General features: G+C 62.9%; 56 protein-coding genes (2 of these 56 cut by a window edge). 19 read left to right on the top strand and 37 right to left on the bottom strand.

Annotated features, from left to right (window positions below):
* On the top strand, positions 1-379 hold the 3' end of the coding sequence (locus BM194_RS16930; protein ID WP_177223451.1) for a LacI family DNA-binding transcriptional regulator. It extends 659 nt beyond the left edge of the window; the window shows 379 of its 1038 coding nt (coding positions 660-1038); its start codon lies off the left edge, out of view; its stop codon occupies positions 377-379.
* A gap of 32 nt (positions 380-411) precedes the next feature.
* On the opposite strand, the gene BM194_RS16925 is transcribed toward BM194_RS16930, so the two are convergent.
* Together BM194_RS16925 and BM194_RS16920 are read right to left on the bottom strand one after the other, a co-directional pair.
* Complete coding sequence (locus BM194_RS16925) at positions 412-642, bottom strand: YMGG-like glycine zipper-containing protein (RefSeq protein WP_143097617.1); 231 nt, start codon at positions 640-642, stop codon at positions 412-414.
* Positions 643-711: 69 nt separating this feature from the next.
* Positions 712-1338, bottom strand: a complete 627-nt coding sequence (locus tag BM194_RS16920; RefSeq protein WP_092849264.1) for a LysE family translocator — start codon at positions 1336-1338, stop codon at positions 712-714.
* A 182-nt stretch (positions 1339-1520) separates the two neighbouring features.
* Between BM194_RS16920 and BM194_RS16915 the strand changes: the two genes are divergently transcribed.
* The gene (locus BM194_RS16915) at positions 1521-2009 is read left to right on the top strand and encodes a pyridoxamine 5'-phosphate oxidase family protein (protein ID WP_092849205.1); all 489 of its coding nucleotides are present in this window, start codon (positions 1521-1523) and stop codon (positions 2007-2009) included.
* Between the two features lie 4 nt (positions 2010-2013).
* Positions 2014-2556 carry a CAP domain-containing protein gene (locus BM194_RS16910; RefSeq protein WP_340148087.1) on the top strand — a complete coding sequence of 181 codons (543 nt, stop codon included), beginning with the start codon at positions 2014-2016 and terminating at the stop codon, positions 2554-2556.
* A gap of 85 nt (positions 2557-2641) precedes the next feature.
* Here the strand turns inward: BM194_RS16910 and BM194_RS16905 are convergent, their stop codons facing one another.
* The 5 genes from BM194_RS16905 to gcl all read right to left on the bottom strand — a co-directional run bounded on the left by BM194_RS16905 (position 2642) and on the right by gcl (position 8161).
* Positions 2642-2908: a hypothetical protein gene (locus tag BM194_RS16905; RefSeq protein ID WP_092849201.1), complete on the bottom strand. Its 267-nt coding sequence runs from the start codon at positions 2906-2908 to the stop codon at positions 2642-2644.
* A gap of 243 nt (positions 2909-3151) precedes the next feature.
* Complete coding sequence (locus BM194_RS16900; RefSeq protein WP_092849198.1) at positions 3152-4462, bottom strand: glycerate kinase type-2 family protein; 1311 nt, start codon at positions 4460-4462, stop codon at positions 3152-3154.
* 123 nt (positions 4463-4585) lie between these two features.
* Positions 4586-5473, bottom strand: a complete 888-nt coding sequence (locus BM194_RS16895; RefSeq protein WP_092849196.1) for a 2-hydroxy-3-oxopropionate reductase — start codon at positions 5471-5473, stop codon at positions 4586-4588.
* Positions 5474-5572: 99 nt separating this feature from the next.
* Complete coding sequence (hyi, locus tag BM194_RS16890) at positions 5573-6349, bottom strand: hydroxypyruvate isomerase (RefSeq protein ID WP_092849194.1); 777 nt, start codon at positions 6347-6349, stop codon at positions 5573-5575.
* A gap of 33 nt (positions 6350-6382) precedes the next feature.
* Positions 6383-8161 (bottom strand): glyoxylate carboligase, encoded by a 1779-nt coding sequence (gcl, locus tag BM194_RS16885; RefSeq protein ID WP_092849191.1) that lies wholly within the window; start codon positions 8159-8161, stop codon positions 6383-6385.
* Positions 8162-8754: 593 nt separating this feature from the next.
* On the opposite strand from gcl, the gene BM194_RS16880 reads away from it, so the two are divergent.
* Positions 8755-10110: a uracil-xanthine permease family protein gene (locus BM194_RS16880; RefSeq protein ID WP_092849188.1), complete on the top strand. Its 1356-nt coding sequence runs from the start codon at positions 8755-8757 to the stop codon at positions 10108-10110.
* A 54-nt stretch (positions 10111-10164) separates the two neighbouring features.
* On the opposite strand, the gene BM194_RS16875 is transcribed toward BM194_RS16880, so the two are convergent.
* From BM194_RS16875 to BM194_RS16855, 5 genes are all read right to left on the bottom strand, one after another.
* A complete protein-coding gene (locus tag BM194_RS16875; RefSeq protein ID WP_092849186.1) occupies positions 10165-10482 on the bottom strand; it encodes a hypothetical protein in 318 nt (105 codons plus the stop codon).
* Positions 10483-10581: 99 nt separating this feature from the next.
* Complete coding sequence (locus tag BM194_RS16870; RefSeq protein WP_092849183.1) at positions 10582-11946, bottom strand: Na+/H+ antiporter family protein; 1365 nt, start codon at positions 11944-11946, stop codon at positions 10582-10584.
* Between the two features lie 119 nt (positions 11947-12065).
* Positions 12066-12704, bottom strand: a complete 639-nt coding sequence (locus BM194_RS16865) for an FMN-binding negative transcriptional regulator (RefSeq protein ID WP_092849181.1) — start codon at positions 12702-12704, stop codon at positions 12066-12068.
* 23 nt (positions 12705-12727) lie between these two features.
* Positions 12728-13489 carry a GNAT family N-acetyltransferase gene (locus BM194_RS16860; RefSeq protein ID WP_092849179.1) on the bottom strand — a complete coding sequence of 254 codons (762 nt, stop codon included), beginning with the start codon at positions 13487-13489 and terminating at the stop codon, positions 12728-12730.
* Between the two features lie 9 nt (positions 13490-13498).
* Positions 13499-13954 carry a rhodanese-like domain-containing protein gene (locus BM194_RS16855; RefSeq protein WP_092849177.1) on the bottom strand — a complete coding sequence of 152 codons (456 nt, stop codon included), beginning with the start codon at positions 13952-13954 and terminating at the stop codon, positions 13499-13501.
* A 100-nt stretch (positions 13955-14054) separates the two neighbouring features.
* On the opposite strand from BM194_RS16855, the gene pdxR reads away from it, so the two are divergent.
* On the top strand, positions 14055-15578 hold the full coding sequence (pdxR, locus tag BM194_RS16850; protein WP_092849175.1) for a MocR-like pyridoxine biosynthesis transcription factor PdxR: 1524 nt from the start codon (positions 14055-14057) through the stop codon (positions 15576-15578).
* Here pdxR and BM194_RS16845 read toward each other — a convergent pair.
* The 3 genes from BM194_RS16845 to csiR all read right to left on the bottom strand — a co-directional run bounded on the left by BM194_RS16845 (position 15542) and on the right by csiR (position 19080).
* The gene (locus tag BM194_RS16845; protein WP_092849172.1) at positions 15542-16561 is read right to left on the bottom strand and encodes an Ldh family oxidoreductase; all 1020 of its coding nucleotides are present in this window, start codon (positions 16559-16561) and stop codon (positions 15542-15544) included. The two genes, pdxR and BM194_RS16845, sit on opposite strands and share 37 nt — an antisense overlap.
* Before the next feature lie 185 nt (positions 16562-16746).
* A complete protein-coding gene (locus BM194_RS16840) occupies positions 16747-18186 on the bottom strand; it encodes an APC family permease (RefSeq protein WP_092849170.1) in 1440 nt (479 codons plus the stop codon).
* 207 nt (positions 18187-18393) lie between these two features.
* The gene (csiR, locus tag BM194_RS16835) at positions 18394-19080 is read right to left on the bottom strand and encodes a DNA-binding transcriptional regulator CsiR (protein ID WP_092849168.1); all 687 of its coding nucleotides are present in this window, start codon (positions 19078-19080) and stop codon (positions 18394-18396) included.
* Between the two features lie 141 nt (positions 19081-19221).
* On the opposite strand from csiR, the gene glaH reads away from it, so the two are divergent.
* The 3 genes from glaH (at position 19222) to BM194_RS16820 (ending at position 22424) form a co-directional block, all read left to right on the top strand.
* A complete protein-coding gene (gene glaH / locus BM194_RS16830) occupies positions 19222-20202 on the top strand; it encodes a glutarate dioxygenase GlaH (RefSeq protein WP_092849165.1) in 981 nt (326 codons plus the stop codon).
* A gap of 59 nt (positions 20203-20261) precedes the next feature.
* The gene (lhgO, locus tag BM194_RS16825) at positions 20262-21458 is read left to right on the top strand and encodes an L-2-hydroxyglutarate oxidase (protein ID WP_092849163.1); all 1197 of its coding nucleotides are present in this window, start codon (positions 20262-20264) and stop codon (positions 21456-21458) included.
* 84 nt (positions 21459-21542) lie between these two features.
* Complete coding sequence (locus tag BM194_RS16820; protein ID WP_092849160.1) at positions 21543-22424, top strand: DMT family transporter; 882 nt, start codon at positions 21543-21545, stop codon at positions 22422-22424.
* An 81-nt stretch (positions 22425-22505) separates the two neighbouring features.
* On the opposite strand, the gene BM194_RS16815 is transcribed toward BM194_RS16820, so the two are convergent.
* From BM194_RS16815 to gloA, 5 genes are all read right to left on the bottom strand, one after another.
* A complete protein-coding gene (locus BM194_RS16815) occupies positions 22506-23330 on the bottom strand; it encodes a manganese catalase family protein (protein ID WP_092849157.1) in 825 nt (274 codons plus the stop codon).
* 491 nt (positions 23331-23821) lie between these two features.
* Positions 23822-24460 (bottom strand): peroxiredoxin, encoded by a 639-nt coding sequence (locus BM194_RS16810; RefSeq protein WP_092849154.1) that lies wholly within the window; start codon positions 24458-24460, stop codon positions 23822-23824.
* 160 nt (positions 24461-24620) lie between these two features.
* Positions 24621-25178, bottom strand: coding sequence for a ferritin-like domain-containing protein (locus tag BM194_RS16805; protein ID WP_092849152.1), 558 nt, complete (start codon positions 25176-25178; stop codon positions 24621-24623).
* A 70-nt stretch (positions 25179-25248) separates the two neighbouring features.
* Positions 25249-25743 (bottom strand): C40 family peptidase, encoded by a 495-nt coding sequence (locus tag BM194_RS16800; protein WP_092849150.1) that lies wholly within the window; start codon positions 25741-25743, stop codon positions 25249-25251.
* Between the two features lie 160 nt (positions 25744-25903).
* Entirely contained in the window at positions 25904-26440 is a 537-nt protein-coding gene (gloA, locus tag BM194_RS16795; protein ID WP_092849147.1) for a lactoylglutathione lyase, read from the bottom strand.
* A 144-nt stretch (positions 26441-26584) separates the two neighbouring features.
* Between gloA and BM194_RS16790 the strand changes: the two genes are divergently transcribed.
* A complete protein-coding gene (locus BM194_RS16790; RefSeq protein WP_092849144.1) occupies positions 26585-27319 on the top strand; it encodes an OBAP family protein in 735 nt (244 codons plus the stop codon).
* Entirely contained in the window at positions 27294-28118 is an 825-nt protein-coding gene (locus tag BM194_RS16785; RefSeq protein WP_177223450.1) for a Crp/Fnr family transcriptional regulator, read from the top strand. The genes BM194_RS16790 and BM194_RS16785 overlap by 26 nt, the downstream gene beginning before the upstream one ends.
* Positions 28119-28329: 211 nt before the next feature.
* On the opposite strand, the gene BM194_RS16780 is transcribed toward BM194_RS16785, so the two are convergent.
* The 8 genes from BM194_RS16780 to BM194_RS16750 all read right to left on the bottom strand — a co-directional run bounded on the left by BM194_RS16780 (position 28330) and on the right by BM194_RS16750 (position 36341).
* Entirely contained in the window at positions 28330-29460 is a 1131-nt protein-coding gene (locus BM194_RS16780; RefSeq protein ID WP_092849141.1) for a lipocalin-like domain-containing protein, read from the bottom strand.
* Positions 29457-31943, bottom strand: coding sequence for an FtsX-like permease family protein (locus BM194_RS16775; RefSeq protein WP_092849139.1), 2487 nt, complete (start codon positions 31941-31943; stop codon positions 29457-29459). The genes BM194_RS16780 and BM194_RS16775 overlap by 4 nt, the downstream gene beginning before the upstream one ends.
* Entirely contained in the window at positions 31940-32605 is a 666-nt protein-coding gene (locus BM194_RS16770; RefSeq protein ID WP_092849136.1) for an ABC transporter ATP-binding protein, read from the bottom strand. The genes BM194_RS16775 and BM194_RS16770 overlap by 4 nt, the downstream gene beginning before the upstream one ends.
* A 149-nt stretch (positions 32606-32754) precedes the next feature.
* On the bottom strand, positions 32755-33783 hold the full coding sequence (locus tag BM194_RS16765) for a metal ABC transporter solute-binding protein, Zn/Mn family (RefSeq protein WP_092849134.1): 1029 nt from the start codon (positions 33781-33783) through the stop codon (positions 32755-32757).
* Between the two features lie 28 nt (positions 33784-33811).
* Positions 33812-34702: a metal ABC transporter permease gene (locus tag BM194_RS16760; protein WP_092849132.1), complete on the bottom strand. Its 891-nt coding sequence runs from the start codon at positions 34700-34702 to the stop codon at positions 33812-33814.
* Positions 34690-35427 carry a metal ABC transporter ATP-binding protein gene (locus BM194_RS16755; protein ID WP_092849130.1) on the bottom strand — a complete coding sequence of 246 codons (738 nt, stop codon included), beginning with the start codon at positions 35425-35427 and terminating at the stop codon, positions 34690-34692. The genes BM194_RS16760 and BM194_RS16755 overlap by 13 nt, the downstream gene beginning before the upstream one ends.
* A complete protein-coding gene (locus BM194_RS20715) occupies positions 35427-35573 on the bottom strand; it encodes a hypothetical protein (RefSeq protein WP_166671042.1) in 147 nt (48 codons plus the stop codon). Before BM194_RS20715 ends, BM194_RS16755 begins: the two co-directional genes overlap by 1 nt.
* A 93-nt stretch (positions 35574-35666) precedes the next feature.
* A complete protein-coding gene (locus BM194_RS16750) occupies positions 35667-36341 on the bottom strand; it encodes a hypothetical protein (RefSeq protein WP_092849128.1) in 675 nt (224 codons plus the stop codon).
* A gap of 182 nt (positions 36342-36523) precedes the next feature.
* Here BM194_RS16750 and betT point away from each other — a divergent pair, with 182 nt between their 5' ends.
* Entirely contained in the window at positions 36524-38581 is a 2058-nt protein-coding gene (betT, locus tag BM194_RS16745) for a choline BCCT transporter BetT (protein WP_092849125.1), read from the top strand.
* Between the two features lie 122 nt (positions 38582-38703).
* Here betT and BM194_RS16740 read toward each other — a convergent pair whose 3' ends face one another.
* Positions 38704-38889, bottom strand: a complete 186-nt coding sequence (locus tag BM194_RS16740) for a hypothetical protein (protein WP_092849122.1) — start codon at positions 38887-38889, stop codon at positions 38704-38706.
* A 288-nt stretch (positions 38890-39177) separates the two neighbouring features.
* Between BM194_RS16740 and BM194_RS20710 the strand changes: the two genes are divergently transcribed.
* The gene (locus BM194_RS20710; RefSeq protein ID WP_177223449.1) at positions 39178-39960 is read left to right on the top strand and encodes a PRC-barrel domain-containing protein; all 783 of its coding nucleotides are present in this window, start codon (positions 39178-39180) and stop codon (positions 39958-39960) included.
* Between the two features lie 92 nt (positions 39961-40052).
* On the opposite strand, the gene BM194_RS20705 is transcribed toward BM194_RS20710, so the two are convergent.
* Both BM194_RS20705 and BM194_RS16730 read right to left on the bottom strand, forming a co-directional pair.
* A complete protein-coding gene (locus tag BM194_RS20705; RefSeq protein ID WP_166671043.1) occupies positions 40053-40229 on the bottom strand; it encodes a hypothetical protein in 177 nt (58 codons plus the stop codon).
* 34 nt (positions 40230-40263) lie between these two features.
* Complete coding sequence (locus BM194_RS16730; RefSeq protein WP_218155417.1) at positions 40264-40467, bottom strand: metallothionein; 204 nt, start codon at positions 40465-40467, stop codon at positions 40264-40266.
* Between the two features lie 237 nt (positions 40468-40704).
* Here BM194_RS16730 and BM194_RS16725 point away from each other — a divergent pair, with 237 nt between their 5' ends.
* Entirely contained in the window at positions 40705-42369 is a 1665-nt protein-coding gene (locus BM194_RS16725) for a sensor domain-containing diguanylate cyclase (RefSeq protein WP_092849116.1), read from the top strand.
* Between the two features lie 34 nt (positions 42370-42403).
* Here the strand turns inward: BM194_RS16725 and BM194_RS16720 are convergent, their stop codons facing one another.
* The 4 genes from BM194_RS16720 to BM194_RS16705 all read right to left on the bottom strand — a co-directional run bounded on the left by BM194_RS16720 (position 42404) and on the right by BM194_RS16705 (position 46640).
* Complete coding sequence (locus tag BM194_RS16720) at positions 42404-42715, bottom strand: hypothetical protein (protein WP_092849113.1); 312 nt, start codon at positions 42713-42715, stop codon at positions 42404-42406.
* A gap of 183 nt (positions 42716-42898) precedes the next feature.
* Positions 42899-44725 carry a translational GTPase TypA gene (typA, locus tag BM194_RS16715; protein WP_092849111.1) on the bottom strand — a complete coding sequence of 609 codons (1827 nt, stop codon included), beginning with the start codon at positions 44723-44725 and terminating at the stop codon, positions 42899-42901.
* A gap of 266 nt (positions 44726-44991) precedes the next feature.
* Positions 44992-45981 carry a polysaccharide deacetylase family protein gene (locus tag BM194_RS16710; protein WP_092849109.1) on the bottom strand — a complete coding sequence of 330 codons (990 nt, stop codon included), beginning with the start codon at positions 45979-45981 and terminating at the stop codon, positions 44992-44994.
* A 101-nt stretch (positions 45982-46082) separates the two neighbouring features.
* Positions 46083-46640, bottom strand: a complete 558-nt coding sequence (locus BM194_RS16705; RefSeq protein WP_092849106.1) for a glycosyltransferase family 2 protein — start codon at positions 46638-46640, stop codon at positions 46083-46085.
* Between the two features lie 611 nt (positions 46641-47251).
* Here BM194_RS16705 and glnA point away from each other — a divergent pair.
* From glnA to ubiM, 6 genes are all read left to right on the top strand, one after another.
* Positions 47252-48658 (top strand): glutamate--ammonia ligase, encoded by a 1407-nt coding sequence (gene glnA, locus BM194_RS16700; RefSeq protein ID WP_092849103.1) that lies wholly within the window; start codon positions 47252-47254, stop codon positions 48656-48658.
* 134 nt (positions 48659-48792) lie between these two features.
* Positions 48793-49413 (top strand): DUF4124 domain-containing protein, encoded by a 621-nt coding sequence (locus BM194_RS16695; protein WP_092849101.1) that lies wholly within the window; start codon positions 48793-48795, stop codon positions 49411-49413.
* Between the two features lie 201 nt (positions 49414-49614).
* Entirely contained in the window at positions 49615-50655 is a 1041-nt protein-coding gene (gene glnL / locus BM194_RS16690) for a nitrogen regulation protein NR(II) (RefSeq protein ID WP_092849259.1), read from the top strand.
* Between the two features lie 64 nt (positions 50656-50719).
* Positions 50720-52129 carry a nitrogen regulation protein NR(I) gene (glnG, locus tag BM194_RS16685; RefSeq protein ID WP_092849099.1) on the top strand — a complete coding sequence of 470 codons (1410 nt, stop codon included), beginning with the start codon at positions 50720-50722 and terminating at the stop codon, positions 52127-52129.
* Between the two features lie 249 nt (positions 52130-52378).
* Positions 52379-53431 (top strand): class I fructose-bisphosphate aldolase, encoded by a 1053-nt coding sequence (locus BM194_RS16680; RefSeq protein WP_092849096.1) that lies wholly within the window; start codon positions 52379-52381, stop codon positions 53429-53431.
* A 161-nt stretch (positions 53432-53592) separates the two neighbouring features.
* Positions 53593-54783 carry a 5-demethoxyubiquinol-8 5-hydroxylase UbiM gene (gene ubiM, locus BM194_RS16675; RefSeq protein ID WP_244890995.1) on the top strand — a complete coding sequence of 397 codons (1191 nt, stop codon included), beginning with the start codon at positions 53593-53595 and terminating at the stop codon, positions 54781-54783.
* Positions 54784-54844: 61 nt separating this feature from the next.
* On the opposite strand, the gene BM194_RS16670 is transcribed toward ubiM, so the two are convergent.
* Both BM194_RS16670 and tkt read right to left on the bottom strand, forming a co-directional pair.
* Positions 54845-55180 (bottom strand): hypothetical protein, encoded by a 336-nt coding sequence (locus tag BM194_RS16670; RefSeq protein ID WP_092849094.1) that lies wholly within the window; start codon positions 55178-55180, stop codon positions 54845-54847.
* 205 nt (positions 55181-55385) lie between these two features.
* A protein-coding gene (gene tkt, locus BM194_RS16665) for a transketolase (RefSeq protein ID WP_092849093.1) crosses the window boundary here: on the bottom strand, positions 55386-56567 show its 3' portion. The gene runs 813 nt beyond the window's last position; the window shows 1182 of its 1995 coding nt (coding positions 814-1995); the start codon falls outside the window, past its right edge; the stop codon is at positions 55386-55388.

Below are 56567 nucleotides of genomic sequence, written 5' to 3'. Positions count from 1 at the left end.
GGCCGGCATCGATGGCAGCCGCCTGCTGCAGAACGACGAGGCAGCGTCCTACCAGACCGGAGGTCGGCTGTTCATGGAGGCCCTGCAGCGCTATCCGGATCTCGACGCCATCCATTTCACCAATGACAACCTGGCGGCTGGCGCCATTCTCGAGGCCAACCGGCGGGGTATTCGCGTGCCCGATGATATCGCCGTTGCCGGTTATCTGGGCCTGCCGCTCAGCGAATGCCTGACGCCTGCGCTGACCACGGTTTCGGTGCCGCGCTTCGAGATGGGTGTCCAGGCGGCCAGGTTCCTGCTGGCGCGCCTGGATGGTGAGAAGGGGGAGGCGCTACGCTGCGATATCGGCTTCGAACTGATGGTACGGGACAGTACGTAGCGTCTTATGAAGCTCCTTGCCAACCCGGGGCCTCAATCGCCCAGGTTGATATCCTCTTCGTCGGTCATGGCGCCCGCGGCCGCGCCGGCGCCCGCCCCTAGCACGGCGCCCTTGGTCATGCTGTTGCCGGTCACGGCAGCGGCCCCCGCCCCGGCGGCGGCGCCAATGCCCGCGCCGCTCAGCGCTCTGTCCTTGGTAGTCGTGCCGCAGCCGGCCAGGCCGAGCAGCAGTGCGATAACTATGCCCAGCATCATGGTACGCATGGTTTGCCTCCTTGCCTGACGTGTCATCCCTTTATCAGCGTAGAGCACAGCCGCGCAACGCGGCGAGATTTACACGGGTTGGCGCAGGCGCAGCAGCGAGACACCCAGGCCGATAAAGGCACTGCCCACCAGGCGATTGAACCAGCGAGTCCGTCTGGCGGAGCCGAGCCAGCGGGCGATCTGTCTGGCCAGGCTGCCGTACGCCATCAGGGTGGTGAACGACAAGACCATGAACGTGCCGACCATGATCGTGAACTGCGGAGCGAGTGGCAGCCGGGGATCCAGAAACTGCGGGAACAGCGCGGTGAAAAACAGGATCGCCTTGGGGTTGCTGAGAGCGACCAGTACACCTTCGCTGAAGACACGCGCGCGGCCTCGCGTCGACGTGTCGGGGCGTGCCACGACCAGGCTGGCCGGATTGCGCCATTGGCGTACGCCGAGATAGAGCAGGTAACCGGCACCGCACAGCTTGAGAATCATGAACAGCATTTCGGAGGTGGTCAGCACGACCCCCAGGCCGAGCACGGCGGCACTGGCAATCACCAGCAGGCCGCTGATGTTGCCCAGCGATGAGAGCGCCACGCGACGCACACCGCCTGCCATGCCGTTGCGCACTGCCATCAGAAAGGCCGGGCCGGGGCTGAGGATGCTGACCGCAGCCACGGTGACGAAGAGCAACCAGGTCGAAAGAGCCATGAATCGTTCCTGAATGAAAAGAAGCGACACCTTGGGCCAGGTCCGGCCGGATGTCGAGGCATGACATGCCGATATGCGTTTGCCGAGGTCGAGGTGGGTAGCTAGGCTGATTCTGGCCATGTGGCGATGCATTGGCGTCGCCATGTCATTTCGCCGTAGGTTTTCGACAGGAGGTTGAAACGATGTCCAGCCCCGAGCACAAGCAGAAGATCTGGAAGATGATCAAGGATATCAAGGTCGGCATGCTGGTCACGCTGGACGGCGACATGCCCCGTGCCCGGCCGATGCATCTGGTGCAGGACGAGTACGACGGCACCTTGTGGTTTTACACTCGCCGTAGTGCCGAGAAGGTCTTTGAAACCGCCAGCGATCACGACGTTTGCCTGAGCTTCTCCGATCAGGAAGAGGGTGTGTATGTATCGCTCTCGGGCAAGGCCAACCTGACCGATAACCGCGAGCTGATCGAAAAATATTGGAACCCCTTCATTGCGGCCTGGTTCCCCGAAGGCAAGGACGACCCGGACGTGGCGCTGCTGGAAGTCAAGGTACAGATGGGCGAGCACTGGAAGGCCAAGGAGAGCAAGACGTTCCAGCTTTACGAGATCGCCAAGGCCAATATCAAGAAGGATGCCACGCCGGACATGGGCGAGAATGAAAAATTCGGGGGGTGACGTCGTGCGGACTCGCTCCGCCCCCTGGGCCCTGGCGGGTTTGCTGGGGCTCTTGTCGTTCAGCGGGGCATGGGCCAGCGAGGACACAGCGGGTGATGACGCGAGCGAACGGGGTGCCTGCGAACTGACCGAGCGCAAGCGCGAGATGCTGTCGCGTATCAACGAGGCACGCGGTCAGTCCCGCCAATGCGGTGACGAACGTTTCGCGGCGGTAGAACCGCTGACTTGGAATTGTACTCTTGAAGCCGCTGCCGAGGCGCATTCCTTGGACATGGCGAAGAACGATTACTTCAGCCACACCGGCCCCGATGGCGTGGGCATCCAGCAGCGCGTCAGCGATCGAGGCTACGTATGGCGGGCGGTAGGCGAGAACATCGCTGCGGGGCAGGCGTCGATTGCCGCCGTCGTCGAGGGCTGGCTGGACAGCCCGGGGCATTGCAGCAATATCATGAATTCGGCCTTTACCGAAATGGGCATGGCCAGGGCCGACGATCCGGGATCGATGTACTCACCCTACTGGACGCAGGTATTGGCCCAGCCACGCTGAAAAGCCCCTTAACCCTTAAGAAAAGGCCTGTATCGATAGAACGGTACAGGCCTTGTTGTTTGGCTCTTTCTTGTCGATGCCCAGGTCAGTGCTCGTCCAGGCCGGTGTCGCCGCCTTCGAAGCGGGCGCCGATGACGTGCATGTGCGTGCGCACCGTGCGGATGGCGTCGAGGTAGGCTTCACGGGTCGGGGTCGAGCCGCTGTCCAGATGTGCTACGCGCACGGCATAGCCGTCCACCTGTACCGTGACTTCCACCGCGTCCTTTTCGTTGATCAGGGTGGCCACCGGGTAGGGGGCGAAGGTCTTGCGAGCGTAATCCAACGCCTCGTTGATGGTCAGACTGCGATCCATGCGGTCCTCTCCTTGGGTTCCATCGTTGTATCGGCGTGCGAGTCTACACACCTGCCAGGTAACGTTTGGTTAATGTTGGTGACTTAAACGTAGACCGCCGAACGCAGGGGCTCAAGCGAAATTCCCCTCAGGAAAGGGTATGACTCGTTCTGGTCAATACGCATCAGCCGTATAGAGAGGAGTATCGCACGGTCACGTGACCAGGCGATGAAGGAGCTTCGCCGTGGCGAAGCTCACGGTGGCCTAAACTAGCGGGCTGGCCTGGGGCAGGATCAGGATGGCGCGGAAGTCGTTGACGTTGGTGCGGGTGGGGCCGGTGACGACCAGGTCGCTCAGGGCGGCAAAGAAGGTGTAGGCGTCGTTGCGGGTCAGGTAATCTGCCACCGAGAGTCGGGCGGCCTTGGCCCGTTGCCAGTCGTCAGGGGAGATAATCGCGCCGGCATTATCCTCGGAGCCGTCGATGCCATCGGTATCGATGGCCAGGGCGTGGATGCCTTCGCTGCCCTTGAGCGTCTCGAACAGGCCCAGCAGGTATTCGACGTTGCGCCCGCCACGCCCCTCGCCCTGCACGGTGACGCTGGTTTCGCCCCCCGACAGCAACAGTAATGGGCGCTCACGCTCGCTCTGCAAGCGCAGGGCGAGGCGCCCCTGGGCGTGGCCCAGATCGCGCGCCTCGCCTTCCAGGTCGTCACCCAGTATTCGCACCTCGATACCGGCGCGTTCGGCACGCTCACGCGCGGCGTGCAGGGCATCGGCGGCGCGGGCCAGCACGCAGCACTCGTCGCGTGCGAAGCCGGCATCGCCGCGTTGCGGGGCGCTGGTGTCAGCAACCAGGTGGCGGCGCACGCTGTCGGGCACCTCGATATGGCGGGCCTCAAGAATGGCCAGGGCGTCGGCGGGTGTGGAATTGTCGGGCAGGGTTGGCCCCGAGGCGACGAGGCTGGGTTCATCGCCCGGCACGTCGGAAATCAGGTAGGTGACCACCCGGGCCGGATGCGCGGCGGCGGCCAGGCGTCCGCCCTTGATGGCCGAGAGGTGGCGGCGCACGGTATTGATCTCGCGAATCGGCGCGCCGCTACGCAGCAGTGCCTTGGTGAGCGCCTGTTTCTGGCGCAGGGTCAGGCCTGGCGCCGGCAACGACATCAGCGAAGAGCCGCCGCCCGAGACCAGGGCAATCACCAGGTCGTGCTCGTTCAGGTCACGTACGGCTTCCAGCATGCGCCGGGCGGCCCGCTCGCCGAGATCGTCGGGCATGGGGTGCGCCGCTTCCAGCACCTCGATGTGCCGGCAGGTTTCGGCATGTCCGTAGCGGGTCACCACGAGACCGGACAACGGCGAATCGGGATACGCGGACTGCCAGGCCGTCTCCAGGGCCTGCGCCATGGCCGCGGCCGCCTTGCCGGCGCCCACCACCACGGTGCGTCCGACGGGGGGCTCGGGAATGCGTTCGGCAAGCAGGCTGGCCGGGTGGACCGCCGAAATGGCGGAATGAGCAAGGTCCAGCAGCCAGGTCCGCGTGGTATCGCGGCTGGCAAAGGGCGTGAAGGCATTCATGACATGACCTCTCGGCAAACAGCGACGATGACATGCGTAAAAAACCGGTAGCCACGCAGGAGATGGCGGCTACCGGAACTCGCCGGGTCGGCATTCGCCGGCGATGCAGCGCTCAGGAATGGGTTACTTGGCGATCTCGTGGTCGGCGAGGGCCTCCAGGGCACGGACCAGGCCGGCGTGATCCCAGTCGGCCCCGCCATGGGCGACACAGGCCTGGAACAGTTGCTGGGCATTGGCCGTGCCCGGCAATGCCAGGTTGAGGCTGCGCGCGCCCTCCAGGGCCAGGTTGAGATCCTTCTGGTGCAGCCGGATCTTGAAGCCCGGATCGAAGGTGCGCTGGATCATGCGCTCGCCATGCACGTCGAGAATCTTCGACTGGGCCAGGCCGCCGAGCAGCGACTCGCGAACCTTGGCGACATCGGCACCGGCCCGCGAGGCGAACAGCAGACCCTCGGACACCGCCTCGATGGTCAGGGCGACGACGATCTGGTTGGCCACCTTGCAGGTCTGGCCGGCACCGTGGCCACCGATGTGGGTGATGGTCTTGCCCATGATGTCGAGCAGCGGCTTGGCGCGGGAAAAACCTTCCTCGGTGGCGCCCACCATGATGGTCAGCGCAGCATTGATGGCGCCGCCCTCACCGCCGGACACCGGGGCGTCGACGTATTCGCCGCCGGCCTCATGGATGCGCTGGGCGAACTGCTGGGTGGCCAGCGGGGCGATGGAGCTCATGTCGATGACCAGCGTGCCGGGCTGAAGCCCCTCGATGACGCCGCCCTCACCGAACAGCACCTGCTCGACGTCGGGCGTGTCCGGCACCATGGTAATGACCACCTCGCTGGCCTCGGCCACGGCCGCCGGCGAGTCGAGTTCACGCATGCCCTTGTCGGCCAGCTCGCTGGCCAGCGGCTTGTCGCGCTTGACGGTGACCAGCTCGTGGCCAGCATCCAGCAGGTGGCCGGCCATGGGGCGGCCCATGATGCCCAAACCGATGAATCCGATCTTGCTCATGATTGTTCTCCTTTCAAACAGTCGCTTGGCCACCCTTGCTCTTGGCGTCGGGGTAGCCCGGCGCCCCTGAGCGAAGGGTGAGCACAATTCTGGTCTCGCTCAGTGAATGCCTTCCATCCAGCCCAGTCCTTCCCGTGTCGTGGTCGCTGGCTTGTACTCGCAGCCGATCCAGCCGTCGTAGCCCAGCCGCTCCAGATGCCGGAACAGGAAAGGGTAATTGATCTCGCCGGTGCCTGGCTCGTTGCGCCCCGGGTTGTCGGCCAACTGGATATGCGCGATACGCGGCAGGTACTTTTCGAGCGTGGCGGCCAGATTCCCCTCCATGACCTGCATGTGGTAGATGTCGTACTGCAGCTTGAGGTTGTCCGAGCCGACCTCGTCGAACAGGGCCAGCGCCTGCTCGGTGCGGTTGAGGAAGAAACCCGGAATATCGCGGGTGTTGATCGGCTCGGCGAGCAGCAGAATGCCTGCCGCCTCGAGCTTGTGCGCGGCGAAGCGCAGGTTGTCGATCAGCGTCTGGCGGGCATCGGCATCGCTCACCCCGTCGGGCTTGATGCCGGCCAGGCAGTTGACCTGTCGACAGCCCAGCGCCGTGGCGTATTCGATGGCCCGGTCGACGCCCTCGCGGAACTCCACGATCCGGTCGGGGTGACAGGCGATGCCGCGCTCGCCGGCGCCCCAGTCGCCTGCCGGCAGGTTGTGCAGCACCTGGGTCAGGTCATTGGCCTCCAGGCGCTCCTTGAGCTGCTCCGGGCGATAGTCGTAGGGAAACAGGTACTCCACGCCGCGATAGCCGGCCTCCGCGGCGGCCTGGAACCGGTCGAGAAAATCCTCCTCGGTGAACAGCATGCTGAGGTTGGCGGCAAACTTGGGCATGTCGGTCTCCTTAATTATTGCGCTGTGTCGTTGTCATTCACTGAGCGAGGCGATGGAGGTCGGCGCATCGTCCGCCTCCTCGGCGAGCGCCTCGAACTCGTTGACGCCGTCGAGCTCGGTGCCCATGGCGATGTTGGTCACCCGCTCGAGGATGATCTCGACCACCACCGGCACGCGATGCTCCCGCATCAGATCCCGGGCCTGGGCGAAGGCACCGGCAATCTCCTCGGGGCGCGTCACGCGCAGCGCCTTGCAGCCCAGGCCCTCGACCACCGACACGTGATCGACGCCATAGTCGTTGATCTCGGGGCAGTTGACGTTCTCGAACGACAGCTGCACGCAGTAGTCCATGTCGAAGCCACGCTGGGCCTGGCGGATCAGCCCCAGGTAGGAATTGTTCACCAGCACATGGATATAGGGCAGCTTGAACTGCGCCCCGGCAGCGAGTTCCTCGACCATGAACTGGAAGTCATAGTCACCGGACAACGCCACGATCTCGGCCTCGGGATCAGCGCGGCGCACACCGAGCGCGGCGGGTACGGTCCAGCCCAGCGGCCCGGCCTGGCCACAGTTGATCCAGTGGCGCGGCTTGTAGACGTGCAGGAACTGGGCGCCGGCGATCTGCGAGAGACCGATGGTGCTGACGTAGCGGGTGTTCTTGCCGAACGCCTTGTTCATCTCCTCGTAGACGCGCTGGGGCTTGACCGGCACGTTGTCGAAGTGGGTCTTGCGCAGCAGTCGGCGCTTGCGCTCACGGCATTCCTCGGCCCAGTCGCCGCGATCCTTGAGTCTTCCGGCTGCCTGGCGTTCGCGTGCTACCTCGACGAACAGGGCCAGCGCCGCGCCGGCATCCGAGACGATGCCGTAGTCGGGGCCGAACACGCGCCCGATCTGGGTCGGCTCGATATCCACATGCACGAAGGTGCGGCCACGGGTATAGGTTTCCACCGAGCCGGTGTGGCGGTTGGCCCAGCGATTGCCGATGCCGAGCACGAAATCCGACGCCAGCAGGGTGGCATTGCCGTAGCGGTGCGAGGTCTGCAAGCCGACCATGCCGGCCATCAGCGGGTGGTCGTCGGCGATGGTGCCCCAGCCCATCAGGGTCGGCACCACCGGCACGCCGGTCAGCTCGGCGAATTCGACGAGCAGGTCGCTGGCGTCGGCGTTGACGATGCCGCCTCCTGCGACCAGCAGCGGTCGCTCAGCCGCCTCGAGCATGTCCAGCGCCTTCTCGACCTGGGCGCGCGAGGCGGTGGGCTTGTAGGCCGGAAGGGGCTCGTAGGTGTCGAGGTCGAACTCGATCTCACTCATCTGCACGTCGATCGGCAGGTCAATGAGGACCGGGCCGGGGCGCCCCGAGCGCATCAGGTGGAAGGCCTGCTGGAAGGCGCGCGGCACCTGGGCAGGCTCCAGCACGGTGACCGCCCACTTGGTGACCGGTCCGGCAATGGCCTGGATGTCCACCGCCTGGAAATCCTCCTTGTGCAGCCGGGCGCGCGGCGCCTGGCCGGTGATGCACAAGATCGGGATGGAGTCGCCCGACGCCGAGTAGAGTCCGGTGATCATGTCAGTGCCGGCAGGGCCGGACGTGCCGATGCAGACCCCGATGTTGCCGGCCCGGGTACGCGTGTAGCCCTCGGCCATGTGCGAGGCACCCTCGACGTGGCGTGCCAGCACGTGATCCACACCTCCTATCTTGCGCATGGCGGCGTAGAACGGGTTGATGGCGGCACCGGGGACGCCGAAGGCGACCTCGATGCCTTCCTTGCGCAACACATGCACGGCAGCTTCTGCGGCAGTCATCTTGGCCATGACCGAATCCTCCTGGATACGTTTGTTGTTGTATACAAAAGCTAGGCGGCCTCTTCTTGCCTGTCAATATTTATGGAAAATATTTCCAAATAATTTTCATGGCCAGCATGGCATAGGCTGAAATGCTTTGGAAGCTTGAATTTATCCTTATGTTTAAAAAGGATTTTTTAAAATTTATCTACGATGACCTGTCGTTTGCCGAGTTATCGCTAGCCTGTTAGTCATTTTTCATAAAATGGAAATTATTATTTTAATGTGGAAGTGGCGACAGTGGTCGGTTGCTTGTCGCCAGTGGTCATTCTTTGGTCTAAGTACGTGCGCCTTCAGTGGCATCCCGCAGACGCAATATCCGCTTGGTAAAAGGCAAGGGGAGTAATGTCGTGAATCATTCTGGAAGCCGCTTGAAACAAGGCGTCGGCGTAATCATGCCCGGCCGACCGGGGCGCGTTCGATGAGCGATAGCTGCGCGTGACCGGTTGGCTGGTTTTTTCTTTTTGACCATTTGGTATACAAAGATTTGTGGATATGGTCGTTTATTGTGAATACGCTTTGAGTTGATCCGAGTACACAATTAACAAGCCGGACCCAATACCATGTCCACAACCAAGTCCTGCACGTCGGTTTTCGACTTCTACGGCAAGCCGCCCCTGACCAAGGCACTGCCGCTCTCGCTCCAGCATATCCTGGCCATGATCATGGGTACGGTGACCGTGCCCATCATTGTCGTTGGCGCCGTCGACGCGCCGCTCGAGGACAAGATGGCCCTGATCCAGATCTCGTTGATCTTTTCCGGGATCTCGACGCTCATCCAGCTCTATGCCATCGGCAGGTTGGGTGCGCGTCTGCCGGCGATCTTTGGTGTGGGATTCGCCTATGTACCGACCCTGACCGCGATCGGTAGCCAGTACGGGCTCAGTGGCATATTGGGTGCCCAGGTCGCGGGCGGTGTCGCCATGATGCTGGTCGGTCTGTTCACCAAGCGCATCCGCAACCTGTTCCCCCCGGTGGTCGCCGGCAGCGTGGTACTGGTCATCGGCCTGTCGCTCTATGACATTGCCATCGGTTACATGGCGGGGGGTATCGGCAGCCCGTCGTTCGGCGCGCCGCTCAACTGGGGCATCGCCCTGGGTACGCTGCTGGTGGTGCTGTTCGTCTCGCAGTTCTGCAGCGGGTTTCTCAAGCTGGCCTCGATCATCTGCGGCATCGGTGCGGGATACCTGGTGTCGATGAACGCCGGCCTGGTCGACCTGAGTCCCATCGACGAGGCGCCCTGGTTCACCGCGCCGCGTCCGCTGGCCTTCGGGCTCGAGTTCCACACGGCAGCCATCGTCTCGATGGTGATCATCTGCGTGGTCAACTCCGTACAGACCATTGGCGACCTGTCGGCGACCACGGTCGGCGGCATGAACCGTGAATTGGATACCCGGGAGTTGTCAGGCGGGCTGCTGGGTAATGGCTTCAGCACCATCATTGGCTCGTTCTTCGGTGCCCTGCCGACCTCGTCGTACAGTCAGAACGTGGGGATCGTCGCCATGACCAAGGTGATCAGCCGCGTCGTGCTGGCCCTGGCGGCGGTGTTCATGCTGGTGGCGGGATTCATTCCCAAGTTCGGCGCCCTAATGACCACCATTCCCTTTCCGGTGCTGGGCGGGGCGACGGTGCTGGTGTTCGGCATGATCACCATGACCGGCATCCAGTTGATCATCAAGGATGAGTTGTCCGCGCGTAACCTGACCATCGCCAGTCTGTCGCTGGCATTGAGCATGGGCATCTACGCCATGCCCGAAGCCATTGCCCGGTTTCCCGAGACACTGCAACTGGTGCTTGGCGGGTCGCCCATCGTGGTGGCGGCAGCGGTGGCGTTCGGTCTCAACCTGATCCTGCCCAGAAAGTCGCTGGCCGACGAAGAGGAAGAGCGTCGCCAGATCGAGATCAAGCTGAGCGAGTAACAGCGAGGCAGACGGCGGGAATGCCGGGGCGGGCGAGCCGTCCCGGCAAAGCCATCACTGGTTCTCCAGGCTGTCCTGGAAGCGCTCGAACTCGTCTGAGTCGATGCGCTCGTCGTCGTTCAGGTCGACCTCGTTGTAGTCCCGGTAGGTGTTGTAGAGCGCCCGGTCGTCCTCGTTGCCGCCATCCTCGGCCTGCATTCCGGTACGGATGTTGGCAATGCCACCATCCCATTCTTCTCGACTGATGTCACCCGAAGCATCGGTGTCCCAGAAGGCGAAGTCGCTTTCATCGCTTTCCTGGGCATGGGTCGTGGCAGCCATCGACATGACCAGCGCCGATCCTGCCATGAGCGTAAGCCAATGACGTTGCATGGACGTTTCCTCCCTGAATGAATGCGTCCCTTTCACTGTAGTGCCGTTGCACTGTGAGGCAAACCCGGCCTTCCAGGGCCGGGCATGTCGTGAGCGCGGCTAGAGGATCATCGCTGCAACCCAGCCGAAGGCGATCAATGGCAGGTTGTAGTGCAGGAAGGTCGGCACACAGGTTTCCCAGATGTGATCGTGCTGGCCATCGGCGTTGAGTCCGGCTGTGGGGCCCAGCGTCGAGTCCGAGGCGGGGGAGCCCGCATCGCCGAGTGCTGCTGCTGTACCGACCAGCGCGACCGTGGCCATCGGCGAGAAGCCGAAGCTGAGCGCCAATGGCACATACAGCGAGGCAATGATGGGAATGGTCGAGAACGACGAGCCGATGCCCATGGTAATGAACAGGCCCACCAGCAGCATGATCAGGGCGGCCAGACCTCGGTTGTCACCGATCACCTCCACCGAACTCTGCACGAGTGTCTCGACCTCGCCGGTGGCCTGCATCACGCCGGCGAAGCCGGACGCGGTGATCATGATGAATCCCACCAGGGCCAGCATGCGCATGCCCTCGGTGAAAATGTCGTCCTGCTCACGCCAGCGAAACACCCCGCTGACCGAAAGGATGGCGAAGCCGAGGATGCCGCCCAGCACCATGGAGTCGAAGACCAGCTGGGTAACCAGGGCGCCGACAATGGCGATCACCAGCACGGCCTTCTGCCACGGGGCGAGGCGCTTGGCGGTCTCGACCTTGGCGGCGACCTGGGCATGACGCTGGTCGCTGTGCGACAGGTCGCGGTCCTCGTAGTCGCGCCGACGCCGGTAGCTCAGGGTCAGCGCCACGACCAGACCCAGTGCCATGCCGCCAATGGGCAGCAGCATGGCCAGCGGCACGATGTCGGGCGTCACGTTCAACCCCATGGCGGCGCCGGCGTCATTGACGTTGCTCAGCAGGATGTCGTTGAGAAAGATGGCCCCGAACCCGACTGGCAACAGCATGTAGGGCGCGGTGATGCCGAAGGTGATGGCACAGGCCGCGGCGCGACGATCCATGTGCAGGTGGTTCATCAGCTTGAGCAGCGGCGGCACCAGAATGGGGATGAAGGCAATGTGCACGGGAATCAGGTTCTGCGAGAAGATCGCGGCGATCAGCAGAATGCCCAGCAGGGCGAAGTAGATTCGGGTGCGGTGCGGGGTGCCGCGGTCCAGCTGCAGCCGGTCGATGGCCTTGGCGGAGAGCAGTTCGGTAATGCCCGAGCGTGACAGGGCCACGGCAAAGGCGCCCAGCGTGGCATAGGCCAGGGCGATGGTGGCACCGTTGCCGAGACCGTCGTTGAAGGCGACGAGCACGTCGGAAACGCTCATGCCGCTGACCAGGCCGCCGACCAGGGCGGCAACGATCAGGGCGAAGACCACGGAAACGCGGGCAAGACTCAAGGCGACCATCACCAGGATGGCCAGAACGATTGCATTCATCGGTATTCCTGAATGGCTTGTATGGCGGAGGAAACAACGCATCGCCCCACGACGCCATGGCGCCACGGGGCGAGAAGCGGGGCATGATACCGTAACCGCCCGGGCGATGCCCGGTGGCGCTAGCGTGACGATCTGCCGCTCAGGCTCGCCGCTGCTTCTGCCGCAATACCGTCCTCCGCTTGAAGCCCCCGGTAGATCGCCTCGCGCTCGGCATCGGGCTTGTGCTGGCTGGCCTTGTGCTTGCCGGTCAGTCGCTTGATGGTCAGCTCGACCCCGACAATCGCCCGGCACATGTTCTCGATGTAGTCGGCCGGAGCATCTGCTACCGACCAGGGCGTGGCCCGCGAGCGCTCGAAGCGCTCGAAGCGCTCGCTCAGATCGCTCACGACATTCAGGAGCCAGGCGGGGTCGTGGATGAAGCGAAGTCGACCGTGTGCGTGAACGATGTGGTAATTCCAGGTCGGCACCACCCGACCGTGCTCGCGCTTGTCCGGGTACCAGTTGGGCGTGATATAGGCCTGCGGGCCGTGAAAGATCGCCAGTGCCTCAATGTCGCCTTGGTGCCAGAGGGGGTTGGCACGGGCGACATGACCGCGCAACACGCCGTGTTCACTTGCGGTGGCATCGAAGATCAACGGTAGGTGATCTGCCATGACGCCACGATCCGAGGCGAGGGCCAGCGTGGCAAAGGGATACCGGTCGATGATGTCCCGCAGGGCACTGGTCTCGGTCATGGCAAAGTGGCGGGGCAGGTACATGGGGGGCCTCGAGGGTCGGTGAGTCAGGTTGCGGCGGCGCGCGGCGGCAGCTCTGCCGCCGCGGTCAGCACCGACAGCGCCCGGTGCTGCCGGCCGTGGGCATCGAAGTTGTCTGGCGACAGCCAGCGTTCGAAGACCGGCATGAGCTGACGCCACTCGCGATCGAGCAGGGAGTACCAGGCGCTGTCGCGGTTTCTGCCGTTGACGACACGGTGTTGGTGGAAGATGCCCTCGAAGCGCAGGCCGAGACGTTGCGCCGCCCGACGTGACGGGGCGTTCAGGGCATCGCATTTCCACTCCAGGCGCCGAAAGCCCAGGTCGAAGGCATGACGCATCATCAGCACCAGCGCTTCGGTAGCCGCGGGGGTTCGAGCCAGGCGGGGCGAGAAATTGAGATGACCCAACTCAACACTACCGTGCGCCGGTTGGATATTGAGCCAGGCCGCCACTCCCAGGGCACTGCCGCTCGCGGCCTCGATCACCGCCATGAAACGTGGGTCGTGTCCCGCACCGCACTGTCGTAACCAGGTGTGACAGCCTGCTGTGTCGGCAAAAGGCCTGCCGCCCAGGTAGGTCCAGCGCGCTTCGCCGTGTATATAGTCGGGGATCGCCGGATCGGGCTGCCGCCAGGCCTCCCACAGTGTGTTGCCGTGCTGCTCGGCAGATAGCGGTTCGAGGCGGCAGTAGCGACCCTGCAGCATGAGATCGCCCGGTAGTATTGGCGGTTGCCAGTCGGGCACCGGATGGCCGACTGGCTGACCGAATCGGTTGGTCGTCGTGGTCATGGGCAAGCCTCAATCACAGCCGCAATCGTTCGGCATGTAGCCGACCAGACATCCGGGCGCTTCGCCGCTGGCGATGGGGTGGCCATCGCGTTGCCAGAAATCGAGCCCGCCGAGCAGCTCCTTGACCCGCAGCCCGTGACGAGCAAGCTTCCAGGCGCCCTTGGTCGAGGCATTGCAGCCGATGCCGTCGCAGTAAGTGATGTAGACACGATCCATCGCCAGCACGCCCAGGCGATCCGGTGTCATGTCTCGATGCGGCAGGCTGATGGCGCCGGGAATGTGGCCTGCCAGATACTTCGCCGAACTGCGGGTATCGATGACCACGATATCCTGGATGCCATTAGCCAGATCCTCGGCCAGATCCCAGGCATCGGTGTGATGACTCAGCTTGTCGGCCATGGCGGCAGCGGTCGCTTCGGGCGTATCCGGCGGGAAGGCAAGCACGGCGGATGTCGGTGACGGCATGTCAGGTCTCCAGTTGATCGATAGCGAGTGGCAGTCGGCTCAGTCTGGCGGCATAGTGGTTCCCCAGTAAGGGCCAGTTAATGTCAATTGAGGGGAACCAGTGGGCACAATACGGGCACGTAGTGACTGGATCGTCGAGGCGCTGGCCACGTGCCTGACAAAATCCACGGCACAGCCTCGGGCGCAATGTCTGTACGAAGCCCTGCGCAGTTGGATCCAGGACGGCGAGCTGGCCTCGGGAAGCGCATTACCTTCATCACGGCGACTGGCCCGTTCACTGGGGCTGGGGCGCAATACGGTACTGGCTGCCACGGATCGCCTGGTGGCGGAGGGCTTCGTCGAGACGCGCCAGGGCGCCGGGCTGTTCGTGGCCGAGTTGCCCGCGCCGCCAAAGGCGCTGCGCGACGCGCCCTTGCCGACGGCGGCAATGCGGCTATCGCGACGCGGGCAGCGACTGCTGGATTTCTGCGCCACGCTGAGTACGGGACACTGCGCCTTTGCCCCCGGCGTGCCGGCGTTGGACCAGTTCCCCCGCGAGCGCTGGCAGCGCCTGTTGCGTCGTCATCAGCACCGTGCCGAGACGCGCTGGTTCGACTACCAATCCCAGGGTGGCCTGCCGGCGCTGCGCGAGGCGCTTTGCGACTACCTGCGCCTGTCGCGTTCGGTGAACTGCCGCCCCGAACAGATTTTGATCACCCAGGGTGCCCAGCAGGGCTTCGAGCTGATTGCCCGAATGCTGGCCGACCCTGGCGACACGGCATGGATCGAGGAGCCCGGTTATGGCGGCGCCCAGGCGTGCTTTACGGCGGCGGGCCTGAATATCGTCCCCGTGGCGGTGGACGACGATGGCCTGCAACCCGAGGCCGTGCCGGCCGGGTCGCCAGCGCCGCGGCTGATCTACGTCACCCCGTCGCACCAGTACCCCAGTGGCGTGACCATGCCCCAGGCGCGGCGTCTGGCATTGTTGGCTGCCGCCGAGCGGCACGGGGCGTGGATTGTCGAGGACGATTACGACAGCGAATTTCGCTATACCACGGCGCCGGTGGCCTCGTTGCAGGGCCTGGCAGTGCATACGCCGGTGATCTACGTCGGCACGTTCAGCAAGGTGCTCTATCCGGGGCTGCGGCTCGGCTATCTGGTGCTGCCCGACGCCCTGGTCGACGGCTTCCGGCGGGCCAACGCCCGCCTGCACCGGGAAGGCCAATATGTCGTCCAGTCGGCGCTGGCCGAGTTCATTGTCGAGGGCCATTTCGCGCGTCATGTGGCTCGCATGCGCACCTGCTACCGTCAACGTCAGGCTGCCCTGCGCGATGCCCTGGCACCGGCCGTGGCGCAAGGGCTCGTGCTGTCCCAAGGCCAGGCCGGGATGCATCTGGTGGCCCGGCTGGATTCGCATGCCACGGAGAGCCAACTGGTCGAGGCGGCACGGGCGCAGGGCATCGTGCTGTCTCCGCTGTCGCGCTATTACCTGCAGGGGCCCGGCCAGCCCGGCCTGGTGCTGGGATACGCCGGGGCCGACGAGGTCGAGATTGACCGCGCCGGCACCTGGCTGAGCCAAGCCTGGCTGGCGGCAAGGCAAGCCTCGGCTCAGGCCGGCGAGGCCAAGGCGGTGAGCTCGTCGTAGAGCGTTTGGGGAATGATCACGCCATGTGCCCGGCTTCGCTCCCGAGCCTCGAAACGTCGCTGTGAGGGCAAACGCGCGCCTTGATCGAGGATCGCCTCGAACAGCGTCTCGGCATGCTGCTGATGCCTGGCCTTGTCACTGCCCAGAAATGCCTCGAGCGAGAATGCGAGGATCAGTTCGCCGTGGTGGGGCTGGCCCTTGCCGTCGGGCGTGGCGGCCTGAGTTTCGTGGCCCAGCAGGTCGCCGATCAGCGGGCCCGCCAATAGCTCGATCATGGTCGACAGCGCTGATCCCTTGTAGCCGCCGAAGGGTAGCAGTGCGCCATCGAGCGCAGCTTGCGGGTCGGTCGTCGGGTTACCCTCGCGGTCGATGGCCCAGCCCGCCGGCAGCGCTTTTCCGGCACGTTGGTGCAGCTCGATCTCGCCGCGGGCCACTACGCTGGTGGCGAAGTCGAAGGTGTACGGCGTCTTGCCGGGACGTGGCCAGGAAAAGGCGAAGGGATTGGTGCCGAACAGCGGCGACCTGCCGCCCGCCGGGGCCACATAGGCATGGCTCGGCGTCATCGCGATACCTGCCAGGCCCTGTTCCGACAAGGCCTCGACCTCCTGCCAGAGCGCCGAGAAATGAAAGCCGTTATTGATGGCCAGGGCGGCCATGCCGCTGCGACTGGCTTTTTCCACCAGGTGCGGCAGCCCCCGCTCGAATGCCAGCAGTGATGAGCCGCGCCGGGCATCGACTTTCACAACGCTTGGTGCCTGGTCGATGACCTGTGGTTCGGCGTCAGGGTCGAGGCCGCGGTACCGGGCCGTCTGCACGCATCCGATCAGCCGGTAAAGCCCGTGGGAATGGCATTCGTCACGCTGGGCTGCCAGCACGCTGCGGGTGATCGCCTCGGCATGGGCCTGATTGAAGCCGTTGTTCGAGAGGACCCGGTGGCTCAATGCCTCGGCATCCGCCAGCGAGAGAGTGATTTCCTGGGCCATGGTGTTCTCCTGACGTTCGATATGAACAACTCGCCAAAGTGTCCGTTCGTATTCGTACTACATAGTATCTAAAGCGGTGTGCCTGTCTCGACATTCGACGTTCGACTTACGGCTGGCGAGTCTGGCCCAACGAAAAACCCCGGCACGTGGCCGGGGTCCTTGGAGACTATGCAGCAGAAGCGATGTCAGCGCACGTTGTCGACCGGGGAGTGGCCGGCCAGCTCGCGCTGCATGGCCTTGGCGGTGTAGGCCACGCCGTAACGGCCACGCGCCCAGGCGTACATGGCCAGGCCCAGGAACATCCAACCACCGAACACCACCCACTCCACCGGCAGCAGTGCAGACGGGCTGCCCGGCAGGTACAGGAAGATCATGCCCAGTGACAGGATCACGGCCAGGCCGCCGACCAGCATGCCGTGGCGGACCTTGAAGGGGCGCTCGAGGTTGGGTTCACGACGGCGCAGGACCAGGAAGGAGAGCGCCACGAACAGGTAGGCGGTGACGATGCCCAGGCCGCCGGCATCGACCAGCCAGACCAGGGCCGGACGGCCGAAGAAGGGCGCCAGGCTGGAGACGATGCCGATCATCAGGATGGCGTTGACGGGCGTCTTGTGACGCGGGTGCAGCTTGGCCAGGAAGGCAGGCAGCATGCCGGCCTCGGCCAGGGCGTAGATGGCCCGCGAGCCGCCGATGTAGAAGGCGTTCCAGCTGGTGATGATCCCGGCGACACCGGCCAGTACCATCAGCTTGCCGGCCCACGGTGCGGCGAACACTGCCTGCATGGCATCCGGCACCGCCAGCGAGCTGGCCGAGAGGGCCTGGGGATCGAGCATCAGCGAGGTGCCCAGAATGATCAGGGCATACCAGACCACGGCGAGGAGCACCGAGAACATCAGTACGCGACCGATCTCGCGGAATGGCAGGTTGATCTCCTCGGCGGCCTGCGGGATGACGTCAAAGCCGACGAACATGAACGGCACCATGATCATCACGATCATGATGCCGCCGATCACGCCGTTGTCGACGTTGAACAGCGGATCCATGGTGGCAACGTCGCCGGTGAACAGGGCACCGGTGATGAACATGATTCCCACCACCAGGATCAGCAGTGTCACCAGCTTCTGTACCAGCGCGGCGGTGCGGATGCCGACGTAGTTGATGCCCATCATCACCAGCGAGCCGAGTACTCCGACCGCCACCCAGGTAGCCTCCACGTCCCAGCCGGCTACGGTCCACAAGTAACCGACCGAGTATCCCGGGAAGAGATGGTCGATCACCGTGGGCAAGGCGACGGCTTCAAAGGAGACGACGCTCATGTAACCCAGCACGATGCTCCAGGTACAGACGAACGATGCGAAGTGCCCGAGGGCGCGGTAGCTGTAGACATGCTCGCCACCCACCTGCGGCATGGCGGAGGCCAGCTCGGCGTAGGTCAGGCCGACCAGGATGATCGCGATACCGCCGACCAGAAATGCCGTGATGGCGCCCAGACTGCCTGCTGACTCGATCCAGCTGCCAGTCATGACGATCCATCCCCAGCCGATCATTGCCCCGAAGGCCAGGGCGAGAACGTCCTTGCGTGCCAGCACACGCGACAACTGGCTCGTCGAATTCGGATTGGCCATTGTGGTTTTCCTGTTGTGGTTGAATTGTTAGGAGGTTAAGTAATTGTTTTATATAACTAACAGGCGGCCAATATAATTTACCGGGATGCCTGGAACAAGCATCATGCGGCGCCGGAGCGCATTTTGTGAAATCTTTTCAAGTATAGCGCGGCGGCACCATGACAGAATGTGACGCGTCGGGAAATCTTGCAGCGATTGCCAGCGGGCTCAGGCCAGGCCACGAGCGCGCATGACCTCGGCAATGACCGGTACCGGGGTCATGAGATGCTCACGCATCAGGGGGACGGCACGTGCCACGTCGCGCGCCAGGATGGTCTCGACCAGCGCTTCGTGCTCGCGACGTTTCTGCTCGATCGCCGCGCCGGAGAAGACGGTCTCGCAGAGCCACAGGTGGCGGTAACGCTCTGCCTGGTCGAACAGTGCCTCACGCACCTGCAGCAGATGATGCGAGCCACAGCCGGCGGCAATGGCGCCGTGAAAGGCCTTGTGCCTCTGATCCCATATCGCCAGTACCTCCTCCGGTCCACTGACGTCGACCACCTTGTTCAAGGTGTGCGCCCGGGCCAGGATCTCCGCCTCCCAGGCGTCGTCGCCACGTTCGATCGCCAACTGCACGACCAGCCCCTCGAGCTGCGCCCGGGCATCGTAGATATCTTCCAGCTCATCGACCGACATTGGAGCGACACGATAGCCGCGCTGGCTCACGGCCGTGACCAGACGCTCGGCCACCAGTTGTGAAAGCGCCTCCCGCAGCGGGCCGATGCCCAGTCCGTAACGCGTTTTCAGTCCACTCATCAACAGCTTGGTGCCGGGTGGGTGGATACCACGGATGATGTCGCGCTTGAGCCAAGCGTAGGCGCTCATTCCCAGGTTCTGGCGGGGAGGGGTGTCCATGGGGGCATATCCAAAACGATGACGCCGGCCATCATACCGAAAGCGGGCCAGGTGGACGAAACAGCGGCGTTGTTTATTTTTGACGTTTTATAAAAATGTAGATATTTTTATAAACGCTCGATATTCACAAGGAGACCTGCCATGACCGCCCTGACCCGTTTGCCGGCTGCCGCCATGCCGATACCCCAGACTCTTCACGGCTTCCGTCTCGAGGCGTCATCGCCCTCGCCACGACTGCTGAACCTGCACTTCCCGGCCGAGACGGTGCAGGCGTTTACCGATGCCGTGGCGCACTGGCCGGTTCAGGCGCTGGAGTACAAGTCATTTCTGCGGTTCCGGGTGGCGAAGATTCTCGACGACCTGTGTCGCAACACCTTGCAGCCAGTGTTGATCAATACGCTGGTGGACCGGGACACGGGGGCGCTGCTGGTCACGCCGGAGGGGCTGGACCGGGTCGAGCAGGCCGAGGAGATGGTGAAGTTCGCCACGGCAGTGGCCCACCTGATGGGGCGTTCCAACTTCGATGCCATGAGTGGCCAGTATTATGCCCGCTTCGTGGTGAAGAACGTCGACGACTCGGACAGCTACCTGCGCCAGCCGCACCGGGTCATGGAGCTGCACAACGACGGCACGTTCGTCGAGCAGGACACCGACTACGTGCTGATGATGAAGGTCGACGAGCAGAACATGCAGGGAGGCAACTCGTTGTTGCTGCACCTGGACGACTGGGAGGAGCTCGAGACGTTCTACCACCACCCGCTGGCCCGTCGCGAGATGCGCTGGACGGCACCACCTAGCAAGAAGGTCGACCGTGACATCTTTCATCCCGTCTTCGACGTGGATACCGAGGGGCGCCCGATCATGGCCTATATCGACCAGTTCGTGCAGCCGAAGAACTTCGAGGAAGGCAACTGGCTGGCCGAGCTTTCCGACTCCCTGGAGGGAAGCGCGCACAAGCTATCGGTTCCCGTGCCGACCGGCAGCTTCCTGTTGATCAACAATCATTTCTGGCTGCATGGCCGCGACCGCTTCACGCCGCACCCCGAACTGCGTCGCGAGCTGATGCGTCAGCGTGGCTATTTCACCCATGCCAAGACACTGCGCCAGCCGCGCCAGCTATGAACCGATAACTCGGCCGCCATCAGGGTGGCCGAAGGCGTTTTCCTGACAGCGAGGCGCACGTGTACGACTTCATCATCATCGGCGGCGGCATCCTGGGCCTGTCCACCGCCATGCAGCTCATCCGGGCCTACCCCGACAGGAAGATGCTGCTGGTCGAGAAGGAAGACGGCCCGGCCCGCCACCAGACCGGCCACAACAGCGGCGTGATCCACGCCGGCGTCTATTACACCCCGGGCAGCCTCAAGGCGCGCTTCTGCCTGGAAGGCAACCGCGCCACCAAGGCCTTCTGCGACGAGCACGGCATCGCCTACGACACGTGCGGCAAGCTGCTGGTCGCCACCAACGACCTCGAACTGCAGCGCATGCAGGCGCTGTGGGAGCGCACCGAGGCTAACGGCCTGGAGCGCACCTGGCTCACGGCAGGGGAGCTGCGCGAGCGCGAGCCCAACATCACCGGCGTGGGCGGCATCTTCGTGCCCTCCAGCGGCATCGTCAGCTACGCCGAGGTCGCTGCCGCCATGGGCCGCGAGTTCGAGGACGCCGGCGGCGAGATCCGCTACGCCACGCCGGTCACCGGCCTGCAGGAACGCAGCGGCGAGGTCGTGGTGACCACCGGCCGGGGCGAGTTCACTGCCCGCCACCTGGTGTCCTGCTCGGGGTTGATGGCTGATCGCGTGGTGCGCATGCTGGGCATCGAGCCGGACTTCACCATCTGCCCGTTCCGCGGCGAGTACTACCGGCTGCCGGCTCGGCACGACCGCATCGTCAACCACCTGATCTACCCGATTCCCGACCCGTCGATGCCGTTTCTGGGTGTGCATCTGACGCGCATGATCGACGGCAGCGTCACGGTCGGCCCCAATGCGGTGCTGGCCTGGAAGCGCGAGGGTTACCAGAAGAGCGATATTTCCTTGGCGGATAGCCTGGCCATGCTTCGCCATCCGGGGATCCGCAAGGTGCTCAAGAGCAACCTGCGCCCGGGGCTGATCGAGCTGAAGAACTCGCTGTACAAGAAAGGCTACCTGGAAGAGGTGCGCAAGTACTGTCCGAGCCTGACGCTGGACGATCTCGAGCCCTATCCGGCGGGGGTGCGTGCCCAGGCGGTCTCCAACGCCGGCAAGCTGGTCGACGACTTCCTGTTCGTGAACACCCAGCGCACGGTCAACGTGTGCAACGCGCCGTCACCGGCGGCGACCTCGGCGATTCCCATCGGGGCGCATATCGTCGCGCAGGTCAGGGCGCTGGTGGAAGGCTGAGGCTGCCAGTAGGCGCACCACAATGGTGCGAATCAGCTATGCTGGCTTGCCTTGCCCCGTTAACGAATCGCTCAGGAGGCGTTCATGTCATCGTCGTTGGTCGGCATTGCCTACATGTGTCTCGGTGTCCTGTGTCTGGCGCTGGGCGATGCGGTGGCCAAGTGGCTGGGGCAAAGCTTTGCGCCGGTGCAGATCATCTTCTTCCGTACCCTGGTCTCGCTGCCGTTGATTGCCTTGATTGCCAGCCTCAATGGCGGCCTGCGCACCCTGGCGACAACCCGACCCAAGGTGCACCTACTGCGGGGCCTGATCGCGACCGGCACCATGTACTGCTTCGTGATGGGGCTGACCCTGTTGCCGCTGGCCACGGCCACCGCCATCGCCTTCGCCGCGCCGCTGTTCGTGACGTTGCTGTCGGGCCCGATGCTCAACGAACGCGTCGCGCGCCTGCCGTTCATTGCTTCACTGATCGGCTTCGCCGGGGTACTGATCGTGGTGCGCCCGGGTGCGGAAGGGTTCCAGCTCGGCGGGCTGATCGTGGTCGGCGCTGCCGTGTGCTACGCACTGCTGATGATCACGGCTCGGCGCTACGGCTCCCACGAGAACCTCTGGGCGATGGTCTTCTACGTCACGCTGGTGCCGTGGCTGGTCAGTACCGCCTTGTTGCCGTTCTTCTGGCTACCGCCGCAGCCCGTACACTGGTTCGGATTTGTCGGGGCCGGCATCCTGGGGGTAGGCGCAATGACCTTCATCACCCTGGCGTTTCGCCATGCCCCGGCCTCGCTGGCGGCACCCTTCGATTACACGGCCATGGTCTGGGCAGTGATCCTGGGCTGGTGGTTCTGGGGTGAGATACCCGATGTGTGGGTTTACGTGGGCAGCGGTGTGATCATTGCCAGCGGACTGGCCATTGCCGTTCACGAGCGGCGGGTGGCGATCAAGGCGCGGCCGACCACGTCGGCTTGAGCTTGTCCGTAAGCGAGTACGAGAAGCCCCGGCATGCTGAACTGCAGCCGGGGCTATTTGCGTCGGAGCGATCCGGAAAGCTTACATCTGTTCTTTCTGGGCGCCGGACTTTTCCTTGGCACGGCCCAGCTTGGGCTCCTCACCGAGCGGCTCCGGCTGCTGCTTGACCGTGTATTCGCCACGCCCATCCAGTGACGGACCGCTGGACCAGCGACCCTCGGGGGCCTCCTTGTCCATCAGCGTGTTGAGGTAGTAGTAGGAATGCTCCATGGCCTCGTGTTCTTCCGGGGTGGAGTTGGGGATCGGTAGTGCCGCCTTCATGCCGCCCAGTTCCTCGATCACGGCCAACCACTGTTCCTGGTGATAGGTATCACGGGCAATCAGGAAGGCCAGCATGTCTTTCATGCCCTTGTCGTCCGTCCAGTTGTAGAGACGCGACGCCAAGGTACGCCCACCGGCTTCTGCCGTCACGTTGGCCAGCATGTCTGCTCCGATGTTGCCGGTGGCGTAGACATGACTCATGTCGAAGGGGACGCCATTGGCGTTGACCGGCATGGCCGACAGCCCTGAAGAGAGCAGGTGACGGGGGTTGGCCCCACCCAGGATGGCATTGACCACTGGGTCCTTGGCTGACTCTTCCTGCAATGATACCGGTGCTCCCTCCAGGTTGAGCGCGACGGCATGGCCGAGAATCTCGATGTGCGAGAGCTCTTCGGTGGCCGTCGACATCAGCATGTCGCGGATACGATCGTCACCACGTGCGCCCATGGCCTGGAAGAAATATTGCATGGCGACACGAATCTCACCTTCTATGCCACCGATAGCCTGTTGGAGCAGCTTGGCGAACTGGGGATCCGGCTTGTCGACCTTGACGTGATACTGCAATTTCGAAGAATGGTGAAACATAGCGTAATCCTTTACGGTTGAATGTCATTAACGACATTGACTTTAATCGTCCACCCCTGAAATCCCGCTAGGTAAAAAATAAGCGAATCGTTCTTATACGAAGTTCACGGTAGAAGTGATTCGCAAAACTTTCCAAACGGCAAATAATTAAATTTCTATATTTTATTTATAGTAATGTAATGTTTTTAAAGCCGATGGGTTAAAGATTCTTTGCGTAATGGAGCGTTACAAGTTGTCGATTTTTACTTCAAGGGTGTGCTCGCCGAATAAGCGCTAAGAAAGATTTTCAGGCACGAAGTCTAGGGAGCGTTAGTGGCTGGGGAATAACAACTATACCAATATAAAAACTAACCTTTTTAAAACGAGAAAGGCCAAATTACCTGATCTTTCATTATCACTTGGCCTTCATCAACGACTTCGCCCCGCGCGGAGGCGGGGCGAAGTCGTTGGATCCAGGTTCTTTACGGTCCTGGGCCTGACGGGTCGGTCATTCAGGACTTGTTGGGTTGCTTGACCATACGCAGGTAGGGCTTCTTCTCGTCCCATCCCTGCGGGAAGAGTTCCGCAGCCTGTTCGTTGCTGACGGAGGGCACGATGATGCAATCGCCGCCATCGGTCCAGTTGACCGGCGTGGCCACCTTGTAGTCATCCGTCAGTTGCAGGCTGTCGATGACGCGCAGGATTTCGGGAAAGTTGCGCCCGGTGCTGGCCGGGTAGGTGATGGTCAGACGCACCTTCTTGGCGGGATCGATGATGAATACCGAGCGCACCGTCGTCGAGTCGCTGGCGTTGGGGTGGATCATGTCGTACAGGTCGCTGACCTTGCGATCGGCATCCGCCAGCAGCGGAAAATTGAGGCCGTACCCCTGGGTTTCCTGAATGTCGCCGGCCCAGGCCACGTGCTCTTCGACCGGGTCGACCGACAGACCAATGGCCTTCACGTTGCGCTTGTCGAATTCCGGCTTGAGGCGTGACACCTCGCCCAGTTCGGTCGTGCAGACGGGGGTGAAGTCCTTGGGGTGCGAAAACAGGATCACCCAGCTGTCACCGGCCCATTCGTGAAAGTTGATCGGGCCTTCGGTACTTTCCTGGGTGAAGTCCGGGGCAATATCGCCGAGTCTCAAAGACATGGTTCACTCCTTATAACGAATGGGCGCTGAAAACAGCGATTTCATGGATACTTGAGCATGACAGCATGCTGGGAGAGAAGGAAATAACGCCTATGGATAAGCAAAGAGGCATGGGCTATTTCCTTCCACTCTGTCGCCAGGTCGTGAAGACCCGCAGGTGTTAAGCATCGTTGCGTTGCAGGGCATCAAGACCTTCGAGCAGGCCCTGCATGTCGTCGGCATGCTCTTCCTCCTGAGCGAGAATATCCTCCATGATGCGTCGCGATGTCGGGTCCTGTTCACCGAAATAGGCCGCGATCTCGCGGTAGCTGTCGATGGCGATACGCTCGGCGATCAGGTCTTCCTTGATCATGTCGCGTAGTGTCTCGCCGGCAACATACTCGGCGTGCGCTCGGGTCTGCAGGCCTTCCGGCGAGAAGTTGGGTTCACCACCCAACTGGACGATGCGCTCGGCGAGCCAGTCGGCATGCTGTTGCTCCTGCTCGGCATGCTCCTGAAACTCGTCCGCCGCCACGCTGGCACTGAGTCCGCTGGCCATGTACTGATGGCGCTTGTAGCGCAGCGTACAGACGATCTCGGTAGCCAGCGCCTCGTTGAGCAGACGGATGACGTTTTCGCGATCGGCCCGGTAGCCTTCGGTCACGGCGCCATTCTCGATGTGCTGGCGTGCACGCTCGCGAATGGTCTGGATGTCGGTCAGAAATGGCTGGCTGGTCACGTTGGGGCCTCCTTGTCGGTTTCGGCTCTCCAAGCGTAGAACATAGCTGCCGGCCTGGCGCAAAGACGTCTTACGGTGCCGGTCCGGAGGCTCCCAGGAAGCGATTCTGCCAGTAATCCAGATCCAGCGATGTCAGGGTCACTTCACGGCCTTCACCGGGCGCATGAATCATCTGGTGTTGTCCGAGGTAGATGCCGACATGCGTGGCGGTGCTGCCCGAGCCGAAGAACAGCAGATCGCCGGGCCGAGCCTGTTCCCGGCCCGGTAGCCGAGAGAACTGCTGATTCGCCGTACGGGGCACGGCAATGCCGGCCGCGCCATAGGTCATCTGCACCAGCCCCGAGCAATCCACGCCATCAATGCTGGCGCCGCCATAGCGGTAAGGCGTGCCCAAGGCCTGGCGGGCATTTGCCAGGATCATGGCGCGCTCGATGGACAGGGCTTGAGCCGCTGAAGGCGTTGGCGCAATAGTCTCCTGCATGCGCGGTCCGCTGGCGCACCCGGCCAGCAATGACAGCAGGAACAAGGTAAACAGCAGGGTGTAAGCGCGGGGAGCGTTGAGCATTCTGATTCCACAAAGCCGGTGCCTACCGCACCGTTTCGCGACCAAGGCCAGGCCATTATAGATCGTGTAGCCGGTGGTTCGACAGGTCATCGTCCCGTCCCAAGCCTCTCCATAACAATGAATCGCTACCCGGCCTCGTCGAAGGCCGGGTATCGGCTCGTCACCGGCCTGCCTGGGTCATCAGCGCCGGCTCGACGATCTCGATCCAGTAGCCGTCGGGGTCCTTCACGAACGCGACATCCTTCATCTTGCCCTGGTCGGGGCGCTTGATGAATTCCACGTCGTTGTTGTCCAGCCAGTGCACGGCCGTGGACAGGTCGGGCACCGCGAAACAGATATGCCCAAAGCCTTGGGGCTCGGCGTTGCCATCGTGATAGGCGAAGTCGGCCTGGTCTTCGGTTCCCCAGTTGTGGGTCAGTTCGAGGATGCTGCGCTGGCTGAAGGTCCATAGCGTACGCTCGCCCGGGTCCTCGGGCACCTTGTCCTCTTCCTCCAGCCGGGCCAGAAAATAGAGGGTGAACTGCATTTCGGGAAAATCCAGCTTGCGCAGCAGGCGCATCCCGAACACATGGCTGTAAAAGGCCAGCGAGCGTTGAGGGTCCTTGATGCGCAGCATGGTGTGATTGAGCCGGAAGCCGGAGGTTTCCGGCGGAACATGCGCCTCGATACTCGGATGTTTTTCAGTGAACAGGGTCATTGTCGCGTCTCCCGTTTTTTCATTGCGATGGCGAAAGCTTAGCGCACCTTGGGGCAATCTCTCATCCCGCCCCGCCGGCTTGGCGCGACCCACGCTCTTGGCTAGTGTTAGACAGTTATGGAGTTCGTACGCCAAGGAGGCCCCATGAAACACAGACCGACCGTCAATCGGCGCCATAGCCCGGTGCATCCCCCCGGAGAAAGCAAGGGCGCCTGGCTGACCGTGCTCGAGCAGGGGGCCAGACTGCTTCAGGACAAGACGCCAATGAAAGGCTTCGATGCCTATGTCGTCGGTTTTCATTGTGCCAAGTGCGATCCGCAGATGCAGATGGAGGCTCACCACTATTGCAAGGTGGTCAACGACGACTTTCTGCAGTGCCTGATATTCGATGGCAATACTCCCGATGCCAACCTGATCGGGCTCGAATACATCATTTCCGAGGCGCTGTTCGAGACCTTGCCGGAGGAAGAGCAGGCCTACTGGCACCCCCATAACTACGAAGTGTTCTCAGGCGAGTTGATTGCTCCAGGGTTACCCGAGGCCGCCGAAAAGGCGTTCATGAAGCGGCTGGTGAACAGCTACGGCAAGACATGGCACACCTGGCATACCGGTCGCCATGATGGCGAGCCCGGCGATTCCCTGCCCATGGGCGAGGCCAGGCTGATGTGGTCGTTCAATCGCCAGGGGGAGTGCGACGAGACGCTCAAGCGCAATCGCAATCAGGCCATGCAGGTCGATATCGACAAGAAGGCCCGCGACCGCCAGACTTATGTGGAGTTAGCGCATCCCCAGCGCGGGGTAAATGCCTTGGCCAATGCGTTCAGCCACACAGAGCCACAGCCGGGAGTCGAGGATGCCGATGACGCGTCGGATTCATAAGCGGGACAAGCTGATGGCGCCCGGGACGGAAACGAGCCATGGCGGTGCCGGTATTCGAAAGGCAGGCGCCCACGCGATCGATCCGCTGCTCTTTCGGCTGGGTAATTTCATGGAGCTGGCCGAGGCAGACCAGCTGCAGTTCCGCGAGTCGATCGTGCGTGAAGTGAGGGTCGGCAAGGGCAAGGACGTCATCTGCGAGAATGAACGGCCCGATTACGTGCATATCGTCATCGACGGCTGGGCCTGCCGCTACAAGTACCTGGCCGACGGGCGGCGGGCCATTTTGGGCTACCTCATTCCCGGAGACGTGTGCGATGTACATATCGCGCTGCTCGATCACATGGATCATGCCGTCAGTACGCTGACGCCGGCCAGCTTTGCTCTGATTTCCCGCGAGACGGTCAACCATATCTTCGAGAACAACATCTCACTGGCCTACGCGCTGTTCTGGGCGTCGTTGGTCGAGGAATCCGTGCAACGCGAGTGGTTCGTCAACAATACCGGCCGGCCGGCCGACAAGCGGCTGGCGCATCTGCTCTGCGAATTGCAGATGCGCCACCGGGCCGCTGGGCTGACGCGAACCAATTGCATCGACTTCCCTCTGGTCCAGCAAGACCTGGCCGATGCCATGGGAATCACCGTGGTGCATACCAACCGGGTGATGCAGAAGCTGCGTAGCGATGGATTGATCAGTTACGACAACAAGTTACTGACCATACTGGATTGGGAAGGATTGAAGGCGTTTGGTGACTTCGATCCCCGGTATATGCATTTGTCTGAAGAAACCCTGAATCTGTAATACAAAAAGCCCGGCCTGACGGCCGGGCTGCTAGCGTTGCTGTTCCCTGCATCATCACGGGCATCCTGCCCATGCATCCTTGGTTGGTGAGCCTTCCGTGTGCTCGGTCTTCCCTGTCGAGCCTCCCTGCTCGATGGCGCGCATGGTCTCAAGCTTAGGCGCCAATTAAATTAACCTGGTTAAACTTTTTGAAAATTCTTTGCGCACGGGGTCAATACCCGGTCATTTCCAGATAGCCCTTGCCGGTGTGGCTGCCTCGTACCGTGACCATGCCTTCCCAGTAGGGAAACGAGGTTCCCATCCACTGGTCGGGGTGGATCGCGCTGACGGTAACATCGAGGCGCCGGTCGGGAACCTCGACACGCCACGTCGTCGGCAATTCCCGGCCGGCCACGTCACGTGTCTCGACAGGTGTCAGGCGCAGACCGCCTTTGGCCAGCGCTGAGACTTCGCCTTGGGGCGTGATCCAGCTACCGGACAAGTAGTCTTCTGTATCATCTTCACCGCCGCCGCGCAGGCGGAAAGCCATCAGCTTGGCGCCATTGCCCAGGTGCAGCGAGAACCAGTCCCAGCCATGTTGGGCCCTGCCCAGCAACTGGCTGCTCCATTCGCGGTCCAGCCAGGCCCGGCCCGTCACACTGAGCGGCTCGCCATCGAGGCGAAGCGTGCCCTCGACCCGATAGAACGGCTGACTGTAGTACATCGAGCCCTGGCCATCGGCGGACTTCTGACTGAAGCCGCCCTCGCCATGGCGAACCAGGGGGCCTTGGGCGGTCAGCGCAAGACGGTAGGCGAAATCGTCGGCCTGGGCGTGGACCGTCAACCGGTCGAGGCCCGACTCGGCCTCCTCGGCGATCAGGGTCCAGTCATCGATCCAGGCGGCAAACGGGGCCGCCGTCACGCCGGCCTGCCCCTGGCCGGCGGGCAGGGCCATGCCGCGCGCGAACTTCTCGGCGAAGCGGTGCCCCTGCGGCGTCGAGACGGCGGCATGCGCCATCCACAGCTGCCTGTCCTGCCAAGGCGAAGCGCCGGACGCTTCGCGGTTGCCTGCCTTGGGTGCCAGCGCCTGGCGAAACAGGGTCCACTGCACGCCGAACGGGCGCCCATCGGCACTTTCCAGATTGGCGGTCAGATACCACCACTCGATGCGATAGTCGGGATGCGGGCCATGATCCTCGGGAAAGTGCAGCGTCTGGCCAGGCCCTGCCTGGGCAAAACCGCTCGCCTGTTCACCGAGGCCGGCGTAACCGGCTTGCGTCGATGCGTCGGTCGGCCAGTACACCTTGGCGAGGCCGGCCACGATCACTAATGCCAGCAGCAACAGCAGCGTGGAGCGTTTCATGCAGCGGCGAACTCCTGTAGCAACTGGCGTGGCGGCACGCGCCACAGGCGCCACGCCGGCAGCAGTGCGGCAAGGCCGGCCACCACCACGGCCAGTACGATCGTCATGGCGACCTGACCGGGAAAGACGTGCAGCGGCAGCCGCCAGCCGAAAGCGGCGACATTGATGACGGACACCAGCGCCCAGGCCAGGCCGATGCCCAGCGGAACGGCCAGCAGGGCGGTGCCGGCGGCAGCGGAAACCAGTTGCCCGAACTGTAGCCCGACCAGTTGTCGGCGCGAGACGCCCAATGCCCATAGCGGCGCCAACTGAGCACGCCGTGCCCCGGCCTGGGCCAGCAGGGTGGTGAGCAGGGCCAGCCCGGCCACGGCCAGGGTCAGGGCGTTGAGTGCCTGGGTGATGGCGAAGGTGCGCTCGAAGACCTCGGTGGCGGTGTGCTTCACGGCACGCTGGTCGACCACGGCGTCGCCGGAGAGGCCGAAGCGTTCGCCAAGTGCTGCCTGGATCCGTGTTACGTCGCGTGAGGGGAGCGGACTGAGCACAACACCCAGCGACCCCGGCGGTGCGGCAAATTGATCCGCCAGGCGCGAGGCCGGCAGTACGGCCTCGCCACGCGGATTACCGTAATCGGGATAGATCGCGGCGATGGTCGGCGTCACGACGCCCTGCGGGCCACGCAGACGCAGCGTATCGCCGGGGGCCAGTCCGTCACGGCGAGCGAGTTGCTCGTTGATGAAGACGGCGTCGCCTGCAGCCAGTGCCTGCCATGCCGCTTCTCGGTCCGTCGCGCTTTCGAGCAGCGGCCAGGACTGGCGCATCACCGGTGCTGGCGTGATGCCGAACAGTGCGAGCGACCGCCCGGTATCCTGCCCCTCGACATTGAGCAGCGGGGCCTCGGCGTGGCGGGCTTCCAGCAGTACCTGCACTTCGTCCTGGCCTTCCAGCCAGGCGACGACATCGGCGTGTTGCACCTCCGAGGGTCGTACATACAGATCGGCCAGCAGGCGCTGATCGAGCCAGTCGAGAAAGGTCAGGCGAAACCCACCGACCATGCTGCCCACACCGAGATTGGCAGAGAGTGCCAGCAGCAGTGCCATCATCGGCAACTGCAAGCGGGGAAGCTGCAATTGCAGGTCGGCCAGCGCCCACTGCAGGTGCGGGCGCGAGTGCAGGCGCCGGGAAAGCAGGCCCAGCCCGCCGGCCAGCAATGACGGCAACCACAGTGACGCACCCAGCAGCAGCGCGGCGACCATGGCAAAGCCCAACGCCAGTTCCTGCGGGGCCGGCTGATGGCCCAGGCGCCAGCCGAGCCAGGCGGCGATACCCAGCAGGACAGCGCCGACCGCGACCTGCAGGCGGAGCTGCCGGTGCAGTCGGGCGCGCCAGGCCTGGGCCTTGCCCAGCGCCAGGATATCGAGACGCGAAGCCCGCCACAGCATGCCGAGACCAGCCGAGAACAGGCCGCCGAGGGTTACCGCCAGGCCGCCCAGCCAGTAATACCAAGGCAGCGCCAGGTTGCTGGCCACATCCGTGTCGTAGAGGGCATCCAGGCTGGCGGCCACGTCGGGCAACAGCAGGCGCGCCAGCCCGACACCGCTGACGATGCCCAGCACGGCGCCGAGCAGGCCGAACGCCAGCAGTTCCAGCGCAAGGGCGATGACCAGGGTGCGACCCGGCACGCCCAGGGCGCGTAGCGTGCGCAACATGCCCAGGCGTTGCTCCAGGGCCAGACCCAGCGCGGCATGCACGATGAACAGCCCGACGATCAGCGCCAGCAACCCCATGGCGGTGAGGTTGAGGTGAAAACTGTCGGTGAGCTGCCCGGGCGAGGCCAGGGCGGCGGCCAACTGACGAACCAGGTAAGGTGGCAGGTCGAGAGCACGGCCGGGGGCCACGACCAGCCGGCTCAGTGTCTCCACGTTAAGCAGGCGCTGAGCCACGCCGATATCGGTGACCAGTGTGCCCGGGGGCAGGTTGGGATCGGCCTCCAGCGGTGGCAGGCGTGGGTCGTCGCGGGCGGCCTTGGCTTGCTCCGGCGCGATGCGGGCGCGATATGGCGGCAGGATCCAGTCGCGCAGTGCCGAGGCATCGCTTTGCTGGCGGGCCAGGCTCGACTCACCGGGCAGCGTCAGCGGGTCGATGCCGATCACGCGTAAGGTCGTTTCTCCGCTCAGGGACAGCTCCCCTTCGACCAGCGGTGACACCGGCATGCCGGCGCGGCGCAACGCCAGGTAGTCCTCGAGGGAGAGGGGCTGGTTGTCGCGACGTGTGACACTGTCGAGGCTGGCGCTGAATAGCGCCTCGGCGCGCGCGTAACTGTCGCGGGCCGAGGCATTGATCGCCTGCACGCCGCTCCACAACGCACTGGCGACCCATAAACCGAGCAACAGCATGGCGAGCTGGCCGGGGTGGCGACGGTAATGGCTGAACAGTGTCAGCCAGGTGGTGCGCAGCAGGCCGGTATTGCCGATACCGGGCATCATGGCCCGGCCTCGGCCAGGCGCCCGCGCTGCAGGTGCAGGCAACGGTCGAGAGGGCCGGCAACGCGGACGCTGTGGGTAACCAGCAGCAGGGCGCAGCCGCTCTCCTCGATCAATTCCCGCAACAGATCGAGTACCTGGTCGGCGGCCGCCTCGTCGAGGTTACCGGTGGGCTCGTCGGCGAGCAGCAGACGCGGCCGGGCAGCCAGGGCACGACCGATCGCCAGACGCTGCTGCTGGCCGCCGGAGAGCTGCTCAGGATAGCGGTCGTTGAGCCCGGCCAGGCCCAGTCGAGCCAGCAGGTGCTGAGCCCAGTCGACATCCTCTCGGCCGGCCAGGCGGGCCTGCAGGGTCAGGTTGTCGGCCACCGACAGGCTGGGCACCAGATGGAACTGCTGAAACACCAGCCCCAGGCGCTGGCGGCGCAACTCGGCGCGACGTGGCTCACTCAGGGCGGCGATCGACTGCCCCTCGAGAAGGACGTCGCCGCGATCCGGTGTATCCAGGCCGGCAGCCAGATGCAGCAGGGTGGACTTGCCACTGCCCGATTCACCCATCAGTGCCAGGCTCTCGCCGGGCGCCAGATGAAGGTCGATGCCGTCCAGCACATGCAACGGCCCCTGCGGTGTGGGGTAGGTCTTGGTAAGGTTTATCAATTGCAGCATAGGACGGCCTGAGCGCGAGCGTGTCCCTGCGCATGGTAGCGGAAGACCGGACATCCCGAAAACGCGAGGGCCGCCCGGTTGGGCGGCCTTGGGCATTCAATTAGGTGTTGCGCAGGATCCAGCGCAACATGGATTCATCCCGGCAACGCCTAGTTGGCACCATCGGCCAGCGCATCGTGAATCCGCGTGGCGTTGTGGCGCATCATGCCGGCATAGGTACTGGCCTCGCCGTCGGCGGCCAGGGCACCGGAGTAGAGCGTGCCGGCAATCGGCAGGTCGGCCTCTTCGGCGAGCTGCTCGATCAGCGCCGGATTGGTGATGTTTTCGTAGAACAGCGCCTTGACCTGCTGCTCCTCGAGCGTGTCAATCAGGTGGGCCATCAGTGCGGCAGACGGTTCATTGACGGTACTCAGGCCCACCGGAGAGAGAAAGCGCACGTCATAGGCATCGGCAAAGTAGTTGAAAGAATCATGCCCGGTGACGACCAGGCGGTTTTCAGCGGGAATATCCGTCATCAGGGCATGAATCTCCTCGTCGAGTGCGGCGAGTTCGTCGAGATAGCCTGCGGCATTCCGGCGATAGGTCTCGGCATGGTCCGGGTCGGCCTCGATCAGGCCATCGCGGATGTTGGCCACGTACTGCTGGGCCCGCGTCACGTCGAGCCAGGCGTGCGGGTCCATGCCGCCATGGTCGTGATCTTCATGCCCCTCTGCTTCGTGCTCATGGTCATGCGAAGGCTCATCATGGCCGTGTCCGTGGTCCTCGTGGCCGTGCGCATCGGCGTCATGGGACCCGTGAGCATCACCTTCCTGAGCATGGCCGTCGGCGTGGGCTTCATCACCGCCCAGTGGCGTGATGCCACGGCTGGCAACCACCAAGGGGCCCTGATAACTGCTGGCCTCGATCAGGCGTTCCATCCAGCCTTCCAGTTGCAGGCCGTTGAACACCACCAGATCGGCCTCGGCAATGCGGCGGGCATCGCCGGGGCTGGGCGAGAAGGCATGGGTGTCGCTATCGCGGCCGACCAGCGACGTGACCTCGACCTGCTCGCCGCCGACCTGCTCGACCATGTCGGTCAGTACACTGAAGCTGGTGACGACACGCAGCGGATCCGCCCAGGCAGGCAGGGCAAGGCCGGTGGTGCCGGCGATCAGGCCAAGGGCTAGCAGTCTACGCATGAGTGGTTTCCTTTCGTGAGGGGGCAGGTCACGCCGATGAGGTGCCGTTGCGCGGCGCATCCAGCGGAGCGGCACGTCGCCGCAGGCGCGCGAACAGGCTGTTGTAGCGGCCGAACAGCGCTGACAGCAGATAGACGATGCCGGCCAGCAGAATGATGCTTGGCCCCGACGGCATATCGAGGTGGTAGGAAATCAGCAGTCCGCCGGTACTGGCGAGCATGGCGATGGCAATGGCCAGCCCCATCAGGCCTTCCAGGCGTTTGGACCAGAAGCGCGCGGCGGTGGCAGGCAGCATCATCAGACCTACGGCCATCAATGTGCCCAGGGTCTGGAAGCCGGCAGTCAGATTGATCACCACCAGGCCCAGGAACATGCCCTGGATTAGGCCGGGGCGCACCCCCTGGCCACGCAGGAACAGCGGATCGAGGCACTCCATGACCAGGGCGCGGAACATCGTGGCGAGCAGCAGCACGGTGACGGTGCTCACTGCGGCGATCAGCAGCAGGGCGGTGGTATCCACAGCGAGGATCGAGCCGAACAGCACATGGGTCAGGTCCACGCTGCTGCCGCCCAACGACACGAGCATCACCCCAGCGGCCAGCGAGATCAGATAGAAGCTGGCCATCGCCGAGTCCTCGCGATGGCCGGTCATCTGCGACACGCCGCCGGCCAGGCCGGCGACTACCAGCCCCGAGAGAATGCCGCCCAGGCTCATCGCCGGCAGTGAGAAACCCGCCATCAGAAAGCCCAACGCCACGCCGGGCAATATGGCATGTGCCATGGCATCGCCGATCAGGCTCATGCCGCGCAGCATCAGGAACACGCCCAGCGGCGGGGCGGCCAGCGACAGGGCCAGGCCGGCAATCAGCGCCCGGCGCATGAAACCGTAGTCGGCCAAGGGGGCGATCAGGTCGAGCATGACGAGGAATCCGGAAAGGTCAGGGAAACGAAGGGCGCCTGGCTCGCCAGGTCCGTGACACCATGGCGTTCGAGCACGGCGTGAGGCGTCGTCCACTGGGCATGCCCGCCGGCGAGCATCAGCACGCAATCGGCCAGGCGCGCCAAGTGCTCCAGATCGTGAAGTACCACGATGATGGTAGTGCCCTGGTCGGCCATGTCGCGCAGCACCTGGATGAGCACGTTGACGGTGTCGCTGTCGACGTTGGCGAACGGTTCGTCGAGCAACAGCAATTCGGCTTCCTGCATCAGGGTGCGGCCGAGCAGGGCGCGCTGGCGCTGGCCGCCGGACAGCTCGCCAAGCGGACGATGGGCCAGGTGGGTGATGCCCAGGCGCTGCATCACGCTACGCGCCTGTCGATACTGTGCGGGACGGTAGCCCCTGAGCGCGCCGCGAGTCGGCCAGCTACCGGTCATCACCAGTTCCTCGACACTCATCGGAAAACTCAGGTCCAGGGCCAGTTGCTGGGGCAGCCAGGCGCGGCGCTCCTTGGGTACGTCGCAGTCGATGCGGCCAGCCAACGGCGGCAGAATTCCCATGATGCCCTGGATCAGGGTGCTCTTGCCGGCGCCGTTGGCGCCGATCAATGCAGTGATCGCGCCGTCAGGAAAGCTGCCCGACAGCCCTTCGAGCACCGTTCGCGCTCCCTGCGCCAAGGCCAGGCCATCAAGATGCAAGCGTGACATCAGCGCCAGGCTCCCATGGCCCAAGCCACCGCCAGCCACAGCAGGGCCAGCGGTGCCGCGGCCATCAGTAGACGACGGTAAGTCGACAATGACATCAATGAAAAATGGCACGGCCCATCGGGCCGGTGATGGTGACGATGCGCCATGGTGGACTCTCCAAAACGAGGCGGAGGTTATAACATAACAAAATGGCGTCGGCTAGAGAGGCCTGGCAAGGTTCGCTGACTTCCTGGCAATGCTCAATAACGAATGTCGATGCCCACCTGACTGGGTGTCATGATCCAGGCGTACTGGTAATCGAGATTCACGTCGCCCAACGTCAGGCGGGCTGGTTGGAAGCGGTTGATGACGCTGCCTGCCTGGGTCGGCTGGGTACGGATCTGCAGTTCGCTGACCAGCATGCCGGTGGCGAAGCTGAGCGCACCATCGCCGGGGCGGTCATCACCCAGGCCGATCGCCAGCCCACCCAGGGTGTTGACGATCAGCGAGTCCAGCCTGGCTCGCCAGGCACGTCGTTCGCGCTCTTCAGCGGCGACGCGTTGCATGAGTTCTCGGGCTTCGTTCGTGTCATCGGTCCTGCGCAGGTCAGCCAGTTCACGCTGTGCCGGCACGTGCGGCTGGACATCGAACAGGGTACCCCCCAACGCCAACGCCGATTTCACGGTTCCCACCCGGGCGTCGAAGCGCTCGTCGCTGTCATCCGCTTCGCTGGCCTGGTAGGCATTGAGGCCCAGACTCACGGCATACACGCTGCTCCAGCCGTAGCGCCATATCTCGCCTTGGGTTGCGCCCCGGTTCAGGGCCTCGCTATAGGCCTGCCATTCCTCTTGCGGGGTGGCTCGAGGCTGGCCCTGAGCGGCCGTCGCGAACAACGTGAGGGTGACAACGGCCAGCAGGGGGCGCAGGGAAGGCATCGACGGCTCCTGGATATCAAAAAGGTAGGAACGCTGGCAAGTGTAGAAGATTCCGTGTCGTCTGGTAGGCTGCGCCACCCGAGCGAGTCAACGCTGGCTCATGCTCTAAGCTATCGAGACGCAGCGCAAGCGCGTCATGAAATTTTCCTACCTCCATCCTCCGACCCATCAGGGACACCAACATGAGACCCCAAGACAGTAGCGAAACGCTATCGCGGGACCGTCTGAACCCGGTGGTCTTCTACAGCTCGGTCATCGGCATCGTGGTCTTCTCGTTATGGACCATGGTCGCCACCGAGCAGGCCAACAGCATCATCAATGCCATTCTCGGCTGGATCGCCAACACCTTCGGCTGGTACTACTTTCTTACCGTAGTGATCTACCTGGTCTTCGTGATCGGGCTGGGGCTGTCACGCTTCGGCAAGATACGCCTAGGGCCTGAGCATGCGCGGCCCGACTTCAACATCTTCTCGTGGGCGGCGATGCTGTTTTCGGCGGGGATCGGCATCGGGGTGATCTTCTTTGCCCTGGCCGAACCGTTGACCCAGTTCTACAACGCACCCAACGCGCCCGAGGACGAGATTGCCGCGGCACGCCATGCCATGAAGATTACCTTTCTTCACTGGGGGCTGTCTGGCTGGGGCATCTATACGCTGGTGGGCATGTCGCTGGCGTTCTTCAGCTACCGGCATAATCTGCCACTGACCATCCGCAGTTCGCTCTACCCGGTCTTCGGTGATCGCATCTACGGTACCATCGGTCACGTCGTCGATACCGCCGCGGTACTCGGCACGGTCTTCGGCATTGCCGCCAGCCTGGGCATCGGCATCATCCAGCTCAACTTCGGGCTCGACTACATGTTCGGCATTCCCGAGAGCGTCTGGACCCAGGCGGTGCTGGTTCTGTGTATCGTGCTGTTCGCGACCATCTCTGCGGTGACCGGGGTGGAGCGCGGCATTCGCCGGCTCTCCGAGTTCAATATCCTGCTGGCGGTGGCACTGCTGCTATTCGTGTTGTTCGCCGGCAAGACCATCTTCCTGCTCAATGCGCTGGTCATGAACATCGGCGACTACCTGTCCGACTTCATCAGTCTTTCGTTCAACACCTACGCCTTCGACCCGCCCACGGCCTGGCTCAACGGCTGGACGCTGTTCTTCTGGGCCTGGTGGATTGCCTGGGGGCCGTTCGTCGGGCTGTTCCTGGCGCGTATCTCGCGCGGGCGCACGATCCGTACCTTCGTGCTCGGCACCCTGACATTGCCGATCATTTTCATGATGCTGTGGATGTCATTGCTGGGGAACAGTGCGATCGACATGGCCATGAACGGGGCGACCGAATTCGGCCAGCGTGTCATGGATAATCCGCCGTCCGGTATTTACCTGTTCCTTGAGCAGTACCCGTGGCCGATCTTCACCACGATCGCCGTGAGTATCCTGGCCATCGTGTTCTTCGTGACCTCCGGCGACTCAGGTGCGCTGGTGCTCTCGAACTTCACCACCATTCTTACCGACGTCAATCATGATGCGCCGATCTGGATGCGTATCCTGTGGTCTGCCGTCATTGGTATCCTAACACTGGCGCTGTTGATCGCTGGTGGGCTGACTACCCTGCAAAGCGCGGTGGTGATTACCGGTTTGCCGTTCTCGGTCGTGCTGTTCTTCATGATGGCGGGGCTGTACCAGGCGCTCAAGGTAGAAGCCTTCAAGGAAGATAGCCGGCAGGCGAGTCTGGCAGGCCAGCTTTCGGGGCGTACCAGTGGCGGTCGCGGCACGCAGAGCTGGCAGCAACGCCTGAAGCGGGCGATGAGCTTTCCCTCCCGCAAGGAGGCTCAGCGTTTCATGGATAGCGTATGCAAGCCGGCCATGGAAGCTGTGCACGACTCCCTGCGTGAGGAGAATGTCGAAGTGGCGATCCATGAGGGCACCCAGAACGGTGACGACTATCTCTCGCTCAACGTCGATTTCGGCGACGAACAGAACTTCACCTACCAGGTCTGGAGCCAGGGCTTCACCACGCCGGGCTTTGCCATGCATACGCCGCAGGCCTCAAAGCGTTATTACCGTCTGGAGGTGTACCTGTTGGAGGGGAGCCAAGGCTACGACCTGATGGGCTACACCCGGGAGCAGGTGATCGAGGACATCCTCGACCAGTACGAGCGGCACATGCACTACCTGCATCTCAACCGCGAGGCGCCGGGCAATGTCAACATGCCCGACAGCACCACGCAGCCACCCGCCTGAGCGGGAACTAGCCGCGCATCAGCGCCGTTCGCCTGGAGGCGGGCGGCGCTGTTTTCGTTACAAAGGCGTTATGTGCGCGTGAGCCGGTCAGAGTATCTGTCTCGATAACCAGATCAGGTTTCTCAGCCGGATACTGTCTCATCAGGAGACGTCTTATCGCTGGGCAAGCGCTGCCGATTCTGCACCGGCAAGTTATGGTTCTGATAGGTAATCTCGCTGCGTGAGCGGTTGAGGCGATGGTCGATATGAGCGAGCAGGAGTAGTTGTGCAGCAAGGAAGACAAAGCAGAACACAATGCCCTTGAGCATGGCGATGAACTCTGATGTGGAAGGAGTGCCCTTCGCGCAGTGTAGGGTGAAACGGGAATAGTCCGGTAGCTACCGACAACGATTTATTTTGCGAGTCATGCCGTGGTGGAACAACGGGAAAAGATTATTCGTTGCTGGCTTGTCTCTATAGGTTGTTTTTTTGTATTTAAGTATATTATTTCAATGTTTCAGTAAGTTGGCGTATCTTTTTTGGCTGTGCAGGCCATCAGGCGTGGTCTAGCTTGTTACAAGCAGGATGACCTGTATTTCTGCACGAAGGAGCACGTCATGAAAAGGACAGCTTTAGCCATTGCCATTGGCGCACTGTGCGGCAGCCTGTCGACAGGTATCCTGGCCCAGGAGAGCGGCCAGACGGAGCCGGATCAGGGCCAGATGGGACAGGCGGAAGGACAGCAGGCCCAGCAACAGGAGTCGATGAGTCAGCAGGAGCAGAGTGGTACTCAACAGCAAGGTCAGCAGGGTAGCCTCATGTCCATGACGGCGGGGGATCTCGAGGGCATGCAGGTCGTCAATCAGGACGGCCAGGAGCTGGGAGAGATCGAGCGTGTCGCCGTGAGCACCCAGGACAATCAGGTCTATGCCGTTATCTCGGTCGGGGGCTTCCTGGGGATCGGCGACAAGAGTGTCGCCTTGCCGATTCAGGAAATGGACCTGCAGCAAGACCAGTTGGTACTCCAGACCAGTCGTAGCGAGGATGAACTGAAGCAATCAGCCGAGGATTATAACGAGGAAGATTATCAGTCCGTCGATAGCGAGACCGTATTGTCGGAGGCCGGTGGTAGTGACTCGGGCTCGATGGGTAGTGGTGACTCGGGCTCGATGAGCGGCGGTAGCGGCTCGTCCGGTGGAAGCGAGTCCGGCAGCATGAGTGGCAGTGGCTCGTCCAGTGGTAGCGCCGGTACTTCAGGCGGTAGCAGTAGCGGTTCGGACTCCATGGGGAGTGGGAGTGACTCGTCCGGCGGTAGTGGAGGGACAACCGGTAGCGGCTCGTCTGGTGGCAGTGGAAGCTCTACCGGCAGTGGCTCGACGAGTGGTGGTGGAAATTCGTGAGTCTTGCCCACAGCCAGTCATGAAGGACATATACATTCAAGGCGCGGCCGTTGGGCCGCGCCTTTTCACGCCAACCAGTCGATATGTCGGCTTCAATCCTCGCGTTGCTCGAACTCTTCCGCGGCACGGATCGCTTCCGCCTGGGATTCATGTTCGGACACGACGTTCTCGTTTTCCGGCTGTGACTCGTCAATCACTACCCAACCAGTAATCTTGTCGTTGAGGTCCTTGGCTGCAAAAACGGGTTCGATACGGGCTTGTCTGGACATGATGCCTCCTTGCTGTCGCTAAGTGTCGAAACGTTCAGAATTGCTCGTGGGGCAGGTCGCCCGCTGCCGGCCGGTTCAGCTCGGTGCAGGCACAACCTTCATGAACGCAATCCATGCCTTCCGGGTGACCGGCCGCGCAGGCGGTACAGCAGTAAACCTCACCTTCGGAAATCGAAGCCTGCTCGTCGGTTACGGTGTATTCGCAGCCCGTGCAGGAGCAGGTTCCCATGTCTGCCATAGCGTTTCCTCCTTTCCTTGATGGTCTTAGCGTAGAAGCCCAGTGGGGAATTGGAAAAGGATGGAATTGTGTTGCGAAGCGATGGGCGAATGGCTGGGGGCTAGCCATGAGTTGCGAATGGCCCAAGGAAAATGCAAGCCGATTAATCTAGGTTATTTCGCTTGGTGGATCGTGTTTCTTTCTCGTTAGAATGTGTCTGCTGTTAACCCCCTCTCATTCTTTCCGCTGGTAGGGCTCATGCTGTTTCGTCGTCTTTCCTTGGGCAACAGACTGGCCCTGGCCAGTGCAAGCCTGGTCTTGGCTGCCATTGCCGTGCTTGGCTGGGCGGTCTCCCATGAGGTCGAGAATTATGCACATGACATGATCGGCACCTCACTGGCCGAAACCGGCTACCAGATGGCGGACAAGCTGGACCGCAGCATGGCGGCCAGGGTCAAGGAAGTCCAACTGCTCCAAGGCGTTCATGCATTGACGGCGCAAATGGAGCCGTCCCGCATGCGCGAGCTCATCGGGCAATTGCAGGCCAGCTATGACGTGGCGTCGTGGATCGGTGTCACCAATTCCGAGGGTGAGGTGGTAGCGGCCACCGATGGGCTGCTTGAGGGCAAGAGCATCGCCCACCGGCCCGTATTCACTAATGGCCGGCAAGCGCTGTGGGTCGGGGACGTGCACGAGGCGGTAATGCTGGCGCAGTTACTGCCGAGCCCGGGAGGGGAAGACGTCAAGTTCGTCGATGTCGCTGCGCCGCTATATGACGAGGATGGACGGTTCATGGGCGTGCTGGCCGTTCATCTGAGTTGGGAATGGGCCGAGCGTCTCAAGGCATCGATGCTATCGCCTCGGGAACAGGCGCAAGATATCGACGTCATCGTCGTCTCGAGCGAGGGCACGGTCGTGCTCGGGCCGAGGGGCTTGTTGGGAACGCAGCTGGGTTCTTTGGCGTCGTTGAACGAGACGGCCTACAGCGGCCCTTCCTGGACCACCGAAACCTGGCCGGATGGCAGGCAGTACCTGACAGGGCGGGCCGTGAGCGACGGCGAGGGAGCCTTTCCCGGCCTGGGCTGGACGGTATTGGCGCGACGCCCTGTGGAGGCAGCCTTTGCAACGGTGACCCGGCTGCAGACGAAGCTCTTGATCGGCGGGCTGATCATCGCCCTGTGCGTGGCCTTGATCGGATGGGGGATGCATTCGCGGCTTTCGGCCCCGTTGGCCAGGCTTTCCCGGGCGGCCGACAAGGTCAGGCAGGGGGCCGGTGCCAGCACGATACCGCTGGAACTCAGCTCTCCGGAGCTGTCGCGGCTATCGCGCTCGTTGCGCAGCATGGTGAGCCAGATTCTCAATCAGCGACAGGCCATCGACGAACTTCAGGATATGGCCAGTGCCGACCCACTGACGGGGTTGCCCAACCGCACCTACCTGGGCGCGCAATTGGAGCAGCGTCTGGTCAGTGCCCGCCAGTCACAACGCAGCGTGGCGTTCCTCTACCTGGATCTGGATGGCTTCAAGGGCGTCAACGATACGTATGGCCATCACGCCGGTGACCGGCTGCTGATCGAGGTGGCCAGACGCCTGCGTGTTTGTCTGCGGGGAGAGGACATCGCCATTCGTCTCGGAGGCGACGAGTTTGTGCTCATCGTCGAGGTGGAAAGCGATAAAGCACGCTGGCTGGTTCAAGCGGTGGGCCAACGTATCATTCAGGCCGTCTCCACCCCCGTTACCTTGGCCGATGGCCAGCAGGTGAGCGTCGGGGCCAGTATTGGCGTCGCATTGTGGCCGGATCAGGCGGAGACGGCCAGCGAGGTGATGACGCATGCCGATGCCGCGCTATATGCCGCGAAGGCGGCCGGCAAGGGGCGGGTCTACCTGCACGACAGCCATGGGCTGGCTCAGGCGCTGACCTGAAGGCGAAACGCCTGAGCCAGCAGTGCCTCTGAACTCAGTCCTCGTCGCCGCCGGCCTGACTGGACTCGAAGGCCCGCTTGTCGTCGGGCAGGCGAACGATATCACCCAGCGACAGATCGCCCAGTTGCTTCAGGCGCTCGCCGCTGTTGCCATCGATCAGGGCGACGACCTCGCCGATGCTGGTGGCGTCGCGGTAGGCCTCGACGCGCACACGCACGTTCGCACCCCGATAACGGCCACTGACGATGCTGCCTTGGTGGGGCTCGCCATAGTCGTTGGGGTCATTGGCATAGTGGGACTGGACACTCTGCGTTCCCGGTGTGTCCCACTCGACGTGTTTGTGCATGCTCCCTCCTTGGTGATGAACGTGGACTCTCTCAGCTTAGCCGGGCGTAGGGGCTGAGGGAAAGTGCGGGACCTGCCATGCAGGCGATACCTGCACGCCCAAGGATCAAGCCAAGGGCCATCAAGCGTCCGGAAACGAAGAAGGGGCCCGGTGAGGGGCCCCTTCATTATGCCGTGCCAGCGCTTATTTCTTGCTGGCGCGCTTGCGCTCGTTCTCGGTGAGGTGCTTCTTGCGCAGGCGGATGTGGTTGGGCGTGACCTCGACCAGTTCGTCGTCGTCCAGGAACTCGATGGCCTGCTCCAGCGTGAACTTGACCGGCGGCGTCAACACGATGTTCTCGTCATTGCCGGAGGCACGCATGTTGTCGAGCTTCTTGGCCTTGGTGGGGTTGACCACCAGGTCGTTGGCACGGTTGTGGATGCCCACCAGCATGCCTTCGTAGACTTCGGTGCCGTGGTCGACGATCAGCTTGCCGCGATCCTGCAGGGCATACAGGGCATAGGCCAGGGCCTTGCCCGAGACCATCGACACCAGCACGCCATTACGCCGCTCGATGGAGGCATCCGGCTTGAGCGGGCCATAATGGTCGAAGCGGCTGGTCAGGATCCCGGTGCCCGAGGTCAAGGTCAGGAATTGGCCACGGAAGCCGATCAGCCCGCGTGCCGGGATGATGAAGTCCAGGCGCACACGGCCCTTGCCGTCGGGGTTCATGTTGGTCAGCTCGCCCTTGCGGTAGCCGAGCTCCTCCATCACTGCGCCCTGGTGCTGCTCCTCGACGTCGATGATGACTTCTTCATAGGGCTCCTGCTTGACACCATCGATCTCCTTGATGATGACCTCGGGGCGGCCTACGGCAAGCTCGAAGCCTTCGCGGCGCATGGTCTCGATCAATACCGACAGGTGCAGTTCGCCACGCCCGGAGACCTTGAACTTCTCCGGTGAGTCGCCCTGCTCGACGCGCAGCGCGACGTTGTGGATCAGCTCCTGATCCAGGCGATCGCGGATGTTGCGGCTGGTGACGAACTTGCCGTCCTTGCCGGCAAACGGCGAGTCGTTGACCTGGAAGGTCATTGACACGGTCGGTTCATCGACGGTCAGTGCCGGCAGCGCCTCGACGGCGTTGGGGTCGCACAGCGTGTCGGAGATCGCCAGGTCCTCGATGCCGGTGATGCAGATGATGTCGCCGGCGGTGGCTTCCTCGGTCTGCACGCGCTCGAGGCCCATGTGGGTCATCACCTGGCCGATCTTGCCGCGGCGGCTGTTGCCTTCCTTGGTGATTACCGTGACCTGCTGGTTGGGACGCACGCTGCCACGCTTGATACGGCCCAGGCCGATGACGCCGACGTAGCTGTTATAGTCCAGTGCCGAGATCTGCATCTGGAACGGGGCATCGAGTTCGACCTTGGGCGGCTCGACGATGTCCACGATGGACTGGAACATCGGTGCCATGTCGTCGGCGAGCTGGTCCGGCTCGGGGCCGGCAATGCCGTTGAGCGCCGAGCAGTAGATGATCGGGAAGTCGAGCTGCTCGTCGGAGGCGCCGAGGTTGTCGAACAGGTCGAAGATCTGGTCGATGACCCAGTCCGGACGTGCACCGGGGCGGTCGATCTTGTTGACCACGACGATCGGCTTGAGGCCCTGGTCGAAGGCTTTCTGGGTCACGAAGCGGGTCTGCGGCATCGGGCCGTCGACCGCGTCGACCAGCAGCAGTACCGAGTCGACCATGGACATGACGCGTTCGACCTCGCCACCGAAGTCGGCGTGCCCGGGAGTGTCGACGATGTTGATGTGATAGACGCGCTCATCGGGCGCCTGCCAGCGGATCGCGGTGTTCTTGGCCAGGATGGTGATGCCGCGTTCCTTTTCCTGGTCGTTGGAGTCCATGATGCGCTCCTGGCCCTCGGCCTTGCGGTCCAGGGTCCCGGACTGCTGGAGCAGCTTGTCGACCAACGTGGTTTTGCCGTGGTCGACGTGGGCGATAATGGCAATGTTGCGAAGATTCTCGATCACGACGCGATCCTGCTGGGAAATAGGGGGCGCATTATAGTGGCTGAGCGATGGCCGCTGCCACTCTAATAGCGAATCGTTGCGGGGAAAAGTCGCCTATCGGGGGCAAAAACGCTGGCGGAGTGCGCCTTTGCATCCTTTCATCGAAGCCGCTATTCACCGGGAAAACGAGATAGGCGAGCGGTACTGGCCAACTCGGACAAGACGGCACCGATAAAGTTCATGGCCGTGTCGGGCATTGACTGTATCTCGAGGGTACGACAGATGCGTTACAGCTGGCCGAGCAGGTAATCGAAGAGTCGGCCCGGGCTGTGCGCAACCGGCTGCGCGATGGCGATTCGCGGCAGGGCCAGTGGGTTGCTGCGGTGACTCAGCCAGCCACCACTACCGGCCAGCGCCGCCTGGATACCGCAGCGCTGAACAATCTGTTGAACCCGGGCGCTGGGATGTTCGTCGGGATAGGCCAGCACCGGTAACGGCTCGTGGCACAGGCGCGCCAGGGTGCGACGTGAGCGCTGGACTTGCCAGCGTATCCGCTCCTCGCTCTGCGGCTCGAAGGCGGTGAAATCGACACCGCGGGCACCGAAGCGAACCAGCCCGCCCGATTCCAGGCGGCGCATGCTGAACGGGTCGATTCCATGATGTGGTAAACCGGGTTCATCACAGAGCTGGGCGGCGACGTCCGCCACACGCTGCGGGTTGGCCTGGCCGAGCTGCATGAAGTAGGCCAGCAGGGCCCGACTATAGGCATCGTCCGGATTGAGCGGAGGCATGGGTGGCAGGGGCAGGCCGACGTCTCCCATGGCCTCGCGGATGCGAGGCGCGGCGTGAGCCTGCCAGAGTCCTTCGCCGATCACCTCGCGCCAGTGACCGCCAGGTCGTCCCAGCCAGGCGGTATTGACGAAAATGCTGGCCGGAATGGCGTAGTGCTCTAGAAGAGGAATGGCGGTCTCGATATTGTCGCGCCAGCCATCGTCGAAGGTCAGCGCGATGCGTGCCTTGGGGTCGTGGTGGGTTGCCATGGCGGTAGGCAGGCTGACCAGGCGGGCCACGTCGCAAAGCGCGACCAGCAGGCGCTCGAAGCTTTCAGGCCCCAGGCACCAGGGGGCGCGATGGGGCAGGCGAGCATCCTGCTCGCTGGGCAGTACCCGGTGCAGTACGAGGATGGCGCTGCGTCCCCATAAGGGCTCGGCCAGACTGCGACGCCAGTGGCCTCTCAACCGCTGGGCCAGATCCTGGGCAAGGTCCAGGCCATTCATGGGCTCTCTCCTTGAGCCGGAGTCGTGTCCCGCATGGGAGTCTCCCGGTCGCGCGCGATACGCTTCCTGCTTTCAGTTTATGCCGGTTTTTCCCGGTGCGCCTAGCTGGCGCGCTGGGCATCCCCCGTTGGATGATGCTGCATCACGCGGGCATGGCAGGCCAGGAGCCGGCCAGCCAGGTCGCGCTCGGCGGTATGGTCCAGGTCGGGATCGAAGCCGCCAACACGCTCGAACCATGTGCGTCTGATGGCCAGCGCCATGGTGCGCCCCGTAGGGTGATAGAAGTGGGCCAGCCACGCTGGTACGCGACTCTCGGCGGTCAGGGTCACGGCGTTCCAGTGATCGTGCAGCGCATCCTCGACGTGCACGAACCAGCCGGGGGGAATTTCCGCTGTGGCATCGATGAAGACCAGGACCTCAGCCTGCACGCTGTTGGCAATGGTGTTGTAGCGCTGCCCGCGTGGGCCGGAAGGCAGCTTGACGATACGCGCCGCATGCTGCTCGGCGAGAGTGACCAGGCGTGAGCGTACCCGGTCGGCAATCAGGATGATGTCGACGGATCCCCGTACGTTGGCAACGGCCTTGGCTACCGCACGCAGGCACCGGCCGAGGCGCGAGTAACCGCGACGCGTGTCGATAATGACGCAAAAGTGTTTCATTGCTTGGCGACCTGGAGTCCGGTATTGGGCCGGCTGCCGTGACATGGGCACAGGCCGCCTTTGGGTCACGATAGTCATAGACGTTTCCTTACGTCCTCAACCTCGTTGGGATTCCTGTCCCCGAGGTTATGTAATGGAAGGGTAGTCGTTGGTTTCAAAGGGTTTCAATGTACGGGCGACTGAATTTTAAAAATTTGCAGAATGGTTTTTTTATGTGTCGTCGGCTGAGTGAGGTAATTATCGTCGATTTGAGGCACTTGTGGGCCTTTTCTCCCACAAAAGTTGTGCGGCGGCATGGCTCGAGCACCATAACGGTGCAAAAGTATGGCGTGATGTTCCAAGTTGGTGCGCCTCAAGGGCTCTTGCACTGGAATGGAGCGAAGTGGCGCATTTGCGGTCCCACGCACGAATTAGTGTCGTGGATTTAATTTAAAAGAAAATCAATGGCTTGAGTTTTTCTATGGAAGCGGGTGCTCCAGTTTGGCACGCCTTCTGCATTTCAATGGCCAGATTGGACATGCCATGGGCAATATTGGCCCCGGCATGCTACAAAGTGACGCTGGACACGCAAGCCATCGATTCGAGCCCTGGGCTCATTAGTGGAGGACATCATGTCTGAGAAGACACTCGCCCTGATTGAGGAACACGACGTCAAGTGGGTTGACCTGCGCTTCACCGATACCAAGGGTAAAGAGCAGCATGTGACGATTCCGGCTGCCGCCGTCGACGAAGAGTTCTTCGAGAACGGCCAGATGTTCGACGGCTCCTCCATCGAAGGCTGGAAGGGCATCAACGAATCCGACATGATTCTGCGCCCCGAAGACGGCACCGGGTTCCTCGATCCGTTCACCGAAGACGCTACCCTGATTCTGCGTTGCGACATCATCGAGCCGGCAACCATGCAGGGCTACGATCGCGACCCGCGCTCCATCGCCAAGCGCGCCGAAGCCTATCTGAACACCACCGGCCTGGGTGACGTGGCGTTCTTCGGCCCCGAGCCGGAATTCTTCATCTTCGACGAGGTGCACTGGAAAGCCGACATCGAAGGCGCCATGTACAAGATCACCTCCGAAGAGGGCGCATGGTCTACCGACCGCAAGCTCGAGGGTGGCAACCTGGCCCACCGTCCGCGCGTCAAGGGTGGCTACTTCCCGGTTCCGCCGGTCGACAGTTTCCATGACATCCGTAGCGCGATGTGTAACACCCTGGAGGCCATCGGCCAGTCGGTGGAAGTGCATCACCACGAAGTGGCAAACGCCGGCCAGAACGAGATCGGTGTGAAGTTCAACACCCTGGTCAAGAAAGCCGACGAGGTCCAGGAACTCAAGTACGTGGTCCACAACGTGGCTCATGCCTACGGCAAGACCGCGACCTTCATGCCCAAGCCGCTGGTCGGCGACAATGGCTCTGGCATGCACATCCACCAGTCTTTCTGGAAGGATGGTCAGAACCAGTTCGCGGGCGACGAGTACGCGGGCCTTTCCGAGATGGCGCTTTACTACATCGGCGGCGTTATCAAGCACGCACGTGCCCTGAATGCCTTCACCAACGCGTCCACCAACTCGTACAAGCGCCTGGTGCCGGGCTTCGAGGCGCCGGTCATGCTGGCCTACTCGGCCCGTAACCGTTCAGCGTCCATCCGTATTCCGTACACCGCCAGCCCGAAGGGCAAGCGTGTCGAGTGTCGCTTCCCCGACCCGACCGCCAACCCGTACTTGGCGTTCGCGGCGATGTTGATGGCGGGTATCGACGGCATCAAGAACAAGATCCATCCCGGCGACGCGATGGACAAGAACCTGTATGACTTGCCGCCGGAAGAAGGCAAGAAGGTGCCGACCGTGGCCAACAGCCTCGACCAGGCACTGGAAGCCCTCGACAAGGACCGCGCGTTCCTGACCGAAGGTGGCGTGTTCACCGACGACATGATCGATGCCTACATCGAACTCAAGGGCGAGGACGTCGAGCGCCTGCGCATGACCACTCACCCGGTCGAGTTCGATCTGTACTACAGCTGCTAATCAGCGCCATCGCGCGTCCCGCCGGGACGGCGTGAACCAAGGGGCCCCGCGATGCGGGGCCCCTTTTTTGCGTTACACTACGGTGACGTTCGCCGGTTACCCATCTTTGACTTGCCGCCATCGAGGAGAAGGCCATGAGACGATTGTCCTGCCTGCTGCTGGGAGCCCTGTTGCCTTGGGCCGGTCTCGAGGCGGCAACGGTCTACCGTTATGTCGACGAGCAGGGCAACGTTGTCTTTTCCGATCGCCCCCGAGCCAACAGCGAGCGCATCAAGCTCGAGCCGCTGACCGTGGTGCCTTCGCTCGACGTCAAGGCGCCGGCAGCCAGTACGACGCCGAGCGATCAGGCCGAACAGGTACCGCGCCGGCGTACGGGGGAGAGCCGTCCCGGTGCGCCCTTCATGCCGTACTCCTCCTTTCGGATAGCGTCCCCGCAGGACGAAGCGACCCTGCAGACCGGCTACGGCGGTAACGTCCAGGTCGAATTGGATATCGATCCCGATCTGCGCCAGGACCATCGGGTCCGTCTCCTGGTCGATGGCGAGATCAGTCAGTCGGCGATGCATACCAAGGCGTTCATGCTCACCAATCTGGATCGCGGCGAGCACATCCTGCAAGCCGAGCTGCTGGATGCCTCGGGCCAGGTGCGTCATCGTAGTGCGCCGGTAACCCTCTACGTGCATCGCGCCAGCGTCAATTCACCGGCCAATCCGGGCAACCTGAGCGGCTTGCCACTGAACGATTCCAGCAACTGAGCCGTCGGGCTCTGCCCGCTTTTGTCGCAAGCGGCGGAATCGCAGGTTGCGTCGTGGGGCAAGGCCAGTTTCCTTGTGCACCATCGTGGTGCATTGTGGTCGCGTGCCATCTCGCCAATCCCGTAAAACACGCTGCATTTCCAGATGGCGCGCTTCTTGCAATGACTAATCCGAAGGGAAGCCATTATGCGGAACAAGGCCATGTATCAACGCTTGCTGGAACATCTGACCACCGCCGTAGTGACGCTGGACGGGGCGTTACGCGTGAACTGGTTGAACCCGGCAGCCGAGGCGTTGCTGGCCGTTAGCCTGAGCCGCGTGCAAGGGACCAGGCTCGACAGCCTGGATGGTGAGAACGGCGCCGTCGCCGAACTGTTGGGCAAGGCCCTGAGCGAGCAGCATCCTTTTACCCAGCGCGAAGCGGTACTGATTCTGCCCGGTGGCGAGGCAACCACGGTGGACTTTACCGTGACACCACTGGACGAGAACGAGCTGCTGCTGGAGATCGAGCCACGCGATCGCCTGATGCGAATTTCCCGCGAGGAAGCGCTGATCGCCCGCCAGGAAACCATCAAGGTACTGTCCCGTGGCCTGGCTCACGAAATCAAGAATCCTCTAGGTGGTATTCGTGGCGCGGCGCAACTGCTCGAGCGCGACCTGCCCAACCCGCAACTGGCGGAGTTTACCCGCATCATCGTCGAGGAAGCCGACCGGCTGCGCGATCTGGTCGACCGTATGCTGGGGCCCAACAACCTCGTGCATCACGAGCCGCTCAACATCCACCAGGTGCTCGAGCGTGTCCGGGCGTTGCTCGAGGCGGAACACCCGCGCGTGGACTACGTGCGCGACTACGACCCCAGCCTGCCCGAGCTGCGTGGCGACGACGCCCAACTGATCCAGGCGGTACTCAATGTGGCGCGCAATGCCGTGCAGGCCATGGAAGAAAACGATACCGAGCATCCGCAATTGATCCTGCGCACCCGGGCGCGTCGCCAATTCACCCTGGGTGCCGAGCGTCACCGGCTGGTCTGTGAGGTGGCGGTCATCGACAACGGCCCGGGCATTCCTGCCAACCTGCGTGAAACCCTGTTCTTTCCCATGGTATCGGGACGTGCCGAAGGCAGTGGCCTGGGGCTGTCCATCGCGCAGTCGATCCTTCACCAGCACCAGGGCCTGATCGAGTGCGACTCGCACCCTGGCTGTACCGAATTTCGTTTGATGATTCCGATGGAGACGCATTGATGAGACTGGCCATTACCATTCCACACTTGCCCGCCGTGCGCTCCGCTCGTCCGCTGGAGGCCCTATGACCGACACCGCCCGCATCGTGATCGTCGACGACGACCGAGCCATTCGCTGGGTACTCGAGCGCGCCTTGGCACAGCCGGATCTCGAGGTACAAAGCTTCGACCGTGCCGATACCGCGCTCGACGACATCCTGCGCCATCCTCCCGATGTGCTGCTCACCGATATCCGCATGCCGGGGCTAGATGGCCTCGAGTTGCTGGCCCGGATTCGCGAGAGCAATCCGGACATGCCGGTCATCGTGATGACCGCGCATTCCGACCTGGACAGCGCAGTGGCTTCCTATCAGGGCGGGGCCTTCGAGTACCTGCCCAAGCCCTTCGACGTGGATGACGCCCTGGCGCTCGTGCGACGCGCGGTAGCGCATGCTCGCGAACGCCGCGCGCCGGCGGCGGTGCCGGAAGGGTTGTCCGCCGAGATCATCGGCGAGGCGCCGGCCATGCAAGAGGTCTTTCGGGCTATCGGCCGGTTGTCGCAATCGCATATCACCGTGCTGATCAATGGTGAGTCGGGCACCGGCAAGGAGCGGGTGGCTCAGGCGCTGCATCAGCACAGCCCGCGTCGCGCGAATCCGTTCATCGCCCTGAACATGGCGGCGATCCCCAAGGACCTGATGGAATCCGAGCTGTTCGGTCACGAGAAGGGCGCGTTCACCGGAGCAACCGCACAACGTCGCGGCCGTTTCGAGCAGGCCGATGGCGGTACGCTGTTCCTCGACGAGATCGGTGACATGCCACCCGATACCCAGACCCGGTTACTGCGTGTGCTGGCCGACGGTGAATTCTACCGTGTCGGTGGGCACACGCCGGTCAGGGTTGATGTGCGAATCATCGCCGCCACCCACCAGAACCTCGAGCGGCTGGTCGGGGAAGGGCGTTTCCGCGAGGATCTGTTTCACCGCCTCAATGTGATCCGGGTTCACCTGCCGCGCCTGGCGGAGCGGCGTGAGGATATACCACGCCTGGCCCAGCACTTCCTGGCGGAGGCAGCCAAGGAACTTGCCACCGAGACCAAGGTGCTGACCAAGGATGCCGAGGAACATCTGACTCGCCTGCCGTGGCCGGGCAACGTTCGCCAGTTGGAAAATACTTGCCGCTGGCTGACGGTGATGGCTTCGGGGCGTGAAGTGCTGGTCGATGACCTGCCGCCGGAATTGCGCGACGTCGAGGGCACCGAGGCGGCCAGTGGCGATTGGCGTAGCGCCTTCCGCGAGTGGGCCGACCGGGCGCTGGCTGCCGGACATACACACTTGCTGGAGGAGGCGGTCCCCGACTTCGAGCGCATTCTCATCGAGACGGCGCTCAAGCATACCGGGGGCCGCAAGGGCGAGGCGGCCGAGTTGCTGGGTTGGGGGCGCAACACGCTGACACGCAAGGTCAAGGTATTGTTGCCCGCGTTGGCGGAGGATTGATCTCGCGAAATCGTCGGGTTTAGTGTCGTGGACACTCCATTCATCGGGGTTTATCCGCTACGCTCAATAGGCGCCTCGCATCGAGAAATTTATGCCTGACGATCCCTGGCTGCGGCACACGGGTGTCGCGGCGGTATGTCATGGAGCGTAAAGTTGAGCGCGGCGCCGTTTACCTTCAAGATGAAGGACGGCATACGATGCCGGTCGTTGCGGGAAGCAATGTTCATTCAAAGGGAGGAGACCAGGACGATGACCGATTTTGCCAAGCTTCTGGGGGACGAGGCCGACAACCTACTGAATCACACGTGTAGCGGCTTCAGGAAGGAAGACCTGTACCTGCCCGGCCCTGACTACGTCGATCGGGTGCTGATCGACAATGACCGTAGCCCGCATGTACTGCGCAACATGCAGACCCTGTTCAATCACGGTCGGCTGGCCGGCACCGGTTACCTCGGGATCTTGCCGGTGGATCAGGGGATCGAGCACTCGGCCGGTGCCTCGTTTGCACCCAACCCGCTGTATTTCGATCCCAAGAATATCGTCGAACTGGCCATCGAGGGCGGCTGCAATTGCGTGGCCTCGACCTTGGGCGTGCTGTCGTCCGTGGCGCGGCGCTATGCTCACAAGATTCCGATGATGCTCAAGCTCAACCACAACGAGACACTGACGTATCCGGCAATCTACGACCAGACGATGTTCGCCCAGGTGGAGCAGGCGCACGATATGGGCTGCGTTGCTGTCGGCGCCACCATCTATTACGGCTCGCCCGACTGCCGCCGCCAGATCCAGGAGGTCAGCGAGGCCTTCGAGCGTGCCCATGAGCTGGGCATGGTCACGGTGCTGTGGTCGTACCTGCGCAATCCCGAGTTCAAGAAAGATGGCACCGACTATCATGTGTCCTCCGACTTGACCGGCCAGGCCATTCACATGGCGGCAACCATCAAGGCCGATATCGTCAAGCAGAAGCTGGCCGAGACCAACCAGGGCTATCGCACGATCGGCTTCGGGCATACCCACGACAAGGTCTACGACGAGCTGACCTCGGACCACCCCATCGACCTGGCCCGCTATCAGGTGGCCAACTGCTTCATGGGCCGTGCCGGCCTGATCAACTCGGGCGGCGGCTCCAAGGGACACTCGGACCTCGGTGAAGCCGTGCGCACGGCAGTGATCAACAAGCGTGCCGGCGGCATGGGTCTGATTTCCGGTCGCAAAGCCTTCCAGAAGCCGATGAAGGAGGGCGTCGAACTACTCAACGCCATTCAGGACGTCTACCTGTCGAAGGACATCACCATCGCCTGATGGATGATACCGATCAGGTCCCAACGGCCCGGCCTTGCCGGGCCGTTTTTGTTGTAAGCGCGGTCGATCGTCACCGGTCGTGGTCGCCACGAGGGGCTGGGCGTATCATGAGCGGCCAGACCCACGGTGACTGACGACGAGCGGTGCAAGGAGAACATGGCATGCCGGAACACACGATAGCGGACGTGGCGATCGTTGGGGCCGGCCCGGCGGGACTTTGCCTGGCGGTGGAGCTGGCGGCGCTGGGCCTGTCGGTGAGCGTGGTCGATCGCGCCCCGTACCATGCCCTGGCGGCTCCGGGAGACGATGGCCGTGAAATCGCCCTAACCCATACCTCACGCCGCCAACTCGCCTGGGCCGGTATCTGGCAGCGCATCGATACCCAGAGCGTGGCACCGATCCGCGAGGCGCGGCTCTACAATGGCGAGGCCCCGCAGGGCATGACCCTGGCCGGATCGGAACGCGCGGCGTCACAAACCATCGGCCAGCTCGTTCCCAATCGGGTGATCCGGCGGGCTGCCTTCGAAGCCGCCTTGGCCGATTCGCGCATCACGCTGATCACTGGCAAAGGAGTGAGTGCGCTAGAGACAACGTCCGGGGCGCGCACCCTGCGCCTTGATGACGGCAGTCGGCTCAGTGCGCGGCTGGTCGTGGCGGCTGATGGGCGTCTATCCGCCACGCGCCGCATGGCAGGGCTCCCTGCACACCTCGAGGACACGGGGCGTAAAGTGCTGGTGTGTCGCATGGCCCACGAGCGCCCGCATGGCGAGATGACCTGGTCGTGGTTCGGTTATGAACGAGCACTGGCCCTGTTACCCCTGAACGATCAATCGTCTTCGGTGGTGATGACACTGACACCGGCGGAGGCCGAGCGGCTGGAGGTGCTTGATGACGATGCCTTCTCGGCAGCAGTCAGTGGCTTCTACCGACATTGTCTGGGCGACATGCAGCGTGTCGGTGAGCTGCATGGCTATCCGTTGTGGGTCGGTTATGCGCAGCGTCTGGCCGCGGAGCGTCTCGCCCTGATCGGCGATGCCGCGATCGGCCTGCATCCTGCCACTGCGCATGGCTTCAACGTCGGACTCGCCAGCGTGCACCGGTTGGTGCGTGAGATTTCCCTGGCGCATCGCCGGGGCCAGGATATTGGCTCATCCACCCTTTTATCCGCCTACGAGCGCACCCATCTGCGCGCTACCCGACCCTTGTGGCTGGCGTCGCAGGCCGTCGTGTCTTTGTACGGCGATCAACGCCCACCGGCGCGTTTCGTACGCCAGGCTGCACTGGGGCTGGCCAGGCAGGTGGGCCCGCTGCGCTGGGGGCTGGAGCACTACCTGCTGCGGGATGCGCACTGAGTCGACGACGTTCCATTACACAATAAAGCCGGTTTCGCAGTAGCCTGCATGGGCCTGAGGCTTAATGGCAGCTCCAGGGCTCCTTCACGGCATTGTCCTTGGTGTTCTGGTCGACGAAACGATAATGCTCCAGCTTGACGCGATTCCACCAGTCACGGCTCAGCGACAGGCCGTGCTCGTGTAGAACGGCTTCGATGCACTCGATGCCTAGACGTGAAGCATCGTAGGCAAGCCGTAGCATACTTCGTTGCACGTCATAGCGGACTTCGTCCATGCCCAGCAGGGCGTCGATTTCCTCCAGGGCCTGACGGCGGCAGGTTTCATCGCCAGGAGAGAGACGTAGCTTCCTGACCACAAGGTGGGCCTCTTTCACGCCGGGACGATGCTTCTTGCTCATGACAGGTCTTCCGATTCACAGCCATCGATACCTCGAAACATACCGGCTTTGTCCTGCACATGGGTCAAGCACCAGGCGTTGAGCCACATCAAGTCGACGCGCTTTACACTGGCTCGGGAAGACCGTCTGGAACGGGCAAATAAAAATGGCACGACATGCGCCGTGCCATTGAGGGCCTGAAAGACTGGATTCAGACGTACCGGAATTACTCGGCGAGCAACTGCTCGACCTGTTCGACCACGTTATCCACGGTGAAACCGAAGTACTTGAACAGGTCCGCCGCCGGGGCCGACTCGCCGAAGCGATCCATGGCAATGACGCGTCCGTCGAGACCCACGTACTTGTACCAGTAGGCGTAGTGGCTGGCCTCGATGGCCACACGCTTGCGCTGGCTCGGCGGCAGCACGCTGTCACGGTAGCTTTGCGGCTGGGCCTCGAAGGTATCGGTAGAGGGCATCGACACCACGCGCACCGCCTTGCCCTTGGCTTCCAGCGCATCGGCAGCATCCATGGCCAGGGCGACTTCGGAGCCGGTGGCGATCAGGATCACCTCGGCCGGCTCATCGCTGTCCTTGAGCACATAGCCGCCGCGCTGGATATCGGCCAGCTGATGCTTGTCGCGCTGCTGGTGGGGCAGGTTCTGGCGCGACAGGACCAGCGCCGTGGGGGCGCCACGACGATGCAGGGCGGAATGCCAGGCAGCCGCTGTCTCGACGGCATCGGCCGGACGCCAGGTCGACAGATTGGGCGTGGAACGCAGCGCGCCCATCTGCTCGATCGGCTGGTGGGTCGGGCCATCCTCGCCGAGACCGATGGAGTCGTGGGTGAACACGTAGATCGCCTGACGATGCATGAACGCCGCCAGGCGCACCGCGTTGTGCATGTACTCCATGAACGTCAGGAAGGTCGCCCCGTAGGGAATGAACCCACCGTGTGCACTGATACCGTTCATGATCGCGCCCATGCCGAACTCGCGCACCCCATAGTGCAGGTAGTTGCCGGCGGTATGGTCACGATTGATGGCGCGAGCGTCCTTCCAGAAGGTCAGGTTGGACGGCGCAAGGTCGGCACTACCACCGAACAGCTCGGGCAGTTGCGGACCGAATTCGTTCAGGCAGGTCAGCGATGCCTTGCGGGTGGCCAGGGTCTCGCCGCGCTCCTGAGCTTCCTCGATCAGCTTCTCGGTCTTCAGTGTGGCGGGCAGTTCGCCCTTGAGGCGCCGCTTGAGTTCCCGCGCGAGTTCCGGGTGGGCTTCCTGGTAGCGCTCGAAGCGGGCGTTCCAGTCGTCCTCGACCTTCTTGCCGCGCGCGGTGGCATCCCAGCCCTGGTAGATCTCCTCGGGCACGTGGAAGGGCGCGTGGGCCCAGCCCAGCTGCTGGCGGGCGGC

The sequence above is a fragment of the Modicisalibacter xianhensis genome, from assembly GCF_900113605.1.
Classification (GTDB): domain Bacteria; phylum Pseudomonadota; class Gammaproteobacteria; order Pseudomonadales; family Halomonadaceae; genus Modicisalibacter; species Modicisalibacter xianhensis.
The sequence above is the reverse complement of the archived record's forward strand: the minus strand, read 5'-3'. Positions and strand labels throughout refer to the sequence as shown.

Bases quoted from the DNA above. Each gene is read 5' to 3' on its own strand.
- glaH (WP_092849165.1), top strand. From the start codon at position 19,222: ATGACCGCCCTGACCCGTTTGCCGGCTGCCGCCATGCCGATACCCCAG.
- BM194_RS16680 (WP_092849096.1), top strand. From the start codon at position 52,379: ATGACCGATTTTGCCAAGCTTCTGGGGGACGAGGCCGACAACCTACTG.
- BM194_RS16905 (WP_092849201.1), bottom strand. From the start codon at position 2,908: ATGGATCGCAGTCTGACCATCAACGAGGCGTTGGATTACGCTCGCAAG.
- BM194_RS16870 (WP_092849183.1), bottom strand. From the start codon at position 11,946: ATGAATGCAATCGTTCTGGCCATCCTGGTGATGGTCGCCTTGAGTCTT.
- BM194_RS16760 (WP_092849132.1), bottom strand. From the start codon at position 34,702: ATGCTCGACCTGATCGCCCCCTTGGCCGACTACGGTTTCATGCGCCGG.
- BM194_RS16900 (WP_092849198.1), bottom strand. From the start codon at position 4,462: ATGAATGCCTTCACGCCCTTTGCCAGCCGCGATACCACGCGGACCTGG.
- BM194_RS16695 (WP_092849101.1), top strand. From the start codon at position 48,793: ATGAGACGATTGTCCTGCCTGCTGCTGGGAGCCCTGTTGCCTTGGGCC.
- BM194_RS16670 (WP_092849094.1), bottom strand. From the start codon at position 55,180: ATGAGCAAGAAGCATCGTCCCGGCGTGAAAGAGGCCCACCTTGTGGTC.
- BM194_RS16790 (WP_092849144.1), top strand. From the start codon at position 26,585: ATGAAACACAGACCGACCGTCAATCGGCGCCATAGCCCGGTGCATCCC.
- BM194_RS16750 (WP_092849128.1), bottom strand. From the start codon at position 36,341: ATGCCTTCCCTGCGCCCCCTGCTGGCCGTTGTCACCCTCACGTTGTTC.
- BM194_RS20705 (WP_166671043.1), bottom strand. From the start codon at position 40,229: ATGTCCAGACAAGCCCGTATCGAACCCGTTTTTGCAGCCAAGGACCTC.
- BM194_RS16710 (WP_092849109.1), bottom strand. From the start codon at position 45,981: ATGAATGGCCTGGACCTTGCCCAGGATCTGGCCCAGCGGTTGAGAGGC.
- glnG (WP_092849099.1), top strand. From the start codon at position 50,720: ATGACCGACACCGCCCGCATCGTGATCGTCGACGACGACCGAGCCATT.
- BM194_RS20710 (WP_177223449.1), top strand. From the start codon at position 39,178: ATGAAAAGGACAGCTTTAGCCATTGCCATTGGCGCACTGTGCGGCAGC.
- BM194_RS16915 (WP_092849205.1), top strand. From the start codon at position 1,521: ATGTCCAGCCCCGAGCACAAGCAGAAGATCTGGAAGATGATCAAGGAT.
- BM194_RS16840 (WP_092849170.1), bottom strand. From the start codon at position 18,186: ATGGCCAATCCGAATTCGACGAGCCAGTTGTCGCGTGTGCTGGCACGC.
- BM194_RS16775 (WP_092849139.1), bottom strand. From the start codon at position 31,943: ATGATGCCCGGTATCGGCAATACCGGCCTGCTGCGCACCACCTGGCTG.
- BM194_RS16785 (WP_177223450.1), top strand. From the start codon at position 27,294: ATGCCGATGACGCGTCGGATTCATAAGCGGGACAAGCTGATGGCGCCC.
- BM194_RS16755 (WP_092849130.1), bottom strand. From the start codon at position 35,427: ATGTCACGCTTGCATCTTGATGGCCTGGCCTTGGCGCAGGGAGCGCGA.
- BM194_RS16815 (WP_092849157.1), bottom strand. From the start codon at position 23,330: ATGTTTCACCATTCTTCGAAATTGCAGTATCACGTCAAGGTCGACAAG.
- glnL (WP_092849259.1), top strand. From the start codon at position 49,615: ATGTATCAACGCTTGCTGGAACATCTGACCACCGCCGTAGTGACGCTG.
- BM194_RS16895 (WP_092849196.1), bottom strand. From the start codon at position 5,473: ATGAGCAAGATCGGATTCATCGGTTTGGGCATCATGGGCCGCCCCATG.
- BM194_RS16820 (WP_092849160.1), top strand. From the start codon at position 21,543: ATGTCATCGTCGTTGGTCGGCATTGCCTACATGTGTCTCGGTGTCCTG.
- glnA (WP_092849103.1), top strand. From the start codon at position 47,252: ATGTCTGAGAAGACACTCGCCCTGATTGAGGAACACGACGTCAAGTGG.
- BM194_RS16770 (WP_092849136.1), bottom strand. From the start codon at position 32,605: ATGCTGCAATTGATAAACCTTACCAAGACCTACCCCACACCGCAGGGG.
- BM194_RS16925 (WP_143097617.1), bottom strand. From the start codon at position 642: ATGCGTACCATGATGCTGGGCATAGTTATCGCACTGCTGCTCGGCCTG.
- BM194_RS16740 (WP_092849122.1), bottom strand. From the start codon at position 38,889: ATGCTCAAGGGCATTGTGTTCTGCTTTGTCTTCCTTGCTGCACAACTA.
- BM194_RS16860 (WP_092849179.1), bottom strand. From the start codon at position 13,489: ATGACCACGACGACCAACCGATTCGGTCAGCCAGTCGGCCATCCGGTG.
- BM194_RS16875 (WP_092849186.1), bottom strand. From the start codon at position 10,482: ATGCAACGTCATTGGCTTACGCTCATGGCAGGATCGGCGCTGGTCATG.
- gloA (WP_092849147.1), bottom strand. From the start codon at position 26,440: ATGACCCTGTTCACTGAAAAACATCCGAGTATCGAGGCGCATGTTCCG.
- BM194_RS16765 (WP_092849134.1), bottom strand. From the start codon at position 33,783: ATGCGTAGACTGCTAGCCCTTGGCCTGATCGCCGGCACCACCGGCCTT.
- BM194_RS16810 (WP_092849154.1), bottom strand. From the start codon at position 24,460: ATGTCTTTGAGACTCGGCGATATTGCCCCGGACTTCACCCAGGAAAGT.
- gcl (WP_092849191.1), bottom strand. From the start codon at position 8,161: ATGGCCAAGATGACTGCCGCAGAAGCTGCCGTGCATGTGTTGCGCAAG.
- BM194_RS16730 (WP_218155417.1), bottom strand. From the start codon at position 40,467: ATGGCAGACATGGGAACCTGCTCCTGCACGGGCTGCGAATACACCGTA.
- BM194_RS16725 (WP_092849116.1), top strand. From the start codon at position 40,705: ATGCTGTTTCGTCGTCTTTCCTTGGGCAACAGACTGGCCCTGGCCAGT.
- ubiM (WP_244890995.1), top strand. From the start codon at position 53,593: ATGCCGGAACACACGATAGCGGACGTGGCGATCGTTGGGGCCGGCCCG.
- BM194_RS16720 (WP_092849113.1), bottom strand. From the start codon at position 42,715: ATGCACAAACACGTCGAGTGGGACACACCGGGAACGCAGAGTGTCCAG.
- hyi (WP_092849194.1), bottom strand. From the start codon at position 6,349: ATGCCCAAGTTTGCCGCCAACCTCAGCATGCTGTTCACCGAGGAGGAT.
- BM194_RS16865 (WP_092849181.1), bottom strand. From the start codon at position 12,704: ATGTACCTGCCCCGCCACTTTGCCATGACCGAGACCAGTGCCCTGCGG.
- csiR (WP_092849168.1), bottom strand. From the start codon at position 19,080: ATGGACACCCCTCCCCGCCAGAACCTGGGAATGAGCGCCTACGCTTGG.
- BM194_RS16800 (WP_092849150.1), bottom strand. From the start codon at position 25,743: ATGCTCAACGCTCCCCGCGCTTACACCCTGCTGTTTACCTTGTTCCTG.
- BM194_RS16880 (WP_092849188.1), top strand. From the start codon at position 8,755: ATGTCCACAACCAAGTCCTGCACGTCGGTTTTCGACTTCTACGGCAAG.
- BM194_RS16920 (WP_092849264.1), bottom strand. From the start codon at position 1,338: ATGGCTCTTTCGACCTGGTTGCTCTTCGTCACCGTGGCTGCGGTCAGC.
- betT (WP_092849125.1), top strand. From the start codon at position 36,524: ATGAGACCCCAAGACAGTAGCGAAACGCTATCGCGGGACCGTCTGAAC.
- BM194_RS16845 (WP_092849172.1), bottom strand. From the start codon at position 16,561: ATGGCCCAGGAAATCACTCTCTCGCTGGCGGATGCCGAGGCATTGAGC.
- BM194_RS16705 (WP_092849106.1), bottom strand. From the start codon at position 46,640: ATGAAACACTTTTGCGTCATTATCGACACGCGTCGCGGTTACTCGCGC.
- BM194_RS16855 (WP_092849177.1), bottom strand. From the start codon at position 13,954: ATGCCGTCACCGACATCCGCCGTGCTTGCCTTCCCGCCGGATACGCCC.
- BM194_RS20715 (WP_166671042.1), bottom strand. From the start codon at position 35,573: ATGGCGCATCGTCACCATCACCGGCCCGATGGGCCGTGCCATTTTTCA.
- BM194_RS16780 (WP_092849141.1), bottom strand. From the start codon at position 29,460: ATGAAACGCTCCACGCTGCTGTTGCTGCTGGCATTAGTGATCGTGGCC.